The sequence below is a fragment of the Sphingobium sp. SA2 genome, assembly GCF_032227065.1.
GTDB lineage: Bacteria > Pseudomonadota > Alphaproteobacteria > Sphingomonadales > Sphingomonadaceae > Sphingobium.
Genome location: NZ_JAPMXX010000006.1, coordinates 2429741 through 2486130 on the forward strand (window position 1 = coordinate 2429741; position 56390 = coordinate 2486130).

The following is a 56390-nucleotide window of genomic DNA, read 5'->3' on the forward strand; positions in this document are numbered from 1 at the left end:
ACCGGCTGCGCCAGCCACAGCGCGACCAGCGCCAGCAGCAGGAGGCGGAGCAGCAGCAGCGGCCATTCGTCGAAGCGCAGGCGCGATCGAGGTCTGGGTTTCGACCGCAACCAGCGCAATGCGGCGAAGTCGGTCGGCAATTGTTCGCTCTTGCGCGCGATATGGATGGCCAGCGGCACCAGCAGGGCCAGCAACGCCGCCAATGCAGCGGGAAAGAGCAGGCTGAGCCCCATGGTCAGACCGCCGCGAACAGGCGGCGCAGCGGCAGATCGACCGGCTCGTCCAGCATATGCGCGACATGGGTCACGCCCGCTGCGTCCAGCCGGGCATGGAGCGCGGCGCGCGCTTCGCCGAAGCGGGCCAGAAATTCGGCGCGCAGGGCGACGCCATCGGCGAGCAGTTCCTCGCCGGTTTCGGGATCGCGAAAGCGATAGCCGCCGCTGAAGGGGAAATCGCGCTCGGCAAGCGTCAGCATCTCCACCACCAGCGTCTCGCGCCCGGCGGCGGCCAATTTCTCGACCAACGCGACCGCGCCCTCGTCGAAACAGTCGCTCAGCAGGATGACCAGATCATGCGCGCCGATCCGCTCCCACACCGGGGCAAGCTGGTCTTCGGGCGGGAAGCCGGTCGCGGTGCGCAGCGCCAGCAGGTCGAGCAGCAGCCGGTCGCGCTGGCGCAGGCCCGTGGCGGGGGGGAGCAAAGTGAGGCCGCTGTCGCCCAAGGCCATCAGGCCGAACCGGTCGCCCTGCTGCATCGCCAGTTCGCCGATCGATGCGGCCATCGCCTTGGCGGCGTCGAAGCGGCTATAGTCGGGGCGGCCCGCATCGGCCTGGCCCATCGATGCGCTGGCGTCGATCACTATCCAGACCGCAACCGGGCTTTCGCGTTCGGCTTCCCGCACGAAGAATTTGTCCGACCGGGCATAGAGTTTCCAGTCGATCTGGCGCAGTTCGTCGCCCGGTTCATAGGCGCGATATTGGGCGAATTCCAAACCCGCGCCGCGGCTGTGGCTTTGGTGCAGGCCGATGCCATGCTGCCCGACCGCGCGCCGCGTGACGAGGCGCAGGCCTTTCAGCCTGCGGCGAACATCGGCGGGGATCAGGTCGGCCATGGTGCGCGATCAGGCGAGCGGCACGGCGCGCAGCAGCGAGGCGATGACATCGTCGGCGCTGCGCCCCTCGGCCTCGGCCGCGAAGGACAGCAGCAGGCGGTGGCGCATCACCGGCGCGGCCAGCGCGACGATATCGTCGCGGGTGGCGGCGAGGCGGCCTTGCAACAAGGCGCGCGCTTTGGCGGCCAGGATCAGCGACTGGCCCGCGCGGGGGCCAGCGCCCCATTTGACGTAGCGGGCGATGTCGTCGGGCGCGCCTTCGCCGGGGCGGCTGGCGCGGATGATCCGCGTCACCCAGTCGAGCAGCTTGTCGCCGAAATGCACGTCGCGCACCAGCTTTTGCAGCGCCAGCACTTCCTCGCCCGCCATCACGGCGGGGACGGTACCGGGCTTGGACCCGGTGGTTTGCGCCAGGATCGCGCGTTCCTCCGCTTCGCTGGGATAATCGACGCGGATATGCAGCAGGAAGCGGTCGAGCTGGGCTTCGGGCAGGGGGTAGGTGCCTGCCTGCTCCAGCGGGTTCTGCGTCGCCAGCACGAAGAAGGGGGCGGGCAAGCGGTGGGTGACGCCGGCATAGCTGACCGTCTTTTCCTGCATCGCCTCCAGCAGTGCCGCCTGCGTCTTGGGCGGGGTGCGGTTGAGTTCGTCGGCCAGCAGCAGGTTGGTGAAGACCGGGCCGGGCTGGAAGCGGAAGCTGCGATGGCCGGTGCCATGGTCCTCCTCCAGCAATTCGGTGCCCAAAATGTCGCTCGGCATCAGGTCGGGGGTGAACTGGACGCGGCGAAAGTCGAGCTTCAACGCTTCGCCAAGCGAGCGGACGAGCAGCGTCTTGCCGAGACCCGGCACGCCTTCGAGCAGGCAATGGCCACCGGCGAGCAGGCCGATCAGCAATTGTTCGACCACATCGGCCTGGCCCACGATCGCTTGGCCGATCGCGGCGCGCAATTGGGTAAGCGCGGCTAGGCGCGTCTGGATGTCGGCTTCGGTGAGGTCGGTCATGTGGCTTCCTTGTCGAAGGCTGATGCTCTGCAAAATCCTCCCCTGGAAGGGGAGGGGGACCGGCGCAGCCGGTGGCGGGGTGTCGCCCTATCGAGAGCGGGACACCCCTCCGTCTGGCCTGCGGCCAGCCACCTCCCCTGCCAGGGGAGGATGTTCGGCCGCGCCTTCAAACCGACAGCGCATACATTACGATATTGACCGCGAATTTGGTGTTGTCTTCGGCCAGGAAGCGTTTGTTGCGCCAGTCATAGTCCCATTCGCAGCCATAATCCTTGTTGCTGTAGAGAACGCCCAGTCGCCCATTTACCTCTATTCCCTTGAGATAATCATGGACCAGATCGTCGCCCCAGCCATTGAGTTCGAGGCCGGTATTGGGTGGCCCGTCGAAGGTGAAGAAGCTGCGATAGAGGCCATGATTTTTGGGCAGCGTCTTCATCGCCTTGGCCCCGAAAATCCTGGCCATCTGGGCTTCGAACGAGCGGGCGAACAGGCCATCGATGTCGTGGTTGCAATCGTCCACCAGAACGAAGCCGCCATTGCGGACATAGCGTTCGAAATTGCGCCGCTCGGCGGGCGAAAATTCGACCAGCTTGTGCCCGGCGAGGTAACAGAAGGGCGCGGTCAGCATCTTGGGGTCCGACAGGGCGAGGACATGCTCCTTGGGATCGACCCGCAAGGTCGTATAGTCGATCAGCGAGGTGATGACGTTGGACGGCATCCGCTGATCGACATCCCAGTCGCCCGAATCATAGCGCAGGCGGGTGAACCAGAAATCATAGCCCCCGGCGGCAGCGAGCGGACGGGCCAGCATTGCGCTGGCCAGGCCGCCTGCCATCAGCCGGAGGAAATCGCTGCGGGTCATGTGCCGAACATTACCGATCCTCCCCTGGAAGGGGAGGTGTCTGGCGTAGCCAGACGGAGGGGTGTCACGCTATCGATAGGGTGACACCCCTCCGTCAGCACTTCGTGCTGCCACCTCCCCCGCCGGGGGAGGATCGTCCATCTGGTAACCGTCAGCGCCAATATTACACCGCGTCCGAGAGCGAGGTGAAGGTGAAGTCGCGCAGTTTCATGGGCGGGACCATGATGTTCATCGACACTTCGTCGGGCGGCACGCGGACGGGCTTGCCGAGTTCCTCGACATTGTTGAGCATGATCACCGGGCTTTCGTTGAACCGGAAATTCTTGATCGGATATTTGATCTGCCCGTTTTCGATATAGAAAGTGCCGTCGCGGGTCAGGCCGGTCAGCAACACCGTCTGCGGATCGACCATGCGGATATACCAGGTGCGGGTGACCAGCACGCCGCGCTGGGTCGAGCGTACCAGTTCGGCGGTCGACTTGGTGCCGCCCGTCATCAGGATATTGCCCATCTGGCCCACAGGCGCCTTGCCCTGTTTCTGCGCCCAGTAGCGGCTGTAATCCAGCGCGACGACCTTGCCGTCCTTGACCAGGTCCATGCGCTTGCGTGGTACGCCTTCTTCGTCCCAAGGCAGGCTTGGAGCTACCGGATCCCAGGGGTCGGTGTAGAAATTGACTTGCGGCCCGAACACCTGCTGGCCGATCTTGTTGCCGCCGCCTGCCTTGGACAGGAAGCTGCGGCCTTCATCGGCTTCGCGCGCGCCGAAGAAGTTGAACATGAAGCCGATCAGACCGGCGGCCGCCATCGGTTCCAGAATGACGGTATATTTGCCCGGTTCCAGCGCCCTGGCTTCGGACGAGGCCGATGCCTTGCGCATCGCGATCTGGATATCATCCTCGACCTTGAAGCGGGTGGCGTCCTGCGTATCGGTGCCGACCCAGCCGGACCCGCGCCCGTCTTCGGTGCGGACGGTGCAGGTATAGTCCAGCACGGTCGAGCGCTGGTAGCCGAAATTGCCTTTGCTGTTGGCGAAGGCGACGAAGCTCTGGCCGTCCTCCAGAAAACCGGCGGCGATCAGATTCTGCGCCTTGCAGGCCGTGATCGAGGTCGCTGCGACCTTGGCCCGATAGACGGGGGTGATCGCGGCGGTCGCTTCGCTGAAGGTCGGGCTGGTCTTATAGACCTGCTTGTCGACGGCCGGCATGAATTCCGGGTTTTCCGGGGCGAGCTTGGCGAGTTCTTCGGCGCGGCGCACCACTCGTTCGAGCGAGGCGTCGTCGAACTGGTTGATCGTGGCGATGCCGACCCGCTTGCCATAGGCGACCTGGACCTGCAGGTCGGTGTCGTCGGTCAGGCCGGCGGTCGAGACATTGTTGAGCGCAAAGCGCACATTGCCCTGAATCTGGCCGGTCAGTTGCGCGGTGCATTCGTCGGCTTTCGACATGGCGACCACCTTGGTCAGAATGTCCTTCGCCTGTGCTTCGGTAAAGATGCCCATTATACTAACTCCCCTGAGCGATCAGCCGAGCGAACGCGCGGTGTTGATGACGTTGATGCCGTCGAAGCGGGTGGTCGATGACCCGTGCGACACGGCGGAAACCTGCGAAGGCTGTCCCTTGCCGTCGAAGAAGGAGCCGAACATGCGATAGTCGCTGGAATCGCAGATCGCCGAGCAGGCGGCCCAGAATTCGGGCGTCCTGATCTGATAGGCGACATCCTCCAGCGGCTGCGTGATCTTGCCGTTCTTGATCTCGTAGAACAGCGTGCCGCCGAACTGGGCGTTGTAGCGCTGCTGATCGATCGAGAAGGAGCCACGGCCGAGGATGTATATACCATCCTCGACATTGCTGATCATGTCGGCGACGCTCATCTTGTCCTTGCCGGGTTCCAGCGAGATGTTGGCCATGCGCTGGAACTGCACATTGGACCAGCTATCGGCGTAGGAGCAGCCGTCGCTTTCGCTCTTGCCCTCGATATGCGCCTGATCGCGGGTGGCCTGATAGCCGACCAGCTTGCCGTTGCGGATCAGATCCCACTTCTTGGTCTTCACGCCTTCATCGTCATAGGCGACCGCACCCAGGCTACCGGGCTGCGTCTTGTCGGCGACGATGTTGACCTTGTCGCTGCCATATTGGAAATTGGCCTTGAGCTTGTCCATCGTCGCGAAGCTGGTGCCGGCATAATTGGCTTCATAGCCCAGCACGCGATCCAGTTCGAGCGGATGGCCGACCGTTTCATGGATGGTGAGGCCGAGATGATTGGGGTCCAGCACCAGATCATATTTGCTAGGCTTCACCGATTTGGCGGTCAGCTTTTCGCGCGCCTGCCGGGTCGCGGCGATCGCGTCTTCCTTCATGTCGTAGGACATGCCGTAGCTGATGATGCCATTGGGGCCGACGGTCTTGTCCGCCGCGCGCCCGTCGAGATATTCAAAGCCCAGGCCCATGGGTGCGGACAGGCCATCGCGGACGCGGAACTTGCCGGTCTTCTTGTCGACGGCAGTGACTTCCATCGGTGCCCAGATGCGATGGACATCCTGGTCGATATAGCTGCCATCGGTGCTGGCAAAATATTTCTGCTCGTTCACCAGGAACAGGATGGAACTGATGAAGTCCGCGCCTGCATCCATGGCGGCGGCGTTGACGCCCATCAGCAGGTCGACCTTGTCCTTGATCGGCACGGTCATGCTGTTCTTGGCGATCGGCGTGCGCCAGGATACTTCGCCGACGCCCTTGACCGGGGCGAGCTGGACAGGCGCGGTCTGGGTCGGTGCGTTCGCCTTGGCAATGGCCACGGCCTGCTGTGCGGCTTTCGCCACGGCATCGGTGGTCATCGCATTCGTGGCGGCAAAGCCCCAGGCGCCGTCAGCCAGCACGCGGATGCCGACGCCGCTCGATTCGGTGTTCACGACATTTTCGACATTGCGTTCGCGGGTGATGACGAACTGGCGCAGGTAGCGGCCGACGCGCACGTCGCAATAGGATGCGCCCGCGCTCTTGGCGGCGTTCATCGCGGCGTCGGCCAGCGCCTTCTTGACGGCGACGTCGATCGCGCTGTTCAATTCTTCGGCGGCAATGACCTTGCCGAACATCGATGGGAGGATAATCCCCCCGACACCCATGGCCCCAAAAGCCAGAAAATCACGTCTGTGCAAGGTTCGTCTCCCACCTGCGGAACGCCCGCATGATGCGGGTCGGATAGTGATTGGGAAGCGGCCGGTCGGCCGTCCGATGCGGGGGATCATCGCCGGGTGGACGCGGCGGGTCAAATATCTTTTACATTCGAACAACATGGGGGTCGCCGCTTTCGACATATGACATCTGTCGAAAGTGGCTGGCCAGAGGGATGCAAGCGCCGCACTCGCGCGGGTGCGCGACATGAAAGACGCGCGCGGAAAGGCGTTCCCCCGCAAGGGGTTGATCTGTTCGAAGCTGTGAAGAAATGTGGTCGGGGAAAGAGGATTCGAACCTCCGGCCCCTGCCTCCCGAAGACAGTGCTCTACCAGGCTGAGCTATTCCCCGACCGATGCCGACGCCGCCGTGAAGCGACCCCGTAAGGCAGGCCGCAGCCTATAGAGACGGGTTTTCGGGCTGGCAAGCGGCGAGCGACGCTTTTTTTACGGGGCGGAGCGATGCCCCGATGCGCTAAAGCCTGTGGATCACAGATTCGATTCCGACAGGACCAGCACCTTGCCCGACACGCCCCATTATGAGCAGCAATATCTCGACCTGATGCGGTATATCTGGCGGCATGGCGACGAGCGGATCGACCGTACCGGGGTCGGCACCCGGTCGATCCTGGGGGCGACGATGCGCTTTTCCCTGGCCGACGATGCGTTGCCGCTGCTCACCACCAAGCGGGTCTATTGGAAGGCGGCGGCACGCGAGATGCTGTGGTTCCTGACCGGCGACACCAATATCCGCGAACTGGTGCGGCAGGGGGTGCATATCTGGACTGACTGGCCGCTCGACGCCTATCGCAAGGCGACGGGCGAGACGATCGACCGGGATGCGTTCGAGGCGCGGATCATCGCGGATGAGGGCTTTGCGCTGGAGTGGGGCGATTTGGGGCCGGTCTATGGCGCGCAATGGGTGAACTGGCCGCGCTACGAACCGGCGGGCGAGGGGCTGTATCGTCGGGCGGAGAAGGGGCACAACCAGATTGCCGCGCTGGTAGAGGCGATCCGGGCGACGCCGGGGTCGCGCCGCTTGCTGTTTACGGGTTGGAATGTCGCCGAAGTGGCGCAGATGGCGCTGCCGCCCTGCCACATGACCTATCAGTTCCAGGTGTCGAACGGGAAGCTCAACGGCCTGTTGTTCCAGCGCAGTTGCGACCTGGGCCTGGGCTTTGCCTTCAACATTTTCGGCCTGTCGATGATCACCCGGATGCTGGCGCAGCAATGCGATCTGGAGCCGGGCGAGGTGGTCTGGCAGGGGGGCGATGTGCATCTCTACCTCAACCATGCCGCACTGGTGGAGGAACAGATGAGTCGCATTCCGGCGGGTGCGCCGAAACTGCGGATCAAAAACCGGCCTTCATCCATTTTCGATTATGCCATCGAGGATTTTGAGGTGGTCGATTATGCGCCGCAATCCCACATTTCCGCGCCCGTCGCCGTGTGAAGCGGACAGCGAGGCGGACATAGGTTTGAGAAAATTGGGTAAGGGAGGCTTGCCTTTCTCGGCGTTGTAATTTAATATCCAAGCCAAGCAATATTATTGCAACGCAGCATAGGAGGCAGGATGACCGATCCGCATGATATCGGAGCCGCGCAAGGCGAACCGGGGCGCAATCTGCCCCCGTTGCGCCTGCATGTGCCAGAGCCGCCAGCCCGGCCGGGCGAGAGCGCCGACTTCACCCATTTCGACATCCCCGCCGCCGACGCCGCGCCCCGCCCGGACGAGGCGGCGCAGCCCGCGACCATGCGCGACATGGCCTATGGCCTGGTGCGCGTGTTGGACGAAGAGGGCGCGGCCGTGGGCGCGTGGAACCCCAAGCTGCCACCCGAAACGCTGCTGCGGATGTTGCGCGCGATGGCGCTGACCCGCGCGTTCGACGCGCGCATGTTCCGCGCCCAGCGGCAGGGCAAGACCAGCTTCTACATGAAGTCGACCGGCGAGGAAGCCGTGTCGATCGGCGCGGCCTTGGCGCTGTCGCGCGACGACATGTGTTTTCCAAGCTATCGCCAGCAGGGCATATTGATCGCGCGCGACTGGCCCATCATCGACATGATGAACCAGATTTATTCCAACAAGGGCGATCGGCTGAAGGGCCGCCAACTGCCGATCATGTATTCGGCGCGCGAGGCGGGCTTCTTCTCCATCTCCGGCAATCTGACCACGCAATATCCGCAGGCTGTCGGCTGGGCGATGGCGAGCGCGGCGCGGGGCGACACGCGCATCGCGGCGACCTGGTGCGGCGAGGGATCGACGGCGGAGGGCGATTTCCATTCGGCCTGCACCTTCGCCAGCGTCTATCGCGCGCCCGTGATCCTGAATGTCGTTAATAATCAGTGGGCTATCAGCAGTTTTTCAGGTTTTGCGGGCGCGGAGTCGACGACCTTCGCGGCGCGCGCGATCGGCTATGGCATTGCCGGCCTGCGGGTCGATGGTAATGATGTGCTGGCGGCCTATGCCGCCACCCGCTGGGCCGCCGACCGGGCGCGCGCCAATGCCGGGCCGACGCTGATCGAACATTTCACCTATCGCGTCGAAGGGCATAGCACGTCGGATGATCCGACCGCTTATCGTTCCGCCGAGGAAAGCAGCCTGTGGCCGCTGGGCGACCCGATCGCGCGGTTGAAGCAGCATTGCATTGGCCTTGGCATCTGGGACGAAGAGCGGCACGCCGCGATGGACAAGGAACTGGCCGAATATGTCCGCGACGCCGCGCGCGAGGCGGAGAAGAACGGCATCCTTGGCCACGGTCTGCATCATCACCCGATGGAATCGATGTTCGAAGATGTGTTCGAGGACATGCCCCGGCATTTGAAGGAACAGCAGCAACAGATGCTGGATGAGTGGAAGGCGGCGGGGTTGTGATGGGGCATCATCTTCCCCTCTCCCCGGCGGGGAGAGGATATCGTAGCTTGGCGGCTTGCCGCCTAGCGAAGGTTGGAGAGGGGGCTCTGCTTTCGCCTTTCATCGCCGCCGTTCACCCTCTCCCAGCTTCGACTAGGCGGCAGAGCCGCCAAGTCTGCGCAACCCTCTCCCTCAAGGGAGAGGGAAGGAACGCCCATGACTGACACATCAGATATACAACAAATGACCATGATCCAGGCGATCAACAGCGCCATGGACGTGATGATGGAACGCGACCCGACCGTTGTGGTGATGGGCGAGGATGTCGGCTTTTTCGGCGGGGTTTTTCGCGCGACCGCGGGCTTGCAGGATAAATATGGCAAGAACCGCGTGTTCGACACGCCGATCACCGAATGCGGGATCATCGGCGTAGCGGTGGGCATGGGCGCTTATGGCCTGCGGCCGGTGCCGGAGATCCAGTTTGCCGACTATATCTATCCCGCGCTCGACCAGCTGGTGTCGGAAGCGGCACGGTTGCGCTATCGGTCGGCGGGGGAGTTCACCGCGCCGATGACGGTGCGGTCGCCCTTTGGCGGCGGCATTTTCGGCGGGCAGACGCACAGCCAAAGCCCCGAAGGCATCTTCACCCATTGTTCGGGGATCAAGACGGTGATCCCGTCCACCCCCTATGACGCCAAGGGGCTGTTGATCGCGGCGATCGAGGATAATGATCCGACGCTCTTCTTCGAGCCCAAGCGCATCTATAACGGCCCGTTCGATGGCCATTATGATACGCCGGCCAAAAGCTGGGCCGGGCATGCAGATGCGCAGGTGCCGACCGGCTATTATCGCATTCCGCTGGGCACGGCGCGCATCGTGCGGCCGGGCGAGGCTCTGACCATCCTCTGCTATGGCACGATGGTCCATGTGGTCGAAGATACGGTCAAGGCGATGGGCATCGACGCGGACATTGTCGATCTGCGCAGCCTGATCCCGCTCGACATCGACACGATCGAGGCGTCGGTGAAGAAGACGGGCCGCTGCCTGATCGTCCATGAAGCGACGCGGACCAGCGGCTTTGGCGCGGAATTGCTGGCCCAGGTGCAGGAGCGTTGCTTCTATCATCTCGAAGCGCCGATCGAGCGCGTCACCGGTTTCGACACGCCCTATCCGCACAGTCTGGAATGGGCCTATTTCCCTGGCCCGGTGCGTATCCGCGAAGCCATTGCCAAGATCATGAAGGACTAAGCCTTCACCCAGCTTCCGTTCGTTTCGAGCGAAGTCGAGGAACGGAAGCGCAGTTTCAAGTCAAGTGTCTCGACTTTGCTCGACACGAACGGAGCTTTTTATGGCCCTTTTTACATTCAAGCTGCCGGATATCGGCGAAGGCATTTCGGAAGCCGAGATTGTCGGCTGGCATGTCGCGGTCGGGGATCGGGTCGAGGAAGACCAGCCGATCGCCGACATGATGACCGACAAGGCGACGGTCGAGATGGAAAGCCCGGTGGCGGGCATCGTCGTCCGCCTGGCGGGCGAACCGGGCGACCAGATTCCCATCGGCGCGATGCTGGTGGAGATTGAGGTCGAGGGCGACGAGGTAGCTGCGCCGCCGCCGCCTTCGGTCGAGGCGATTGAGGCGGAGGTTCCGGGTGAAGCGGTCATCGACCCGACACCCTCTCAATCCGTTCGCCCTGAGCCTGTCGAAGGGCCGACCTTTTCTTCCGCGCCAATCGCCAAGGAAGAAGGGCAGGGCTTCGACAAGCTCAGCCCGAACGGACCTGTAAGTTCCGTGGAGTCGCACGCCTCGCCCATCCTCGCCTCCCCTGCCGTGCGTGCCCGCGCGAAGGATTTGGGCATCGACCTGGCGCAGGTGAAGGCGAGCGGCGAGCATGTTCGTCATGCCGATCTCGATGCGTTCCTGCTCTATGGCGAAGGGCAGGGCTATCGCCCGGCGGGGCGTTCGGCCACGCGGCCGGACGAGCAGATCAAGGTGATTGGTATGCGTCGCCGCATCGCCGAGAATATGGCGGCGTCCAAGCGCCATATTCCCCACTTCACCTATGTCGAAGAAATCGACGTGACCGCGCTGGAAGAGTTGCGGGCGCAGTTGAACGAGGGGCGGGGGGATCGGCCCAAGCTGACCATGTTGCCGCTGCTGATCGTCGCTTTGTGCAAGGCGCTGCCCGATTTTCCGATGCTCAATGCCCGTTATGATGACGAAGCGGGTGTGGTGACGCGCCATGGCGCGGTGCATCTGGGCCTCGCGACGCAAACCGATGCGGGGTTGATGGTGCCGGTGATCCGCGATGCGCAGAACCGCAATGTGTGGCAGCTTGCGACGGAAATCCGCCGCCTTGCCGACGCCGCGCGCACCGGCAAGGCGAAATCGGAGGAATTGTCCGGCTCCACGCTGACGCTGACCTCGTTGGGGCCGTTGGGTGGCATTGCCACCACGCCGGTCATCAACCGGCCCGAAGTCGCGATCATCGGTCCCAACCGCGTGATCGAACGGCCGATGTTCCGGGGTAAGGAGATCGTCGCGGCGAAGCTGATGAACCTGTCGATCAGTTGCGATCATCGCGTGGTCGACGGTTTCGACGCGGCGAGCTTCGTCCAGGCGGTGCGCAAGCTGCTGGAAGCGCCCGCTTTCCTGTTCGTGGATTGATCGAGGGGCAGGGTGCCTATTTCGTCAGGACGACGATGGCACCCTGTTTCACATCCGGGCTGAACAGCATCCGCACCGCGCGCTGCATCATCTTCCAGCGCCGCTTGCTGAGCCAGCGGCCCGAATAGTCGCGTTCCTGATAGAAGGTGCTGTGGAGCAGCGCCGGGATCGGCAGCACGCGATGGCTGGTAAAGCCTGCCTTGCGGCCGCGCGCGATGATGAGGTGGGGCGGCATGTCGCGTTCGGCGACGCCGAACTTCGCCATCGCCTCGATCGATTCGGGCGACTGGCTATGGCCTTCGCCCGGTTCATGGGTGATCAGCATCCCCCCCGGCTTCAACGCGCGATAGGCGCTGCGGATCGCCAGTGCTTCGTCATCGGCATGATGGAGCGCGTCGAAAAAGAGCGCGGCGTCGAATTGGCCGTCCAGGTCTAGCGCTTCGAAGTCGCTGCATATAAAAGTCGTGCGGTCGCCAACGCCGTTGATCCGGGCATTCTCCTGCGCCAGCGCGATCATGTCGGGCGCGATGTCTTGCCCGGTCACGCTATAGCCCGCGCGGGCGAGGAACTGGCTGGTCCAGCCGCCGCCGCAGCCCAGGTCCAGCACGGCGGCCGGGGCAGGCGGCAGCAGGCTGATGATGAAGCCGATCGACGCCAGTTGGATGCCGCATTGCGGATCGGAAAAGGGCTTGTTCAGCGAATGATCGGCACCGCCTTCCCCCAGATTAGCGAGATAGGCGCGCTCGGCGTCTTTGGACATTGCAGGGGTCTCCGGTCGAGCCGACGGCCCTAGACCGTGGCGTCGCCCTGCTCAAGCGTGCTTGTCGCTACCCTTGTTCCATTCACCGTATCGTCGCGCGATAGCTGAGCCGTCCGGCCTGGCCCGGCGGGACACCGTCAGGCAATGTCCAGCGGACATGGGTGATATCGGCCGGGACGGCGCGGCGCACGCCGCCGAGCGGCGTCGGCAGCCAGAGTTGCGCCATGCGGCCCCATCGCACGCCGCCATCGACGGAGACTTGCAGGGCGGGGTCGGAGGGATCGAGTTCCACGCCCTTGGGCAGTGGCCGCACCAGTGCATAGTCGCGCAGCGGTTCGCCGCCCTGGTTGCGCCAGTGGACCATGACGATCATCTGGTCGCCCGGTGCGACGCGGTTCGCGCTGGCCAGCACGCGCCGGGTGCGGCCGTTGACGTCGGTGCTGACGCGCTCGACGAACATCTGCGTATCGACGCGCACGGCGGGCTGCGCCTGCGCCGCCTGCGCGCCGATGATGATCGCCAGCGCGCCCAGCGCTGATCCTGTGGCTGTCTTCATGCCGAACCCCGTTGTCGCATCCCCGATAGCGGACATAGACCCTGCGGCCCAATATTTGGTTAAGAGGCTGAATTTGCGGCGTGGGCGCGCGCATCGCTTTGCAAATTGACGGCCCGTGACGGGCAGCGCACATCTGGGCGAAACTATTGGCGAATCGGACAAAAGTGACAGTCGGCGAACAACAGGAAATCAACCGCAGGCGCGACCGGCTGCTGGCGTCGATCGCGCTGACGGCGGGCATCGGCCTCATCATCGCGCTCCCCTTTGCGTTGCGGGCGGGGGCGGAGTTTTTCCTGCCGCTGACTGCCGCGCTGGTGATCGCGATCGCGCTGGTGCCGTTGCTCGAATGGATGGAGCGGCGTCGCCTGCCATCGGGGCTGGCGGCGTTGCTGGCGTTGATCGGTTTCCTGCTGGTCGCCAACACCGCGCTGGTGCTGATCATCGTGCCGGCGACCGACTGGTTCCGCATCCTGCCCGAACGATTGCCGCAGATTCAGGCCAATCTCGCGCCGCTGATCGACTTCTACGCTAACCTGCAGCGGTTCGTGGATGAAACGGTGCGGATGCTGGCCACCGGGCCGGTGGCGGCCGCGCAGACCGCGGCGATCGACACGCCGCGCTCGCTGTTGCAGTTCGCGGCCGCCTCCGCGCCGTCCGCCATCGTGCAGATGGTGTTCGCGCTGCTCATCATCTATTTCTTCCTCGCCGGATGGACCCGCCTGCGCCGCCGCACGATCAACAGCCGCGACAGTTTCGACGGCGCGCTGGCGGTCGCGCGGGTGATCCAGAATGTGGTCGATGCGACGTCGGCCTATGTCATCACCATCGCGACGATCAATCTGGGGCTGGGGCTGGCGGTCGCCGTTTCGCTGTGGCTGATCGGGATGCCGTCGCCCTGGATGTGGGGTGGCATCGTCGCGTTGTTGAACTTCATTCCCTATTTCGGGCCGATGCTCGCGGCCGTGCTGCTGGGGCTGGGCGGCCTGATGGTGTTCGACGATATTTGGGTGGCGTTGCTGCCTGCGGCCTTGCAGGTCGGTTTCCACATGGTCGAGGCCAATGTGGTGACGCCGACCGTGCTGGGGCGGCGGTTGACGATGAATCCGTTGCTGATCCTGGTGTCGCTGGCCTTTTGGGGTTGGGTGTGGGGCACGCCCGGCGCGTTACTGGGCGTGCCGCTGCTGATCATCCTCCAGACCGTCGTACAGGCGGCGGGGACGCCCGATATTGCCGGTTTCCTGTTCGAGCAGGGGACGCTGACGGTCGCGCCGCGCAAAGAAAATGACGAGAATGGCAAAACAGCCGAAACGGACGGTTGACAGTTTTGGCGCGCGCCCATAGACGGCGCTTCCACACCGAACGCGGGTGTAGCTCAGTTGGTTAGAGTGCCGGCCTGTCACGCCGGAGGTCGCGGGTTCGAGCCCCGTCACTCGCGCCACTTTCCTTGACCGGAAGGTGGAAAGGTTCCCGGATCAGCATCGTCTGGCGGACTTGGTGTGGAAATAGATGTCACCCTGCGCGGGTGTAGCTCAGTTGGTTAGAGTGCCGGCCTGTCACGCCGGAGGTCGCGGGTTCGAGCCCCGTCACTCGCGCCACTTGCCTGCTGTATGCAGCAAGTGGCGCAAACCGCGCAGAGGATCGGGCCGACGCACCAGGCGCCGACCCTTCTCTCAAAATCTACAGATTATCGCCCACGATGTCGGGAGCCAGCGGGGCTTGAGCGAGCCAGCGATAGGTGCCGCCTGCTATCAGCGCGCCGATCATCGGTGCCAGCCAGAACAGCCATAATTGCTGCACCGCCAGCCCGCCGACCAGCAGGGCCGGACCCGTGCTGCGCGCCGGATTGACCGATGTGTTGGTCACCGGAATGCTGATCAGATGAATGAGCGTCAGCGCCAGCCCGATCGCGATCGGCGCAAATCCTGCGGGCGCACGGCTGTCGGTCGATCCCAGGATGACCATCAGGAGGCCGAAGGTTAGCAGGATTTCGATCAGCAACCCGGCCGACAGCGCATAGCCACCGGGCGATTGGGCATCATAGCCATTTACCGCCAAGCCGGTGCCTGTCAGGGCATAGCCCGGCTGGCCGCTCGCAATATAGAGCAGCACCGCCGCCGCGATCACCGCGCCGACCAGTTGCGCGACGATATAGGGTGCGATGTCGCGCACGGGGAAGCGCCCGCCCGCCCACAGCCCGAGCGTGACCGCCGGATTGAGATGGCAGCCCGAAATATGACCGACCGAATAGGCCATGGTCAGGACGGTCAGGCCAAAGGCCAGGCTGACGCCCAGCAGGCCGATCCCGACGTCGGGAAAGCCCGCCGCCAGCACGGCGCTGCCGCATCCGCCGAAGACGAGCCAGAATGTGCCGAATGTTTCGGCGAAGAGCCGTTTGCTCAAGGGAACCATCGCATCCTCCTGTCAGCATGTGCATCCGCCACCGGCCTGCAACCGCGCCGTGGCGGGGTGGCACCGCCCGGCAACGTCAGGATAGGGTTCGACAGGGGCGTGGGCGCGCAACGATTGGCGCGCGCTTGCAGGGCTGATGGCCGGCACATGGACATGGCTCGCCTCCCGTCGTCGGCAGCCGTTCACAATCCCGGTGACGGGACTATCCGTTACGGTTACTCAACGGATAAGAGGTAACGGCAAAAAGACGCCTTGTCACCGCTTATCCGCGACGCCAGCGCCCCGTTTCCATCCAGGCGAGCAGGCGCTTGAGCGGCAGGATCCAAATCCAGATAAGGCCGAGGATGATATAGACCGGCACCTGAAGCCACATCGCCAAGGTGCCGATTGGCCCGGACAGGCTGCCGACCAATATGGCCCAGCCCAGGATCAGCGCCAAGATGATGAACATCCCCACCGGCTTGCGCCAGCTTGGCTGATGATAATGGCGCGGGTCGATGGTCATGCGTCCGGTCCTTCGATCAGTTCCGCCTCGGTCAGGATGATGTCGAGCGGCAAGTCCCACGGGTCGGCGGGCACATCGTCCAGTTCCTGCGCCGACCAGGCAAGGCCGATGCGCAGCGCGTCGGGAAAGCGGGCGAAGGCGCGATCATAATAGCCGCCGCCCTGGCCCAACCGGTTGAGCGCGCGGTCGAACCCTACCAGCGGCGCGATGATCGCGTCGGGCGTCACGGGACCATCGCCGGGTTCGGGATGGCTGGTGCGGAAGGGACCGGGGACGAGTGGAGCGTCCGGCGTCCAGGGCAGGAAATCCATCGACCCCAGCCGGTCCAGCACGCGCGGCAGCGCCACCCGCTTGCCCATGGCGATCAAGGGCGCGGCCAGCCGCTGCGCCGGGGCTTCGTCGTCCAGCCCCATATAGAGCGCCACGGTGCGGGCCTCGGCCAGACGCCGGGCGAGCGGGGAAGGCAGCACCTTGAACGCCAGCCGATGCGCCAACGGATCGAGCGTAGCGACGAAGGCACGCCGCTGATCGCGCGCGAGGACGCGCAGGTCGGCTTTGTCGGCGCTGTCGCTATTCACTCAAATGTCTGCCTGGTCATTGCGGTGTTCCCGTGCGTCAAACGATCCTCCCCCTGTGGGGGAGGTGGATGGCCGTAGGCCAGCCGGAGGGGTGTCACCCCCTCGATAGGGTGACACCCCTCCGTCAGGGCTTCGCCCTGCCACCTCCCCTTCCAGGGGAGGATGGGCGTGTATCGAATAGGTCAGGGGCATCATCACCAAATCATTAAGCGCATTTGGCAGGGGTGACGGGACCACCTTGGCCGTGTGCTGGAAGATCCTCTGACGCCTCAACGTCAGGTGGGGACCATGTAGATCGGGCCGGAACCCGCCCAGGGACAGCCCCCTAGGATGTGCTTATCGCCTCAGGGATGTTCGCTAAAGCTCGTACCAGGCAGTACCCGTCATCCCCAATCTAGGCGTCCGCGTGCGGCGCGGCAAGTCTCTCGCGCAGCTTTTCTATCCGGGCCGCCAGTGCCTCGACCGCGTGCGCCGCATCGTCATCCTGCGTTTCCAGCGCCAGTCTCTCCTGCCGCCCCGCAACCTCGCGACGCAGGTCGGTCACCTCGTCGGCCAGGAAGAGCGCGGCGAAGAGCAGGTTGCGCACTTCGGTCATGCCCGGCATGCCCTGTTGCGCGGCGCGGGCCTTGCCATCGATCATCGCCGCAAGCTGCGCCAGATGCGCTTCCTCGCCATCGCGGCAGCGTATGTCATAGTGCCGCCCGGCAATGTGCAGCGTGGTTTCAGCCATGGGCCTTGGCTTTCAGGTCATCGATCAACTGATCGAGCGAGCGCAGGGCTTCGCGGGCGGCGGGCAGGTCGATCTGGGGTGCGTCCGGCGGCGCAGGGGGCGGGATGGCCGCGACGAAATGGGTCACATCCTGTTCCAGCCGACCGATCGCCCGCTCCAGCGTGCCGATCGCCAGCATCATGCGCTCGCTTGCCATGGCCCAAGCATAGCCCGATTCGCGCGCCTACAAAAGCGGTCTTTGGGCCTAAGCGACGGGCATTGCGCCCCGCTATGGTTGACGCATGGGGCTTGACGCGACAAAGGAAGCGCGATCTCGACTCGTTCGCCCGCCCGCAAACGATCCGCCCTATTCGTTCAGGAAAGACGCCCGCCCATAATGACCGTCACTGATAAGTCGCTCGCCAACGCCATTCGCGCGCTTTCCATGGACGCGGTGCAGGCCGCCAATAGCGGTCATCCGGGGATGCCGATGGGGATGGCCGATGTCGCGACGGTGTTGTTCAGCGATTATCTGAAATTCGATCCCACCCAGCCCAAATGGGCCGACCGCGACCGGTTCGTCCTGTCGGCCGGCCATGGCTCGATGCTGATCTACAGCCTGCTGCACCTGACCGGCTATGCGCGGCCGACGATCGAGGACATCGCCAATTTTCGCCAGTTGCACAGCCCTTGCGCTGGCCATCCTGAGAATTTCGAGCTGGCGGGCGTGGAAGCGACCACTGGCCCGCTCGGCTCCGGCCTTGCCACCGCTGTCGGCATGGCGATTGCCGAGCGGCACCTGAACGCGCAGTTCGGCGACGATCTGGTCGATCACCGGACCTGGGTGATTGCGGGCGACGGCTGCCTGATGGAAGGTATCAACCATGAGGCGATCGGCCTGGCCGGGCACCTGAACCTCGGTCGCCTGATCGTGTTGTGGGACGATAACAAGATCACGATCGACGGCGCGGTGGACCTGTCGAGCAGCGAAGATGTGCGCGCGCGCTACGTCGCTACCGGCTGGCATGTCGTGTCGTGCGATGGCCATGACGTCGCCGATGTGCGGCGCGCGCTGGCCGAAGCGATCGCCGATCCGCGTCCCTCGCTCGTCGCCTGTGCGACCAAGATCGGCTATGGTTCGCCCAACAAGGCGGGCACGTCGGGCGTACATGGTTCCGCGCTGGGCACGGACGAAGTCGCGGCCACGCGCGAATTTCTCGGCTGGACCGCCGAGCCGTTCGTGATCCCCGAAGACATTGCCGCTGCCTGGAAGGCGATCGGCGCCAAGGGCGGCGAGGCGCGCACCGCATGGGAAGCACGGCTTGCAAGTGACGAGAAGGGCGGCGAATTTGCCCGTCGCATGGGCGGCGACCTGCCCGCCGATTTCTCGCTCGACGCCTATATCGACAGCCTGATCGCCGCGCCGCAGAAGGTCGCCACGCGCAAGGCGAGCGAATTGGCGCTGGGCGCGATCAACGACCTGTTGCCCGAAACGCTGGGTGGTTCGGCGGATCTCACCGGCTCCAACAATACCAAGACCAAGTCGACCGGCCCGCTGACCAAGGATGATTATGCGGGTCGCTATGTCTATTATGGCATCCGTGAGTTCGGCATGGCCTGCGCGATGAACGGCATGGCGCTGCATGGCGGCGTGATCCCTTATGGCGGCACCTTCCTCGTCTTTTCCGACTATATGCGCGGTGGCATCCGCCTCGCCGCGTTGCAGCAGCAGCGGGTCATCCATGTGCTGACCCATGACAGCATTGGCCTGGGCGAAGATGGTCCGACCCATCAGCCGATCGAGCATGTCATGTCGCTGCGCATGATCCCGAACCTGGACGTCTATCGCCCGGCCGACATTGTCGAGACGGCGGAATGTTGGGAACTGGCGCTCAAAGACGCGACCGGCCCATCGGTGCTGGCGCTGACCCGCCAGAACCTGCCGCAGTTGCGCACCGAGAAGAGCGAGAATCTGTGCGCCAAGGGTGCCTATCGCCTGCGCGCCGCGACGGGCGATCGCCGGGTGGTCATCATGGCCACCGGGTCGGAAGTCGAGATCGCGGTCGACACCGCCAAGCTGCTGGAAGAGCAGGGCATCGGCGCCGATGTCGTGTCGATGCCGAGCTGGGCGCATTTCGAGGCGCAGCCGCAATCCTACAAGGATGACGTGCTGCCCTATGATGTGCTGCGCGTGTCGATCGAGGCGGGGACGACCTTCGGCTGGGAACGGCATACCGGCATCGGTGGCCTGCGCTTTGGTATCGACAGCTTCGGGGCGTCCGCGCCGGCCGAAGCGCTTTACGACCATTTCGGCCTGACCGCCGTGAAGATCGCGCCGCAGATCGTGGCCGCGCTCGACAACTGATCGACAATCAACAGCTTAAGGGAGGCTAGTGCAGTGGCAACGAAGGTAGCAATTAACGGTTTCGGACGTATCGGCCGCCTGGTGGCGCGCGCCATCCTCTCGCGCACCGACCATGACCTGGAACTGGTCAGCATCAACGATCTGGGCGATGCCAAGGCGAACGCCCTGCTGTTCAAGCGCGACTCGGTGCATGGCAATTGGAAGGGTGACGTCAGCGTCGATGGCGATTTCCTGGTCATCGACGGCAAGCGCATTGCCGTGACCGCCGAGCGCGACCCCGCCAATCTGCCCCACGCGGCGCAGGGCGTCGAAATCGCGCTCGAATGCACTGGCATTTTCGCCGACAAGGGCAAGGCCAGCGCCCACCTGACCGCCGGTGCCAAGCGCGTCATCATCTCCGCGCCTGCCACGGGCGTGGACAAGACGATCGTGTTTGGCGTCAACCATGATGCGCTGACCGCCGACGATATCGTGATTTCGAACGCCAGCTGCACCACCAACTGCCTGGCCCCGCTCGCCAAGGTGCTGCACGATGCGATCGGCATCGAGCGCGGTTTCATGACGACGATCCACAGCTATACCAACGATCAGAATACGCTGGACCAGATCCACAAGGATATGCGCCGCGCCCGCGCCGCCGCCCTGTCGATGATCCCGACCACCACGGGCGCTGCCCGTGCCGTGGGCGAGGTGATGCCGGAGCTGAAGGGCAAGCTGGATGGCTCGTCGGTTCGCGTGCCGACTCCGAACGTGTCGGTGGTGGACTTGAAGTTCGACGCCAAGCGCGCGACCAGCGTCGAGGAAGTCAACGCGCTGCTCAAGGCCGCTTCGGAAGCAGGGCCGCTCAAGGGCGTGCTGGGCTATTCGGACGAGCCTCTGGTCTCGATCGACTATAATGGCGATCCGCGCAGCTCGACCGTGGACAGCCTGGAAACGGCGGTCATCGACGGCACGCTGGTCCGGGTGCTGAGCTGGTACGACAATGAATGGGGCTTCTCCAACCGCATGATCGACACCAGCGGCGTGGTGGCGAAGTTCCTGTAAGATACTAAAGGGGGCAGGGTGACTTGCCCCCTTTTCGTCATCCCGGCGAACGCCGGGATCCCGCTTTTCTTCTCTTCGGCGATACAGGAAGAGTGATCCCAGCTTTCGCTGGGATGACGGATGCATCAGGAAGCCAACATGACCAAGCCGTTCAAGACACTCGACGATATGGGCGACATCAGCGGCAAGGCCGTGCTGGTGCGCGAAGATCTCAACGTGCCGATGCACGAAGGGTCGGTCAGCGACGATACCCGCCTGCGCTCGGCCATGCCGACCGTGCTGGAATTGGCCGATCGCGGCGCGAAGGTGCTGATCCTCGCTCATTTCGGCCGTCCCAAGGGCCAGAAGAACCCCGAATTTTCGCTGTCGAAGATCACCCGGCCGCTCTCCCAGGTTCTGGGCCGCGAAGTGCAGTTCATTCCCGATTGCGCCGGTCAGGCGGCGGTTGATGGCATTGCGGTGATGCGCCCCGGCGACATTGCGATCCTGGAGAACACCCGTTTCCATGCGGGCGAAGAAAGCAACGACCCCGCGCTGGCCGACGCGATGGCGGCGATTGCGGACATGTATGTCAACGACGCCTTCTCCGCCGCGCACCGCGCCCATGCCTCGACCGAGGGCATCGCCCACAAGCTGCCCGCTTTTGCCGGACGCGCGATGGAGCGCGAGCTGGATGCGCTGCAGGCGGCGCTCGGCACCCCGGTCAAGCCGGTCGCAGCGGTCGTGGGCGGGGCGAAAGTCTCGACCAAGCTCGATGTGCTGAACCATCTCGTCACCAAGGTCGATCATCTGATCATCGGCGGCGGCATGGCCAATACTTTCCTGCACGCGCGCGGGGTCGATGTCGGCAAGTCGCTGTGCGAGAAGGATCTGGCCGACACGGCGGAGGCCATTTTCGACAAGGCGGAAGCGGCCGGTTGCACCATTCATCTGCCCTATGATGTGGTGGTGGCCAAGGAATTTGCCGCCAACCCGCCATCGGTGCGGACGTGCAACGTGCATGAAGTCGCTGAGGACGAGATGATCCTCGACGTCGGCCCGGCCGCTGTGGAGGCGCTGGCCGATGTGCTGAAGAATTGCCGGACCTTGGTGTGGAACGGGCCGCTGGGCGCGTTCGAGATCGCGCCGTTCGACACCGCGACGGTCGCGCTGGCGCGCACGGCGGCGGCACTGACCAAGGAAGGCCAGTTGACGTCGGTCGCGGGCGGCGGCGATACCGTGGCCGCGCTCAACCATGCTGGCGCAGCCGCCGACTTCACCTTCGTTTCGACGGCGGGCGGCGCGTTCCTGGAATGGATGGAAGGCAAGGACTTGCCCGGCGTCAAGGCGCTGACGGCCTGACGGTTAGGCACTGGTCCGCGCTTCCAGGGAGAGGCAGCGCTGACCGACAATTGACCAGGTGCCGCCGAGGGGGCGGGGCCTCTATCATGAAGAAGGTATGTGCAGATGCTGGATCAGACCATGAAGCAGAAGATCGCCGACGGGGAGGGCTTCATCGCCGCGCTCGACCAGAGCGGCGGATCGACGCCCAAGGCGCTCAAGGGCTATGGCATCGAAGAGGGTGCCTGGGCCAATGATGAGGAGATGTTCGGCCTGATCCACGCGATGCGCAGCCGCATCATCACCTCGCCCGTATTCACCGGCGACAAGGTGCTGGGCGCGATCCTGTTCGAGCGCACCATGGACGGGACTGTCGATGGCAAGCCGACCCCGCAGGCGTTGATCGACAAGGGCGTGGTGCCCTTCATCAAGATCGACAAGGGGCTGGAGGACGAAGCCAATGGCGTCCAGTTGATGAAGCCGAACCCCGATCTCGATGTCCTGCTGCACCGCGCCAAGGCGCTGGGCGTGTTCGGCACCAAGGAGCGTTCGGTCGTCAACCTCGCCAACCGCGAAGGCATCGCCGCCGTCGTCAAGCAGCAGTTCGAAACCGGGCAGCAAGTCTTGGCCGCCGGGCTGATGCCGATCATCGAGCCGGAAGTGAACATCAAGTCGCCCGAACGCGCCGAAGCCGACGCGATCCTGCTCGACGAACTGGTCAAGGCGCTCGACGCGCTGCCGGACGACCAGCAGGTGATGCTCAAGCTGTCGCTGCCGACCAAGGCCGGTCTGTTCGATCCGCTGGTCGATCATCCCCGCGTGCTGCGCGTTGTCGCGCTGTCGGGTGGCTTTGCCCGTCCCGAAGCCTGCGTCGAACTGGCCAAGAATCGCGGCATCATCGCCAGCTTCAGCCGCGCGCTGCTCAACGACCTGCGCCACCAGATGAGCGATGACGAGTTTAACGCCGCGCTCGGCGAAGCGATCGACGAAATCCACGGCGCATCGGTTACCAAGACGCCGGTTACGGCCTGAGTTGGATCGGCCGGGCGGGCTTCGCGCCTGCCCGGCACCCCTTCCCCGGATCGGCGGGATCGGTTAGGGCATCGGCCATGACCGATTTTACCGATGAAGAACTGGCGCTCGATCCGCATTTTGCCGATCAGTTCCAGACGGGCTTTCGCCCCGCCTGCCAACTTTACCTGATTTCGCCGCCCGCGATCGACGCGGATTTTGCGCCGCGCCTGGCGCAAGCGTTGGAAGGCGGGAAGGTTGCTGCGTTCCAACTGCGGCTCAAGGGGCTGGATGATCATGCCATCGCCGCGCTCGCGCCGCCGTTGCAGGCGATCTGCGCCGAGCATGAGGTGGCCTTCATCGTCAACGATAGCATTGGCCTCGCCAAGCGGCTGGGCGCAGACGGCGTGCATCTGGGCCAGGAAGATGGCGACCCGCGCGATGCGCGCAAGCAACTCGGCCCCAATGTCCAGATCGGCGTGACCTGTCATGACAGCCGTCACCTGGCGATGGAAGCGGGCGAGGCGGGGGCCGACTATGTCGCCTTTGGCGCGTTCTTTCCGACCACGACCAAGGAAACGCAGCATCGTGCCGAACCCTCGATCCTGGGCTGGTGGACGACTTTGTTCGAACTGCCCTGCGTCGCGATCGGCGGCGTGACCGCCGACAATGCGGGGCCGCTGGTGATGGCGGGCGCGGATTTTCTGGCCGTCAGCAGCGCGGTATGGGATCATCCCGAAGGCCCGAAGGCGGGCGTCGCCGCGTTCGCCGAGGTGCTGGCGAGCAAGCCCCCGCCGCCGCGTTGAGCCACGTCGGTCCAAATCCACGCCCAACGCAGCTTTCCGCGCGATCATGCGTTTCTCGCCCATAGTCCGGGAGAGAATTGCCTTGAACCACCACCGCCTGTTGCCTCGCCATATGCTTTTGCTCTCCGCGCTGTTGTGCAGTGCGTGCAATGTGTCCGTCACCGATGCCAATGACAGCGCGCCAGCGGCCGACGCCGCCGCACCGGTCAATGGCACTGTCGCTGCACCGGCTGCTGCTAACGAAGCCTATGATTTTCAGGTCGTAAGGGAGCAGAATGCTTGGCAGGCCGACCGCATTTTCCAGGCGCAGGTTCAACTCGACCGCTGGGGGTTCTCGCCCGGCGTACTGGATGGCAAGGATGGCATGTCGTTCAAGGCTGCGGTGCGCGGTTTTCAAGAGGCGAACAAACTACCCGTAACCGGCGACTATGACCAGAAAACCGCGATCGCGCTGCTGGAAGGCGAAGCGCGGCCGACCACCTGGCTGGTGCGCATCCCGGCCGACTTCGCGCGCGGTCCCTTTTTCGACATGCCCAAGGGGATGAACGAAAAAGCAGGGCTTCCGGCGCTGACCTATCGCAATTTGCTCGAAAAGCTCGCCGAGCGTTTCCACACTACGCCGGAATTTCTCGTGTCGATCAATGCGCCGGGCACGAAGGTCGGGGCGGGGACCACCATCCGCGTGCCCGCGATCGAGAATCAGCCGGTTGCGCAGATCGAGGGTGATGAGCGCGGCTGGGGCGCGACGCTCGCCAGCCTTGGCGTCGCGAAGGACCAGCCGCAGGCCGATCATCTGGTCGTCGACAAGTCCGAGGGGCTGCTCAAAGTCTATGACGCCGGCAATCGCCTGATCGCGCAGTTCCCCGCCACCATGGGGTCAGAGCATGATCCGCTGCCGCTGGGCGAATGGACGATCAAGGGCGTCGCCCGCAATCCCGACTATCATTACAACCCCGCACTCTTCTGGGATGCCGGGGCGACGGACGAGAAGGCGGTATTGAAGCCCGGCCCCAACGGCCCGGTCGGTGTCGTGTGGATCGACCTGTCGAAGGATCATTACGGCATCCATGGCACGCCCGAACCGCAGACGATCGGCCGGACCGAAAGCCATGGTTGCGTCCGCTTGACCAACTGGGATGCCGCGCGACTGGCGCAGATGGTCAAGCCGGGGACCAAGGCGAAGTTCCAGGCTTAGGGCCATGCCGACAACCTTTCCCTGGCGTCGCTGGCTATGGGGCGCAGGCGCGGTCGCACTGTGCGTTGCCTTCGCGCGCTATTGCGTGCAGATCGTCCCAGCCGATGCGCCGCTGCCCGCTGATAAAGCCCCTGCCGCCAAGTCGGCATCGGGCGCGCTGCTGATACCGGTCGATGGCGTGCCCGCCTCCGCGCTGACCGACACCTTCACTCAGGCTCGTGCCTTGGGCGAAAGATCGCATGACGCCATCGACATCATGGCGGCGCGGGGCAGGGCGGTGCTGGCTGTTGCCGATGGCCGGATCGACAAGATTCATTGGAGCGAAGAGGGCGGCCGCACCGTCTATCAGCGCGCGCCCGATGGACGCATACTATATTACTACGCGCATCTCGATCGCTATGCGCCGGGCCTGCGCGAAGGGCAGATGGTGCGGCGTGGCCAGCGGATCGCGACCGTGGGCAGCACCGGCAATGCCGACCCCGGCGCACCGCACCTCCATTTCGCCATCCACCGCGCCAGCCCGGACACGCCCTGGCATGGCGGCGACCCCATCAATCCCTATCCATTGCTGACCGAGCCCTGACCTTTCCCGCGCCCCCTTGCCCTTCGCACCATCCCGCTGTAAACGGCCGCCCAGCCTCCCGCGAGGCCGGCTCTTTCACTCTTGGACATATAGGCAGGCTCTTCCCATGAAGATCAGCGGCGTGGACATTCGTCCCGGCAATAATATCGAATATGAGGGCGGCCTGTGGCGCGCTGTCAAGATTCAGCACACCCAGCCCGGCAAGGGCGGTGCCTATATGCAGGTGGAGTTGAAGAACCTCATCGACGGCCGCAAGAACAACGTCCGTTTCCGCTCCGCAGAAAGCGTCGAGCGTATCCGGCTGGATACCAAGGATTTCCAATATCTCTATGCCGAAGGCGACATGCTCGTCTTCATGGACAATGAGACCTATGAGCAGATCAATCTGCCCAAGGAACTCCTCGGCGACGCTGCCGACTTCCTGCAGGACGGCATGGAAGTGACGCTGGAAATGTATGAGGAGCGGCCGATTTCGGTGCAACTGCCCGACACGATCGAAGCGACGGTCGTGGAAGCCGATGCTGTGGTCAAGGGGCAGACCGCCTCGGCCAGCTACAAGCCCGCGATCCTTGACAATGGCGTCCGCGTCATGGTCCCCCCGCATATCGTCAGCGGCACCCGCATCGTCGTCGACGTGTGCGCGCGCGAATATGTAAAGCGCGCGGACTGATGACCGACAAGCGGTTCCAGGCTCAGATGAAGGAGGTTATCAATCGAAACCTCCTTGTTTCTGAGCTGATCCGCCTTGGATACAACGCTTATCTTCCAGTCTATGATCGTGGTGTCGATCTTATTGCGTATCGAAATGATGGCGCATCTATCGTTCCCATTCAGTTGAAGGGAAGATGGATGATCGCCAAGAAATACATTGCCCAAAATGTATGGATGGCATTTCCGGAAGATGGTGACTGGTATCTAGCGCCGCATGATGACATGGTCCGCATCGGTGAGGAAATGGGCTATTGTGCCACGCCCTCTTGGAATGATGGCGGTGCCTACAGTTGTCCGAGTTTTAGCAAAAAATTGAGTTTGGCGATGGCGTCATGGCGCTTGTGTTCGGCTCATTCAGTAGCAATCGAGAGTTAGTAATGGCATCCCATTCAGGCCTTCTCACCGTCATGGAACGCGCCGCGCGCAAGGCGGGCGGCAAGCTGCGGCGCGACTTCGGCGAGGTCGAGCATCTTCAGGTGTCCCGCAAGGGGCCGGCCGACTTCGTGTCGAAGGCCGACGAGCAAGCGGAAAAGACGCTGGTCGAGGAATTGCAGCGCGCCCGGCCCGACTGGGGCTTCCTGCTCGAAGAAGGCGGCGTGATCGAGGGCGACCCGACCAAGCCGCGCTGGATCATCGATCCGCTCGATGGCACCACCAATTTCCTGCACGGCATCCCGCATTTCGCCATCTCGATCGCGGTCGAGGAACCGCTTTACGGCGGCAAGCGCGAGATCACGACCGGCCTCATCTATCAGCCCTTCACCGACGAAAGCTATTGGGCGGAGAAGAATCGCGGTGCCTGGCGCCATGACCAGCGGCTGCGCGTCTCGGCGCGCCGTGATCTGGCCGATTGCGTCATCGCGACCGGCATCCCCTTCATGGGCCATGGCGACATGGGGCAGTGGGTGCGGATCTTCGGCGCGGTTGCGCCGTCTATCGCTGGCATCCGCCGTTTCGGGGCCGCCTCGCTTGATCTCGCCCATGTGGCGTCGTGTCGCTATGACGGTTTCTGGGAAAGCGGCCTGCAGCCTTGGGACGTCGCGGCCGGCATGTTGCTGGTGCGCGAAGCGGGCGGTTTCGTCAGCGATTTTCGCGGTGGCGAGCAGATGATCGAGCGCCGCGAAGTGATCGCGGGCAATGACGCGATCCACAGCAAATTGCACAAGTTGGTGGCAAACGCCCTGCGCTAAGGTGCAGCTAGGCCAAGCGCTTCAAGCACTTGGCCTTTTTGCGATTCATTCTCACAGCCTTGGCCCCTTGCTTCGCATATGCAGCAGGCCTAAAGCGCCCCGACAACCTTTTCGCCCAGGGGATACCATTGGTCGATCTTGCCCAATATCTGCCGATCCTGCTCTTTTTGGGGATCGCTTTGCTGCTGTCCGGCACGTTCGTTTTCCTGCCGATGCTGGTCGGTCGCCTGACCGGCGCGCATAAGCCGGACCCGGCCAAGCTCAGCGAATATGAATGCGGCTTTCCCGCTTTCGAAGAGCCGCGCAGCCAATATGACGTGCGCTTCTATCTGGTGGCGATCCTCTTCATCATCTTCGATCTTGAAGCGGCGTTCCTGTTTCCCTGGGCGGTGAGCCTCGACCAGATCGGCTGGGCCGGCTGGGCGACGATGATGATTTTCATAGCGGAACTGGTGCTCGGTCTCGTCTATGCGTGGAAGAAGGGAGCGCTCGATTGGGAGTAGAACTCTATAACCCGGCGCCCGGCACCTTGCCGCCCGTCGGGACTCAGCCCGATCAGGATTTCTTCAACTCGCTCAACAGCGAAGTGAATGACAAGGGTTTCCTTGTGACCTCGACGGAGGATCTGTTCACCTGGGCACGCACCGGTTCGCTGTGGTGGATGACCTTCGGTCTCGCCTGCTGCGCGGTCGAGATGATCCACGTCAACATGCCACGCTATGACATGGAGCGTTTCGGTGCAGCGCCGCGCGCGTCGCCGCGTCAGAGTGACGTGATGATCGTCGCGGGAACGCTGTGCAACAAGATGGCTCCCGCGTTGCGCAAAGTTTACGATCAGATGTCTGAACCGAAATATGTCATTTCCATGGGCAGCTGCGCCAATGGTGGGGGCTATTATCACTACAGCTATTCTGTAGTGCGCGGGTGCGACCGGATCGTGCCGGTCGACATCTATGTACCGGGTTGCCCGCCGACTGCCGAAGCGCTGCTCTATGGCGTGATGCAGTTGCAGCGGAAGATCCGCCGGATCGGGACGATTGAACGGTAATGACAGGCATGACGTCTCTTTTTCACCGTTCGTTTCGAGCGAAGTCGAGAAACCTGTTCCTGGCACAGTGCGAGCGTATCTCGACTGCGCTCGATACGAACGGAGGTCTGTAATGGGCCATTCCGCACCACGCTACACCGCGTACACTCTTGAAGGATTTCTGACTTTCCTCACGCGATGGAAAGCGAGTGTCAGGGATTCGCATGGAGAAATCGTGATTGCCGTCGAGCGTGACGAATTAGTTCCGTGCCTTACTTATTTGCGCGATTCCATGCAATATCAGCAACTTATGGAAATTGCTGGCGTGGATTACCCCGATCGTGCAGAGCGCTTTGAAATTGTCTATTGTCTGCTGTCAGTCACGCGCAATCATCGGCTTCGGGTTACCGTCACGACCGACGAGGATATGCCGGTGCCGACCGTCACGCACCTCTGGCCGGTTGCCGGCTGGTTGGAGCGCGAAGTGTTCGACATGTATGGCGTCGTGTTCGACGGCAATACCGACTTGCGCCGCATCCTTACCGATTATGGGTTCAAGGGCCATCCGCAGCGCAAGGACTTTCCGCTGACCGGCTATGTGGAGCTGCGCTATTCCGAAGAGGATAAGCGCGTCGTCTATGAGCCGGTGAAGCTGGCGCAGGATTTCCGCAGCTTCGACTTCATGTCGCCGTGGGAAGGCGCGGAATATATATTGCCCGGCGACGAAAAGGCGCCGCAGGCCTCCGGCGCGCCGACGCCCGCACCTGCTGCCCCGCCGCCGCCTGCTGCGCCCAAGGGAGACCCTGCGGCATCGACGCCCAAGACGACCGAGAAGAAGGCCGACACCGGCGCTGGCGAAGCGGCGAACAAGGCCTCGCAAGTCAAGTCGGACGATGCGCCGACCAAGGCGGCTTCGGCCACCGATGAAGGCGAAGGCGTCGCCAAGCCGGAGGATAAGGCATGAGCGCCGCTACCACCGTCGTCATCCCAGCGAAGGCTGGGATCTCCCTTTTCTTGAGCGCTGCGCCAAAGGCCAGTGAGACCCCAGCGTTCGCTGGGGTGACGGGGATGTATCATGGCTGATTATCTCGACGAACTGGAGCATCGCACCGATGCGTCGGATCCGACCTACGGCGATACCGAAATCCAGAACTACACGATCAATTTCGGCCCGCAGCATCCCGCGGCGCATGGCGTGTTGCGCCTCGTCATGGAACTGGAAGGCGAGATCGTCGAGCGCTGCGACCCCCATGTGGGCCTGCTGCATCGCGGCACCGAAAAGCTGATCGAATATAAGACCTATCTCCAGGCTTTGCCCTATTTCGACCGGCTCGATTATTGCTCGCCGCTCGGCATGGAGCATAGCTATGTGCTGGCGATCGAAAAGCTGCTGAACCTGGAAGTGCCGCTGCGCGCGCAATATCTGCGCGTGTTCTTCGCGGAACTGACCCGCATCTGCAATCATATGCTGAACCTGGGCTCGCACGTCATGGATGTCGGCGCGATGACGCCGAACCTGTGGATGTTCGAAATCCGCGAGGATTGCCTCAACTTCTTTGAGCGCGCATCGGGCGCGCGGATGCACAGCGCCTATTTCCGCCCCGGCGGCGTGCACCAGGATGTGCCGCTCAAGCTGCTGACCGACATTGCCGACTGGCTCGACACCCGCCTGCCGCGCCTGTTCGAGGATGCGATCAGCCTGGTCGCCGACAACCGCATCTTCAAGCAGCGCAATGTCGACATTGCCGTGGTGAGCAAGGAAGATGCGCTGAAATGGGGCTTTTCCGGTCCCATGATTCGCGGTTCCGGCATCCCCTGGGACATCCGCAAGTCACAGCCCTATGACGTCTATGATCGTGTCGATTTCGACGTGCCCGTCGGCACCAATTTCGACTGCTATGACCGGTTCATGGTCCGCGTCGAAGAGGTCCGCCAGTCCGCGCGCATCATGAAGCAGTGCCTCAACGACATGCCCGAAGGCCCGATCGCCAGCTTCGACCGCAAGGTCTCGCCGCCCAAGCGTGGCGAGATGAAGCGGTCGATGGAAGCGCTGATCCATCACTTCAAACTCTACACCGAGGGTTTCCATGTGCCCGCGGGTGAAGTCTATGTCGCGACCGAAAGCCCCAAGGGCGAGTTCGGTGTCTATCTGGTCGCGGACGGCAGCAACAAACCCTATCGCTGCAAGATCCGCCCGACCGCTTTCTCGCATTTGCAGGCGATGGACTTCATGATGAAGGGCCATATGCTCGCCGACACCACCGCCGTCTTGGGCGCGATGGACATTGTGTTCGGGGAGTGCGACCGGTGAGTTATTCCATTCTCGTCATCCCAGCGAAGGCTGGGATCCCTCTTTTCTTTGACGCTGCTCCTCAAGGCAGCGAGATCCCAGCGTTCGCTGGGATGACGGTGAACTAATGGCTGACGCACCCCATATCCCCGACGAAACCGAAACCCGCGCGCGCTGGGGCAATTTCGCGTGGACGGCGGAAAATGCCGAGCAGGTGAAGACGATCATCGCCCGCTACCCCGCCGGTCGCCAGCAATCAGCGGTCATGCCGCTGCTCGATCTCGCCCAGCGGCAGGTCGGCGCGGAGACGCAGACGCAAGGCTGGCTGCCCGTGCCGGTGATGGAGTTTATCGGCGACCAGCTCGATATGCCCTATATGCGCGTCTACGAAGTCGCGACCTTCTATACCATGTACAACTTGGCGCCCGTCGGCCGCTATCATGTGCAGGTGTGCGGCACGACGCCCTGCATGTTGCGCGGTTCCGACGATGTGTTCGCGGCGTGCAAGAACAAGGGTCTGGTCAAGGGCGCGACCACGCCCGACGGCCTGTTCACGCTGACCGAAGTCGAGTGCCTGGGCGCCTGCGCCAATGCGCCGATGGTCCAGATCAACGACGATAATTTCGAAGACCTGACCTATGACAGCATGAGCGTGGTGCTGGAAACGCTCGCCGCTGGTGGCCAGCCCAAGATCGGCCCGCAGATCGAGCGCCAGACGAGTTGCCCGGAGGGTGGCCCGACGGCGCTCAAGGACATGGTCGCTGAGAATCATGATTATCGGGGGGAGTGGGCGTGATCCGTTCGGCTTTCCCCCAATGTTCGTTCGCTTCGAGCGTAGTCGAGAAGCGGTTAGCGCTGCGCGGGCGTGTCTCGACTTCGCTCGACACCAACGGATGTGATGTATCGGGGGCCGCCGCATGAGCGCTCTCGTCGCCATCATCCTGGGCCTCATCGTCTTTGTGATCGCGCTCAAGATCATCGGCGCGGTGTTGGGGCTGGTCATCGGGCTGGGCCTCGCCGTTGTCGCATATTTCGTGGCTGAAAAACTGATCGGAAAGGGCCGCTGATGGCCGACGACACCGCAATCGCTGCGCCGCCTCCTCCGCCGCCGTTCGTCGGCCCGCTGGAGGACAGGGACCGCATCTTCACCAACGTTCATGGTTTTCAGGATTGGGCCATCGACGCGGCGATGAAACGCGGCGATTGGGACAATACCAAGGATCTGCTGAGCCTGGGCCAGGACGCGATCATCGACATCATCAAGGCGTCGAACCTGCGCGGCCGCGGCGGCGCGGGCTTCCCGACCGGCATGAAGTGGAGCTTCATGCCTAAGGAAAGCAAGGATGGTCGTCCAAGCTTCCTGGTCATCAACGCCGACGAATCCGAGCCGGGCAGTTGCAAGGACCGCGAAATCGTACGCCACGATCCGCACAAGCTGATCGAAGGCGCGCTGATCGCCGGTTTCGCGATGCGCGCGCGCGCCGCCTATATCTATATTCGTGGCGAGTTCATCTACGAAGCCAAGGTGTTGTTCGCGGCTGTCGAGCAGGCCTATGCCAAGGGCTTCATCGGCAAGAATGCCTGCGGTTCCGGCTATGATTTCGACGTCTTCGTCCATCGCGGCGCGGGCGCCTATATCTGCGGCGAGGAAACCGCGCAGATCGAAAGCCTGGAAGGCAAGAAGGGTCAACCCCGTCTCAAGCCGCCTTTCCCGGCGGGTGCGGGCCTCTATGGCTGCCCCACCACGGTCAACAATGTCGAAAGCATTGCGGTAACGCCGACGATCCTGCGGCGTGGCGCGGCCTGGTTCAACCGCTTCGGGCGCGAGGGCAATCGCGGCACCAAGCTGTTCCAGATCAGCGGCCATGTGAACAAGCCCTGCGTGGTCGAGGAATCGATGTCGATCCCGTTCCGCGAACTGATCGACCGCCATTGCGGCGGCATCCGCGGCGGCTGGGACAATTTGCTGGCGGTCATTCCCGGCGGCTCCTCGGTCCCCTTGGTCCCCGCGCGCGAAATCATGGACGCGCCGATGGATTTCGACGGGTTGAAGGCGCTCGGCTCCGGCCTCGGCACCGCCGCCGTCATCGTGATGGACAAATCCACCGACATCGTCCGCGCCATTTCGCGGCTGTCCTATTTCTACAAGCATGAAAGCTGCGGCCAATGCACCCCCTGCCGCGAAGGCACGGGCTGGATGTGGCGCGTGATGGAACGGCTGCGCACCGGCGAGGCCGAACTGTCCGAAATCGACATGTTGCATCAGGTCACCAAACAGGTGGAAGGCCACACCATCTGCGCGCTCGGTGACGCGGCGGCCTGGCCGATCCAGGGCCTGATCAAGCATTTCCGGCCGGAAATCGAGCGCCGGATCAATGAGCGCGGTATGCCTGTCATGGAGGCGGCGGAGTGAGCGATGACCGCACAGACCTGATGCTGGAAATCCTGAAATCCATTCAGGGTGACATTTCCGCGATCAAGCGTGAACAGGCGTCGCAGGGCATTCGCCTCCATGCGATGGAGGATCACCAACGCGGTATCATGACGTCAATTTATGGTATGCAATCCGATATTGCGGATCTGAAAATTCGGGTCGATCTGATCGAGAAGCGCCTTGGCCTTCAGGATACGGAACACTGATATGCCTAAAGTCAAAGTAGACGGCGTAGAACTGGAAGTCCCGGCGGGCGCGACTGTCCTCCAGGCGTGCGAGCTGGCGGGGAAGGAAATTCCGCGTTTCTGCTATCATGAGCGGCTGTCCATCGCGGGCAATTGCCGCATGTGCCTCGTTGAAGTGAAGCCCGGACCGCCCAAGCCGCAGGCGTCGTGCGCGCTGCCCGCAGCCGAAGGGCAGGACATCCGCACCGACAGCGAAATGGTCAAGAAGGCGCGCGAAGGGGTGATGGAGTTTCTCCTCATCAACCATCCGCTTGATTGCCCGATCTGCGATCAGGGCGGCGAATGCGATCTGCAGGACCAATCGGTCGCTTATGGTCGCGGCGCGTCGCGCTATGACGAGAATAAGCGCGCGGTGACCGAGAAGAATATGGGGCCGATCGTCAAGACGGTCATGACCCGCTGCATCCAGTGCACCCGTTGCGTGCGCTTTGCCGAGGAAGTGGCGGGCGTGCCGGAAATCGGCGCCATCTATCGCGGCGAAAATATGCAGATCACCACCTATCTGGAACATGCCGCCAAGAGCGAGCTGTCCGGCAATGTGGTCGATCTCTGCCCGGTCGGTGCGCTGACCAGCAAGCCCTATGCGTTCGAAGCGCGGCCGTGGGAATTGAAGAAGACCCACGCCATCGACGTGATGGATGCGGTCGGCACCAACATCCGCCTCGACAGCCGGGGCCGTCAGGTGCTGCGTGCGGTGCCGCGCATCAATGATGACGTGAACGAGGAATGGGCGTCGGACAAGACCCGGCACAATGTCGATGGTCTGGTCCGCAAGCGGCTCGACAAGCCCTATGTCCGCAAGGACGGCAAGCTGGTGCCCGCGACCTGGAACGAAGCGTTCGCCGCGATCGCAGCGGTTCAGCATGGTGGCAGCGTTGCGGCGATCGCGGGCGATTTGCTCGATTGCGAAACCATGTTCGCGGGTAAGGCACTGGTCGAAAAGCTCGGCGGTACGATGCTCGAAGGGCGTCAGACGGGCCTCGCCTATGACGTGTCGAGCCTGTCGTCGGTGGTGTTCAACACGCCGCTCGCTGATCTGGAAGATGCGGACGTCATCCTGCTGGTGGGCACCAATTTGCGCTGGGAAGCGCCACTGGTGAACACGCGCATCCGCAAGGCGATCAAGAAGGGTGCGAAGGTCTTTGCCGTCGGCCCTGAATTTGATCTGACCTATAAGGTGCAGTGGCTGGGCAATGATGCATCGCTGCTCTGCAAGCTGCCGGACGCGGTGGTCGAGGCATTCGGCAAGGCTGCGCGGCCCGCGATGATCGTCGGCGGTGGCGTGCTGGCCAAGGATGGCGCGCATGGCGACACGCTGGCGCTTGTCGAAACGCTAGGCCTAATTAAGGACGGCTGGAACGGCTATAATGTCCTGCATTTCGCGGCGGCGCGTATGGGCGGGCTGATGCTCGGCTTCGCAACCGTTGGCGGGATCAAGGCGATCGCGGCGGCCAAGCCCAAGCTGCTCTTCGCGCTGGGCGCCGACGAAGTCGATTATGCCGCCTTCGCCGACAGCTTCAAAGTCTATGTCGGCCATCATGGCGACAAGGGCGCACATGCCGCCGACGTGATCCTGCCGGGGGCGAGCTATGCCGAAAAGGCGGGCACCTATGTCAATCTGGAAGGCCGCGTCCAGCGGGGCGAAAAGGCCGTGTTCGCGCCGGGCGACGCCCGCGAGGACTGGTCGATCCTGCGCGCTTTGTCCGACGTGATGGGCGTCAAGCTGCCCTTCGACAGCTTCGAGGCGCTGCGGGCGGAAATGGCCAAGGCCGTGCCGGCGCTCGGCGTCGAGGGTCTCGCCCATTATGGCTGGTCCATGCCATCGCTGCCGACCGGCGCGACCGGCGAATTCGGTTCGCCGATCAAGGATTTCTACCTCACCAACGCCATCTGCCGTGCCAGCCCGACGATGCAGCAATGCTCGGCCGAACTGGTCCACGGCGTCGAATTTGCGGAGGCGGCGGAATGAGGATGGAAATCATCACTCCGTTCGCCCTGAGCCTGTCGAAGGGCTCCACCGAGCGTAGCGAGGTGCCTTCACTTCGTTCAGGCGAGGGCTTCGACAAGCTCAGCCCGAACGGTTTTGAGGTTCAGGAATAATGACCGCTTTCTTCCAAAATCTGGGCATGCCGTTCGAGGGTGCCTGGCTGCTGTCGACCATCATCGGCATCCTCGTCATCGCCCTGCCGCTGATGCTGGCGGTCGCGATGATCATCTATGCCGATCGCAAGATCTGGGCGGCGATGGCGCTGCGCCGTGGTCCCAACGTTGTCGGCCCGTTCGGCCTGCTGCAATCCTTCGCGGACGGCCTCAAGGTCTTCCTGCAGGAAACCATCATCCCGTCGGCGTCGAACAAGGCGCTGTTCCTGATCGCGCCGATCATCACCTTCACCGTCGCGCTGATGGCCTGGGCCGTCGTGCCGTTCGATGTCGGCGTCGTGCTGGCGGACATCAATGTCGGCTTGCTCTACATTCTAGCGATCAGCTCGCTCGGCGTGTACGGGATCATCCTCGCGGGTTGGGCGTCCAACTCCAAATATCCCTTCTATTCCGCGATCCGCGCCAGCGCGCAGATGATCAGCTATGAAGTCTCGATCGGCTTCATCATCATCACTGTGGTCTTGTGGGCGGGCAGCTTCAATCTGAGCGCCATCGTCGAGAGCCAGAAGGGCTATTACGGCTTCATTAACGGCAACGGCTTCAACCCGCTGCTCTTCCCGATGGCGGTCATGTTCCTGATTTCGGCGCTGGCTGAAACCGCGCGCGCGCCCTTCGATCTGACCGAAGCGGAAAGCGAGCTGGTCGCAGGCTATCAGACCGAATATTCGTCCATGTCGTTCGCGCTTTATTGGCTTGGCGAATATGCCAACGTCATCCTGATGTGCGCGCTCAACGCCATTCTCTTCTGGGGTGGCTATCTGCCGCCGTTCGATTGGGCGCCGCTTTATTATGTGCCCGGCATTATCTGGCTGTTCGCTAAGATACTGTTCTTCTTCTTCGTCTTCTCCTGGGTGAAGGCGACGGTGCCCCGCTACCGTTATGACCAGCTGATGCGGCTGGGCTGGAAAATCTTCTTGCCTACCTCGCTCTTCTTCGTCTTCCTGGTTTCGGGCTTCCTCATGCTGACGAGGTATGGGGGATGATGATGCTAGTTACCGCACTTCAGGCTGCCGTTCCCGCTCCTGCTCCGGCGCCAACTCTGGCGCAGATGACCATTCCCATCGTTAATGCCACCTGTCGGATTTCCGATTCCCAGGGGCATCAGCATGATCTGGTTGTCCGCCAAACCGGCGGGCGTGCTTATACAAAGGTCAATAGCGACGGATCTACATGGACGCCGCGCACTCCGGTGAGGCAACAAGTAGCCCGCGACACCGCTGGTATTTTCGACGGATTCGAGTTTCAGACCGGGCCGCGCGAAACATGGCCAGGCAGGGTCGAGGCGTCGAGGCGCTCCGGCCCGATCACTGGCCGGATTGTTCAGGTTGAAACCATTAGGACTGACCGCGAGGACAGATATGCTATTCTGATCCGTCGGAATTGGCCTAAGCCGGATGTGCAGATACTCGGTTTCTGCGACGTGAAGAAAGCGCCCCAGGCCCCGCTGAACGCGGCGGAGACGGAAGAGGCTATCAGGCAATGAGTATCGGTTACTACGTCAAGAGCTTCACCCTCTGGGAGTTTGTGAAGGCGCACGCCCTGACCTTGAAATATTTTTTCAAGCCCAAGGCGACCATCAACTACCCCTATGAGAAGAACCCGATTTCGCCGCGGTTCCGGGGCGAACATGCGCTGCGTCGCTACCCCAATGGGGAAGAGCGCTGCATCGCGTGCAAGCTGTGCGAGGCGGTATGCCCGGCGCAGGCGATCACCATCGAAGCGCAGCCGCGCGAGGATGGCAGTCGGCGCACCACGCGCTACGACATCGACATGACCAAGTGCATCTATTGCGGTTTCTGCCAGGAAGCCTGCCCGGTGGACGCGGTCGTCGAAGGCCCGAATTTCGAGTTCGCGACCGAAACCCGCGAGGAACTGATCTACGACAAGGCCAAGCTTCTTGAAAATGGTGACAAGTGGGAACGGGCGATCGCCGCGAACCTTGCCGCCGACGCACCCTATCGTTAAGCCGCGCGGCCTAAGGGGATATTGATCCAGTGATTCACGTGCTTGCCTTTTACCTGTTCGCCATTTTGGTGGTGTGCAGCGGCGCGCTCACCATCCTGTCGCGCAATCCGGTCCATTCGGTGCTGTGGCTGATCCTGGCGTTTTTCAACGCGGCGGGTCTGATGATCCTGATCGGCGCCGAATTCATCGCGATGCTGCTCGTCATCGTTTATGTCGGCGCGGTCGCGGTGCTGTTCCTGTTCGTGGTCATGATGCTCGATATCGACTTTGCCGAATTGCGCGCCGGGTTTGTCAGTTATCTGCCGTTCGGCCTGCTGATCGCGCTGGTGCTGCTGGCGGAGATCGTGCTGGGCATCGGTCTGTGGAGCGCGGGTCCGATCGAGCTGGCGCAGCGCGCCGCGCCCACCGACCCGGATATGTCGAACATCAAGGCGGTGGGGACGTTGCTCTATACCCGCTACATCTTCCTGTTCGAAGCGGCGGGCCTCGTCCTGCTGGTCGCCATGATCGGCGCGATCGTCCTGACCCACCGTGCCCGTGGCGGCGTGAAGGGCCAGAATATCGCCAAGCAGAACCGCCGCCGTCCGCAGGACGCGGTCCGCAATATCAATCAGCCCACAGGGCAGGGGGTGGAGCTGTGATCGGCCTTCAACATTATCTGGTGGTCAGCGCCATCCTGTTCGTGATGGGGGTGCTGGGCATCTTCATCAACCGCAAGAACATCATCATCATCCTGATGGCGATCGAGCTGATCCTGTTGAGCGTGAACATCAACCTCGTCGCCTTCAGCGTCTTCCTGGGCGACATGGTGGGGCAGGTGTTCAGCATGTTCGTGCTGACCGTCGCGGCGGGTGAGGCGGCCATCGGCCTTGCCATCCTCGTCATTTACTTCCGTGGTCGCGGCACCATCGCCGTCGACGATGTCAACCGGATGAAGGGCTGAGCCTTACAACATGATCCAGCTTATCGTCCTTCTTCCGCTGCTCGCAGCCATCATCGCCGGTCTTGGCAACAAGACGCTCGGCAAGCTGCCGGCCAAGATCATCACCACCGGCGCGCTGTTCATCTCGTGCGCGCTGAGCTGGCCCATCTTCCTGTCGTTCGTCGCAGGCGACGGGCAGGCTTATGTCGCGCCGCTCTTCACCTGGATTCAGTCGGGCAGCTTCGACGCCCAATGGGCGCTGCGGGTCGACACGATGACGGCGGTCATGCTGGTGGTCATCACCAGCGTCTCCAGCCTCGTCCACCTCTATAGCTGGGGCTATATGGATGAAGAGCCGGATCAGCCGCGCTTCTTCGCCTATCTATCGCTCTTCACCTTCGCGATGCTGATGCTCGTTACCGCGAACAATCTGCTGCAGATGTTCTTCGGTTGGGAAGGGGTGGGGCTTGCTTCCTATCTCCTAATCGGTTTCTGGTTCCGCAAGCCCAGCGCCAATGCCGCCGCGATCAAGGCGTTCGTCGTCAACCGCGTCGGCGACCTTGGCTTCATGATGGGCATCTTCGGCACCTATCTGGTGTTCAACACCATCTCGATCCCCGAAATCCTCGAAATGGCCCCGTCGATGGCGGGCTCGACCATCGGCTTCCTTGGTGCGCGCTTCGACACGATGACGGTGCTATGCTTGCTGCTATTCATCGGCGCGATGGGCAAGTCGGCGCAGCTTGGCCTGCACACCTGGTTGCCGGACGCGATGGAAGGCCCGACCCCTGTGTCGGCGCTGATCCACGCGGCGACCATGGTGACCGCGGGCGTGTTCATGGTGTGCCGCCTGTCGCCGATGTTCGAAACCTCGGAAACGGCGCTGACCGTCGTCACCTATGTCGGCGCGGCGACCTGTCTGTTCGCGGCGACCGTCGGCACCGTGCAGACCGACATCAAGCGCGTCATCGCCTATTCGACCTGCTCGCAGCTGGGCTATATGTTCTTCGCTGCGGGTGTCGGTGCCTATGGCGCGGCGATGTTCCACCTCTTCACCCACGCCTTCTTCAAGGCGCTGCTGTTCCTTGGCGCAGGCTCGGTCATCCATGCGATGCACCATGAACAGGATATGCGCTATTATGGCGGCCTGCGCAAAAGCATCCCCATCACCTTCTGGACGATGACGCTGGGCACGCTCGCCATCACCGGCGTTGGCCTGCCGATCATCGGCATTGGTTTTGCGGGCTTCTATTCGAAGGATGGTATCCTCGAAGCGGCCTATGCCGCTGGCGGGGCCGGGACCGGGGCGTTCCTGGTCGGCGTGTTCGCGGCCTTGCTCACCAGCTTCTACAGCTGGCGTCTGGTGTTCCTGACCTTCTTCGGCAAGCCGCGCTGGGCCGCATCCGAACATATCCAGCATGCGTTGCATGACTCCCACGCCCATGACGCTCATCATGACGATCACGCGCATGATGATCACCACCATGCGCCCGCAACCGGGACTGGCGGCTATCATCCGCATGAAAGTCCCTGGGTCATGCTGGTGCCGTTGATCGTGCTGAGCATCGGCGCGGTGTTCGCCGGCCTCGTTTTCCACGACCAGTTCATCGGATCGGAAGGCGGCATCGCTTTCTGGCAGGGGTCGCTGGCGTTCGACAGCCATCTGATGCACGCCGCGCATGAAGTGCCGACCTGGGTCAAATTCTCGCCCTTCACGGTGATGCTGACCGGCCTTGCCATCGCATGGCTTGCCTATATCAAGAACACCGACTGGCCGCAGCGCTTCGTGGCTCAGTTCGGTGTCCTCTACACCTTCCTGCTCAACAAATGGTATTTCGACGAGCTGTACAACCTGCTCTTCGTGAAGCCTGCCTTCGCCATCGGCCGCTTCTTCTGGAAGTTCGGTGACGTCGGTTTCATCGACCGCTTCGGACCCAATGGTCTGGCTGCGCTGGTCGTGCAGGGCAATAAAGTGACCCGTCGGCTCCAGTCCGGCTATCTTTACACCTACGCGCTGGTGATGCTGATTGGCCTCGCCGCTGCCGCAACCTGGGCGATGACACGATAATGGACGGCTTCCCCATCCTTTCCCTGATGATGGCAGTGCCGATGGCGGGGGCCATCGCCTGTCTGTTCGTGGGCGCGAACAACGCGCGTTGGATCGCGCTGATCGCGACCCTCATTGATTTCGTGCTGGGCATGGCCCTGTGGGCGAATTTCGACCAGTCGGGCAGCGGCGCGCAGTGGCAGTTTCAGGAATATGCGCCGATCTTCGGCAAATTCGCCTGGGCGCTCGGCATCGATGGCATCGCCCTGATGCTGATCGCGCTGACCGTATTTCTGATGCCGATCTGTATCGGTGCCAGCTGGCGCGCGATCGAAAAGCGCGTCGGCGAATATATGGCGGCCTTCCTGTTCATGGAGGTGCTGATGATCGGCGTCTTCGCGGCGCAGGATCTGTACCTCTTCTATATCATGTTCGAAGCCGGCCTCATCCCGATGTATCTCATCATCGGCATTTGGGGCGGTGCGGATCGCATCTACGCCAGCTATAAATTCTTCCTCTACACGCTGCTCGGCTCGGTCCTGATGCTGATCGCGATGATGTGGATGGTGCATGAAGCAGGGACGACCGAAATCCCGGCGCTGATGGCCTATAATTTCGATCCTGCGGTCCAGACTTGGCTGTTCCTTGCCTTCTTCGCGAGCTTCGCGGTCAAGATGCCGATGTGGCCGGTCCACACCTGGCTGCCCGACGCGCACGTTCAGGCACCGACGGCAGGCTCCGTCATCCTGGCGGGCGTGCTGCTGAAGATGGGTGGCTATGGCTTCATCCGCTTCTCGCTGCCGATGTTCCCCGAAGCTTCGGCGCAGCTCGCGCCTTTGGTCTGGGGCCTGTCGATGGTGGCGGTGGTCTACACCAGCCTCGTCGCGCTGGTGCAGTCGGACATGAAGAAGCTGATCGCTTACTCCTCGGTCGCGCATATGGCGATCGTGACCGTCGGTCTGTTCGCCTTCAACCAGGCGGGCATCGAAGGCGCGATGATGGTGATGCTGGGCCATGGTCTGGTCGCGGGCGCGCTGTTCCTGTGCGTCGGCGTCATCTATGACCGACTGCATACCCGTGAGATCGCGCGCTATGGTGGCCTGTCGATCAACATGCCGCGCTATGCGCTGCTGTTCCTCTTCTTCACCATGGCGTCGGTCGGCCTGCCCGGCACGTCCAACTTCGTCGGTGAATTTCTGGCGCTGATGGGTATTTATCAGGCATCAACCTGGGTTGCGCTGGTCTGCACCACGGGCATCATCCTTGGCGCGGCCTATATGCTCTACCTCTACCGTCGCATCTGCTATGGTGAGCAGGTCAATGCCGACGCGGCCGCCATGCCCGACCTGTCGGCGCGCGAATTGTGGCTGCTCGCCCCCATCGCCGCCGTCGTCTTGTGGATGGGCATCTATCCCGAAAGCTTCCTCGCCCCGATGCGTCCTGACATCGTTGCGCTCGAAGCCCGCCTCGCGCCCGCCGCACCGGCAGGCGATGCTCAGATCAAGCTGGGCGCGCCCAAGCCTGCTGGCGAAGCCCATCATGGAGACGCCTCTGCGCCCTCACATTCAGCGTCGGGGGAGGCGCACTGATGATTGACTCCACTTCCCTCCTGGCGGTCATGCCGGAACTCGTGCTGACCGTTGGGGGCCTGATCCTTTTGATGATCGCCGCTTTCGGCGGAGACGGCACTGCGCGCCTGGTCAACAGCCTGTCGGTGGTGACGCTGATCGGCGCTGGCTTTGCGCTGCTTTGCTCGCTGGCTCACGGCCCCGATGCGTTTGATGGGCTGTATCGCGCGGACGCCTTCTCGGTTTACGCCAAGGCGTTGATCTATGGCGCGGCCGCCTCCGCTATTCTGCTGGCACCGCGTTTCTTCTCGACCGATGGCATGTTGCGTCCCGAATATCCGATCCTGATCGTCTTTGCCGCCGTTGGCATGGGCATGATGGTGTCGGCGGGCGACATGTTGACGCTCTATGTCGGCCTCGAAATGAACAGCCTGGCCTCCTATGTCCTTGCCAGCTTCATGCGGCAGGATGGGCGCTCGTCCGAAGCGGGCCTCAAATATTTCGTGCTGGGTTCGCTTGCGAGCGGCATCCTGCTCTATGGCATCTCGCTGCTCTATGGCTTCACCGGCAGCACCACCTTCGACGGCATCGCCGTTGCGCTGGATGGCGGTGTCAGCAAGGGAGCATTGTTCGGCTTGGTGTTCGTGCTCGCGGGCCTCGCCTTCAAGATCAGCGCCGTGCCGTTCCATATGTGGACGCCCGACGTCTATGAAGGCGCGCCGACCCCGGTCACGACCTTCTTCGCCAGCGCGCCCAAGGTTGCGGCCATCGCCCTGACCGTGCGCGTCGCGATCGAGGCGCTCGGCCCGGCCGGGTTGGATTGGCAGCAGATCGTGATCTTCGTGGCGCTGACCTCGATCATCTTCGGTGCGGTCGCCGCCATCGGTCAGAGCAATATCAAGCGTCTGATGGCCTATTCGTCGATCAACAATGTCGGCTTCGCGCTAATCGGCCTCGCCTGCGGCACACCCGCCGGTGTCGCCGCGACGATGAGCTATATGGCGATCTACGTCATCATGACGATCGGTGCCTTCGCCTGCATCCTCCAGATGCGCGATGCCGACGGCAAGCCGGTCGAGACGATCGCCAGCCTCGCGGGCCTGTCGCAATCGCGCAAGGGTCTGGCCGCGGCCTTCGCCATCTTCATGTTCTCGATGGCCGGTATTCCGCCGCTCTTCGGTTTCTGGGCCAAGTTCCTGGTGTTCGATGCCGCCGTCGCGGCGGGCCTGACGGCGCTGGCCGCCGTCGGCATTGCGGCTTCGGTGATCGGCGCTTTCTATTATCTCAAGATTATCAAGACGATCTATTTCGACGAGCCCACCGCTGCCTATGAGGCAAAGGGTGGCGCGGTCGAGAATATCATCCTGACCGCTTGCGCTGCCGTCATCGTGCTGGGCTATCTGCTCAACCCCATGCTGGATCAGGCGAGCGCTGCCGCGGCGGCGTCCTTGTTCTGACCGACATACGCCTCGTCGAGGATACCATATCGACCAATGCCGACATGCTGGCATTGGTCGATACCGGCATCAGCGAAGGCAGCTGGCTGCGTGCCCGTCGGCAGAGCGGGGGCAGGGGGCGTATGGGCCGCACATGGGACAGCCCGGTCGGCAATCTCTATTGCTCCACCCTGGTCCGCCTGCAGCCAAGCGACCCGCTACCCCATACGTTGGCACTGGTCGCGGCTAACGCCGTTCATGCCCTTGTTGCGCCGCTATGTGCCGGACAAGCGCGGATCAAATGGCCCAATGACATATTGGTCGACGGCGCGAAGATCGCGGGCATCCTGCTCGAACGCACCGGTGACGCCATCATCGTCGGCATCGGTATCAACGTCACCGACCATCCGGTCAATCTCGACCGTCCCGTCACCAGCCTGAGCGCTCAGGGCGTGGTCGATTCCGATGCCGGGGCGCTGCTCGACCGACTGGCCCAGATTTTCGCTCATTGGCTCGCCATCTGGCGCGCGCAGGGGCTAGACCCGGTGCGTACCCATTGGCTGCTCAACGCCCACCCCACCGGTACGCCGATGCGTGTGCAACAACCCGACGGCATTACGGTGGAAGGCGCTTTCGATACGCTCGATCGCCAGGGCATGCTCATCCTGCGCTTGGCGAACGGGCAGAGCCGTGCCATTCACGCCGGTGACATCTTTCTCATCTGACCCAAGGACCGGCCATGCTCCTCGCGATCGACGCGGGCAATACCAATGTGGTTTTCGCGCTGCTCGACGGGCGGGACATCCGCGCGCGCTGGCGCATCGCGACCGACGCGCGCCGCACCGCCGACGAATATGCCGTCTGGCTCAACCAGTTACTGATGCTCGAAGGCTATAAGATTGCCGACGTCAACACCGTCATCATCGCGACGGTGGTGCCGCGCGCGCTCCATAACCTGCAGGTTTTGGCCGAAAAATATTTCCGCACGACCGCACTGATCGCGGGGCAAGCACCGCTTGACTGGGGCATTGAACTGGATGTGGCGGAGCCGGGATCGGTCGGGGCCGACCGGGTTGTAAACGCCATCGCCGCGCACCATCTTTATAGCGGCGACTTGATCGTCATCGATTTCGGCACTGCGACGACGTTCGACGTGATCGACTATAGCGGGGCCTATAAAGGCGGCATCATTGCGCCGGGTATCAATCTCTCGCTCGATGCGCTAGTAGCAGCCGCCGCGAAGCTACCGAGGATCGCGATCGCCCCACCGGAAAATCGTTCGGTGATCGGGCGGACGACCGAGGCGCAGATGCATATTGGCGTATTTTGGGGCTATGTAGCCATGATGGAGGGGCTGGTCGCCCGCATGAGGGCCGAAATTGGCCGCCCGACCAGGGTTATTTCGACGGGGGGCTTAGCGGTCCTCTTCAACGACAACAGCGATATTTTCGATGCGATCGCGCCGGATCTGACGATTCAGGGCCTCGCGCTGATGCACGAACGGAGTTTACAAGCATAATGACACCCAAGGATGAGCTGCTCTTCCTGGCCCTCGGTGGGTCGGGCGAGATCGGCATGAACGTCAATCTTTACGGCTGCCAGGGCAAATGGGTCATGGTCGACCTCGGCATGACCTTCGGCGACCCCACCTATCCCGGCATCGAACTGATCCTGCCTGATCTCACCTTCATCGAGGAACGGCGCAAGGATCTGCTCGGCATCGTGCTGACGCACGGGCATGAGGATCATATCGGCGCGATCCCCTATCTCGCCGCGGACTTGGGCGTGCCGCTCTATGCGACGCCCTTCACCGCAGGCCTCATCCGCCTGAAGTTGGAGGAAGAAGGCCTCACCAAGGAGGTCAAACTCCATGTGATCCAGAATGAAGGCAGCTTCAATCTGGGGCCATTCGGCTTCCGCTATGTGCCGCTCGCCCACTCGATCCCGGAGGGCAATGCCCTGCTGATCGACACGCCGCACGGCAAGATTTTCCACACCGGCGACTGGAAGCTCGACGAGCGCCCGTTGCTCGGCGAACCGGCGACCCCCAAGGAACTGACTGCCATCGGCGACGAAGGCATCCTCGCCATGGTCTGCGACAGCACCAATGTCTTTAATGACAAGGCCAGCGGTTCCGAAGGCGATGTGCGCGAAGGGTTGATGGAAACGATCGCCGGGGCCAAGGGCCGCGTCCTCGTCACCACCTTCGCCTCCAACGCCGCCCGCGTGCAGACGCTGGGCGAAGTCGCGACCGCGACGGGCCGCAAGGTGTGCGTCGCCGGACGCTCGCTCGACCGTATCATCGGCATGGCCAAGGCCAGCGGCTATCTCAAGGATTTCCCGCCGACCGTCGATTGGGACGATGCGATGGCACTGCCCCGCAACGAGGTGATGATCATCGCGACGGGCGGGCAGGGCGAAGCCCGCGCCGCGCTCGCCCGCGTGGCGTTCGATAGCCATCCGATCAAGCTGGCCGAAGGCGACCTGGTCGTCTTCTCTTCCAAGCAGATCCCCGGCAATGAAATCGCCATCGGCCGCATCCAAAATGCACTCGCCATGTCGGGCGTGCTGATGGTCACCGATCGTCAGGCCGAAGTCCATGTGTCGGGCCATCCCGGGCGCCCGGAACTCGAAGCCATGTATCGCTGGATACGGCCCGAAATCCTGCTCCCCGTTCATGGCGAACGCCGCCATATGGCCGAGCAAGCCCGGTTGGCGCTGGCCAGCGGTATTCGCCACGCCCCGGTCCAATCCAATGGCGACCTGCTGCGCCTCGCCCCCGGCGCGCCGGAGATTATCGGCAAGCAGGATACCGGACGCCTGGTGCTGGATGGCGATGTCATCCTGCCGGCCGATGGCGCGACCATCAACGAACGGCGCAAATTGGGCCTGCATGGCCAGATCAGCGTCGCCGTGGCGATCGACCGCAAGGGCAAGATGATCGGCAAGCCGACGCTGCGCACCCAGGGCGTGCCGGTGGAGGAAGACAAGGCCGCCTTCCTTGCCGAAGCATCGAACGATGCGGCGGCGGTGATCCCCAAGGGGTCGCTGGAGGATGACGCCGTGCGCGAGCGGGTTCGCCTCGCCGTGCGCCGGACGGCGACGCGCTGGACCGGCAAGAAGCCGATAGTGGACGTACTGCTCATTCGCGCCTAATCAGGCGCGCATGAATCTCTACGCCATCTTCGCCATCTATTTTCTGATGTGGGTCGTCTGCGCCTTCGTCATGCTTCCCTTCGGCATCCGCACGCCCGACGAAACGGGCGAGGTGATGCTGAAGGGGCAGGCGGACAGCGCCCCCAGCAACTTCCGCCCCGGCCGCGTCGCCCTGCGCGCGACGATCCTGGCATCGATCCTGTTCGGCCTTTATTATGCCAATTATGTGCAGGGTTGGGTGACAGCGGACATGCTGCCCAAATATAGCGGCACGCGCTGAGCCGAAGCCATTCCCCGGCGCAGACCGGGGAACGCCATCTCGCCCTATTGCCGCAACCGCTCGATCGCCTGCGCCAGCGCGACATAGAGCTTGCCCATGTCGGATGACAGCACCGCAACGCCCAGCGCATTGCCGTCGCGCGCCGACAGGATGATCCGCAGCATCGATTCGAAATCGTGGATGTAGCGGTTCACATGATCGCGGAACTCGGCATCATCGTCATAATGCAGCGCGATTTCCCGCGACTCGCCCGCATCCAGCAGCTTGACCGCGCGCCGCGTGAATACGCCCCGATCGCCCTTTAGATAGGCCGACCAGGCCGTATCGGTCACGTCGTTGGACAATATCTTGGCGACGTCGATCGCGGTGCTGTTGAGCGATTCGATCAAGGCGGCGGAGCGACGCGCGAAATGGTCGCGGTCGCGATCCTCCGATGCTTGTTCGGCCTGCGCGATGCGCTGCTCTATCGTCGCGCTGGTGTCGGCGATGGTCAGCAACTGACGGGTCAGCCGTTCCGATGCCTGATGCGCGGCCTTGATCGCTTCTTCGGCCACCTTGGCGACCTGTTCGATCTGTTCGGCGACCCTGTCGCCCAACGCCCGCTGCATTGCCGCTTCGCTGGCATCGCCCAATTGCTGGGCGGCGTCGGGAATGGCGCGCGACAATGCCTGCCGCGCGCGCTCGGCGGCCTGATCGGCGGTGTCCTTGACCCGCAACAAGGCGGTGACGAGCAGTGGTCCGGCCCCTTCGGTGATCCGCGTCGCATCCTGATGCGCGCCGTCCAGCGCAACGCGCAGCCGATCGACCAATTGCCGATTGGCCTCCAATCCGCTCTGCGTGCTTTCCAGCCATTCGGTCAGGCGGCTGCCTTGTCCGCGCAGCAGCGACTCGGCCTCTTCGGCGCGGCCGGCCAACGCCTGCGAAATTGCCTCCAGTCGTTCCAGTTCGGGTGTCGCGCTGCCCAGCAGGGCACGGCTCTGTTCCATCCGCGCATCGAACCGATCCAGTGCGGCCGGATAGGTTTCATCCAGTTCTCGCACGCTCGAATCCAGCGCCACGAGCAAGGTTTCGGCGCTACCGATCAGCTTGTCCGCCGTCAGGCCACCGGCCGTCAGCGCACCGTCGATCCGCTGTGTCTCGCCCGTCAGGCGAGTCAGTGCGTCGGTCATCCGTTCGCTGCGTGCCAGCGCTGCTTCTTCCAGCGTCGCGAACTTGCCTTCGGTTCCAGCGATAGTGTCGTTCAGCCCGTCATGCAGGCTGTTCATCAACGCCTTCTGCCCTTCCACCAAATCGTTGATCTGGTGGAGGCGCCCTTCGACTTCACCGATCGAGTCGCTCAGGCCGATGATCGTATCGCTGCCGATCGCATCCAGGCTTTCGCGCGACCGGGCGATCAGGGCATCCAGTGCCGCAGCCTGGTTCGATAGGCTGGCATCGGTCTGGCTCAAGGCGGCCTGCGCCCGATCGAGCGCATCGCCCATCCGTTCGCGCAGATCCTGTTCGATCTTGTCCATGTCGCGCGTCAGGACGGCGATCACCCCCTCGCTGGCGCTGCCAATCCCGGCCTCCGCTGCGGTGACCAGCGCGCTTAGCGTATCGGCCCGACGAGACAAGCCTTCGTCGGCTGTCGCCATGGCCGTCTCGACCTGCGCCAGCAGCCCGTCCAGCCGCTCCTGCAAATTGGCTTGGGCATGGTCCAGATCCGCGCCCAAAGTCTGACGGACGGTTTCACTGGTGGTAGCCGCGCCAGCCTGCGCCGAATCGACCATGGCGACCAGCGCCAACGATTGTGCTTCGATATCGGCGCGCGTGCGATCCATCGCCTGCCGGGCGGCATCCAGCCTGACCTGCAACGCAGCCTGAGCATGGTCCAGATCCGCGACCAAAGACTGGCGGACGACATCGCTGGTGCTGGCCACGCCAGCCTGCGCCGAATCGACCATGGCGACCAACGCCACCGATTGCGCTTCGATATCGGCGCGGGTCAGATCCATTGCCTGCTTGGCGGCATCCAGCCGGACCTGCAATGCGGCGTGGGCATGGTCCAATTCTTCGATCAGGGTCTGGCGGACGCCAGCACTGGTGCTGCTAACACCGGCTTGCGCCGTATCGATCAACGTCGCCAGTGCTGCAGTCTGTGCATCGACATCAGCACGGGTGCGATCCATCGTCTGCCTGACGATGGCCAGCCGCTCTTCCAGAGCAGCCTGGGCATGATCCAGTTCCGCGATGAGCGCGTTACGGGCGGTTTCACTGGTGCTGCTGACACCGGCCTGGGCCGTGTCGACCAGCGCCACCAGCGCCACCGATTGCGCTTCCACATCCTGGCGCGTGCGGTCCATTGCCTGGCGCGCGGTTTGCGCGGTGGCGTCGATCCGTCCCGCGGCGATCTCTGCCATGCCGGTGACTTCTTCGCTCGCTGAGCGGGTCGCTTCCTGCAATTGGGTCAACTGGCTCGACAGGCTCTTGGTCGCCGACAAGGTGCGCGTCCGCGCCTCATCCGACAATTCGCCCAGCGTATGCAATCGCGCTTCCAGCGTGTCGATCCGGTCGCCCAGGGCATGGCTATTGTCCATGATCTGCGCTGCCATGCGGCCCGTGCGATCCTCCAGTTCGGGGATCGTGCCCATCAGCGCGTGCATCTGCGCCATCAAGGCGGCACCGGCGCGTTCGGCGACTTCGGCGCGCGCGGCACTGGCATGCGCCCGGCTGGCGATCAATTCGGCCGATGCTTCCATGTTGCTGCTGGCGGCGGCCCCATAGCTGTCGAGCAGTTCGGCCTGATCCTGCATCTTCTTGCGCGCGGTTTCCAACTGGGTCGCGATCCGGCCCAGCCGTATTTCCAGCAGGTCGGCCTCGGTCCGCAGCGCGCGCGCCGTATCGAGATAGCGACGCGATTCGGACCGGCTGTTGCGCACTAGCAGCAGATAAATGAGGGCGAGCAAGGTCAGCGGCACCAGCAGCGTTGCTATGGCACTGGCCCATGCCGACGGCCCGGCGCGCAGGTCGCCCGACGCGATCATCGCCCAGCCGGCAAAGCCGATCCACGCCACGGCCGCGCCCATCAAGATGATACGAACCCGCTTTATCCCGGCCTCGCCCGACTCTATCCCGGCCTCGCCCGACTCTGCGGCCGGCTCATCGTCTTCGATGTCCAGCACGGCTTGGTTCAAAAGCAGGATATCGTCTGCTTGCGCAGGCGTCTCCGATGGTTCGTCGCGCCAGAACTCGACGATTGTGCTGCCCCCTGTCATATCCTCATCCTAGCATCTTTTTTGCGTGCGGGAATGCCCCGTTACCAAAACTTAACCCGCGTTCGATAGCGTTGGTCGCCATGTCCTATGATCCTGGTGCCCTTGACGCTGCTTTGGCAGCCGCCGTTGGCGACGACCGTGCGTTGATCGCCGATTTGCGGGTCGCCTTCATGGAAAGCGCGGCGCGTCAGGTCGATCTGCTCGGCCGGGCCCGCTGCGATGCCAATTGGGCGCTGGCGGCGTGGCGATTGAAGGGGTTGGCGGCCAGTTTCGGCCTCACATCGTTGATGGCACTGGCGGACGAAGCGGCGCAAGCGGCGCCCGGCGATCCGCGCGCGCTGCGCCGGTTGCGCCATGCCCTGGCGGGCCTTGAACAGGACATTCCGCACAGCTGATACGGCTTTGCTTGCGTCAAACCCTTTGCCTTGCGAAAAGGTCGTCCCAACAGCCAACGGGTCGACAAGCATAAAAGAATGAGTTTTTCCGCGATTCTCAGCGCCAGCCGCACGACGGCCGATACGCCAGCCGGTCTGCGCGCCAGCCTGCATTTCGCGGGCCAGACGCTGATCGAATATCAGGCGCGGCAGGCGGCGCGGGCCGGTGCCGACCGAATCATGATCCTGGTCAGCGTCATCACCCCCGCCGTGTCGCAGGCGGTCGATCGCTTGAGCGCAGACGGCATTGCCGTGGCACTTGTGCGCGACATGGTATCGATGGTGCGCGATGTGCCGCGCGATGCCGACGTGCTGTTGGTCGCTGACGGAGCGATCGTGGCGCAGGCCCATGTCGATGCGCTGGGCGCGAGCGAGGGCAACACGCTGCTCGTTGCCGACGACACCCGCGCCAGCGCCCCGTTCGAACGTATCGATGCAGGCCAGCGCTGGGCGGGTGTGGCCCGGATCAGCCCCGCTTTGATGTTCGACACGCTCGACATGATCGGCGACTGGGACTTGTCGCTGACGCTGGTGCGGGCCGCGGTGCAAAAGGGCGCCCGCCGCATCACCGCGCCGCAGGACGACCTGCTCGAAGGTCGCGTCGCCATCGTCGATAGCCAGCAACAGGCCGATCTGGTGGCGCAGGCGGTCACGGCCGCTGGTGTCTCGCGCACGCAGACGCGCGGCGGCATCGAACATTATGTCCTCGCGCCGCTCGCCCGCATGGCCAGCGCCCCACTGATGCGGATGCAGGTGCCCGCTTTTCAGGTCCGGGTCAGTGCCATCGCGCTCGCCGCCGTCGCGCTCGTGCCGATCGAACTGCTCTGGCCGCTGACCGGCTTCTGCATGCTATTGATCGCCTTGCTGCTCGCCGAACTCGCCGATCGGCTCGACGCCATGGCGTTGCGACCGCCGCCTGCGGGCGCGCTCGCCTTCGCCACGCCGATCCTGGCGCTGGTCGGCATCGTCCTGGCGGGCCGCAGTCCGCTCGCGGTCGATCTCGCGCTGCTGCTGGCGATCATCCTGGTCGCCGACCGGCAGGGGCGCAGCGGCGAAGCCCGGCCGTGGATGATCTTCACCCCCGCCAGTGCGCTGCTGTTGATGGTCGCGACCGGCCTGTTCGGCGTGCTGGCGCAGGGATTGCGCGTCGCCATGCTGCTCGCCATCGCCTCGATCGGCGCGATCATTTTACGGCGACGTGCATAAAGATTTCCTGCGGACGGTTTAGTGCATTTTAAGGACGTGCGATTATGCTGCACCGCATGAGCGTCTTTTCGTCCCTTGCCGGTTCGACAATGACGGATAGCTGGCCGATGACGCGAGTCATGGCGGGCATGTCCGCCGTGCCGGTTGGTCATGCCATCGACCTGGCCTTTTTCTTTCCGACGGACGAACGCCCGCGCCACGATGCGCTGATCGCGGAGACGCGGCGGCATTTGGGCGGCTGCCTGACCGCGATCGAAATGGCACTGCGCGTCTCGCTCGATCATGCCCCGGCCATCGCCACCGCGCTGTCGCCCTGGCCCGATCCCGTCTGCTGGCGGATGCTCTGCGATCAGCCCGCTATGCTCAGCCCCGCCTTGCTCGCCCACATGCAGATGCGCGCGGGCGTTACGCTGATGCTGCGCCAGTTCGGCCAGCCCGGTGCCGACCACATTACCGAGGAAGAGGGCGAACCGCTGCTGCGCGCCGACGATCCCCTGATCGGCAATGCCGTCTCGGCGCTCACTTTGGCCGAGGGCCGCTGGATTGCACGCGGCGGCGAGGATCAGCCGATGCGGCCCGACCTGCCCGCCGAACATCATGCCGAACTCGTCTGGACCGCCGCCGCCTGCCTCGCATCGATCGCGCGGCGTGGCGCGGGGGAGGCGGGCGACGCTCTGCTCGTCGCCTTCGAACGATCCGGCTGGGCCTTGCTCGCCGACCATGACGAAAGCGTCAGCCCGATTGCCGAAGCCGAACGGCTGGTGCGCGGCATGGGCGCGGCGGCCGATGCGCCCGACCTGCTCGGCGCAGCGCTCGATCAGCGGCGCTTCCTGCTCTTCGCCGCGCTTGCCGCGCGGCGGCTGCGGATGCGGGCGATGCAGGTCATCGACATATTGGTGATGGGTCCGGTGGCGCAGATCGCGACTTTGTGCCGGGCGCTGGGCGGGGCGGATGCCGATTATCGCCATCTGCTGCTGTCGCTCCGCCCGATTCGCCCCGCTCTGTCCGACCTCGCCATTGTCGAGGCGTCGGCCCATTATCGCGACTTGCCAGAAATGGCAGCCGATGCGGCGGTCAGCGCCCTGCGCACGCCCGCGCCCTTCCGCGCCAAGCTCGACCATCTGCTGCAAGTCACCGCCCGTTGAACATGCCGCTCCATCCGGCCATCGTGCGCGCATCCGTCGCCAGTGACGGACGGTTGCTGAGCGCCGACGCGCCGCTGCTCGCGTTGCAGGAAGAGGCGGGGGGCACTCTCGGCACCCTGCTCGTCATCCCCCAACTCGCCGCCATCGCCCGGCTGACCCAGCGCTTGGGCGTCCCCGTCTCGCGGCCCGTCGCTGCCGCCGCCGAGCGCGGCGATATCGACATGTGGGTGCGCGCCAAGCCCGATGGCGCGGGCGTGTCGCTGTCGATCATCGATTGGCAGGAACGGCCGATCCCGCTCGCGACGGTCGAACCGATCGACCGCGAAGCCGACATCGCCACCCTGGCCGAAGGCTGGACTTGGCAAGTCGACACCCAGTTGCGCTTTCAAATGGCGATGGACAATGGCGGGCCGCAGGGCGCGCTGCCGCGTGATCCCCCGCTGCCAGGCAGCCGCTTTTCCGCCTATTTCGACCTGCGCCCCGATGCCGATGGCGACATGGCGATGCTGCGCGGCTTTGCCCAGCGGCGCGCCTTTCGCGATCAGGACGCCGCGCTGGTCGGCCATCCCGCCCGCCTGTTCCGTCTGTCAGCCATTCCTCTGTTCGACCTTGCGGGCCAGCTCCTGGGCTATCGCGGCACGGCGCTACCGCTGGAACGCGCGGTCGCAGCGCCGCAGGTAGAGGAAGCGCCCGTCACGCTCTATCCCGGCGAATTCGGCAAACGGCTCGACCGGTCTCTACGCCAGCCACTGGGGCGGATCATCGCCAATGCCGATACCATCAGCGCGCAACGCGATGGGCCGCTTCGCCCCGACTATGCGGGCTATGCCAAGGATATCGCTTCGGCCGGGCGGCACCTGATGGCGCTGGTCGATGATCTCGCCGATCTTCAGGCGATCGACCGGCCCGATTTCGCGGTCATCGCCGAAGAGGTCGACTTGGCCGATCTGGGACGGCGCGCGGCGGGGCTGCTCACCGTCAAGGCGCTCGATCGCCGCATCACCATCCTGCCGCCGCCCGAGGATATGAGCCTGCCCGCCACCGGCGAATTTCGCCGCGTGCTGCAAATTCTCGTCAACCTCATCGGCAACGCCGTGCGTTATGCGCCCGAAGACACGCAGGTCCGCATCGTTACCGAATCCGCGCCCGGCGAAGCGCGCATCATGGTGATCGATCAGGGGCAGGGCGTGGCGCTCGCCGACCGCGAACGCATATTCGAGAAATTCGAACGGCTCGGCCGCGACGATGCGGGCGGGTCGGGCCTCGGCCTCTATATCTCGCGCCGCCTCGCGCGGGCTATGCACGGCGACATCCGAATCGGCGGCGCACCGGGCGAAGGCGCCCGCTTCATCCTGTCGCTCCCCCGCGCCGACTAACCGCTCAAGGCAGCGAGACGAAGCTGTCCATCACCCGCTTGCGCCCCGCCGTCTCGAAATCGATCTCCAGCTTGTTGCCCTCAATCTCCGCGACGATGCCATAGCCGAATTTCTGGTGAAAGACGCGCAGCCCCACCGCCATGTCGCTGCGCCCCTTATTGCCGATCGATACCGCCGACGCGCGCGCCTCGACGATCCGCACGGGTTCGCGGCTGAACTGCCCCGATGATTGCGCCCGCTGCCAGCCCGGCCCGCGCCCGGTGCCACGTTCGACATGGGCGAACGGGTCTTCCCGTTCCGACCAATTGGCCCGCCACAAGGACGCGCCACCGGTCATGCTGCTCTCTTCTTCGACATGCTCCGGCGGCAATTCGCCCACGAAACGCGACGGGATCGAGCTGGTCCACTGACCATAGATGCGCCGATTGGCGGCATGGAGTATGGTGCAACGCTTGCGCGCCCGCGTGATCGCGACATAGGCCAGCCGCCGTTCTTCCTCCAGGCTGTTGAGCCCGCCTTCGTCCAATGCCCGCTGCGAGGGGAAAATACCTTCCTCCCACCCGACCAGGAAGGTCGAATCAAATTCCAGCCCCTTGGCGGCATGGATGGTCATGATGGTGATCTTGGCGGATTCGGCCTGCGCCTCATTATCCATAACCAGCGAGACATGCTCCAGAAACGCGCCCAGCGTCTCATATTCTTCCATCGCGCGCGCAAGCTCGGACAGATTCTCCAGCCGCCCCGCGCTTTCGGTGCTGCGTTCGGCCTGCAACATCGCGGTATAGCCGCTCTCGTCCAATATCTGTCGCGCCAGTTCCGCATGCGGCAATTGCGCCGCCCGGTCGCGCCAGCGCGCCAGATCGCCGACGAAGCTGCCGAGCGACCGCCGCGCCTGCGGCGTCAACTCGTCTGTATCCAATATCCGCGCGGCGGCATGGAGCAGCGGGATGCCCTCGGCCCGCGCCAGCCGATGCAACTTCTCCACGGCCTTGTCGCCCAGCCCCCGCTTGGGCACATTGACGATCCGCTCGAACGCCAGATCGTCGGCGGGTTGGTTCACCAGCCGCAAATAGGCCAGCGCATCGCGGATTTCGGCGCGCTCATAGAAGCGGAAGCCGCCGACGATGCGATAGGGCAGGCCGATCTGGATGAAGCGATCCTCGAACTCGCGGGTCTGGTGCTGCGCGCGCACCAATATGGCGACCTCGTCCAGCGAACCGCCATCGCGCTGGATCGTCTCGATTTCGTCGCCGACGCGTCGCGCTTCCTCCGGCCCATCCCATATGCCGACGACGCGCACCTTCTCGCCCACGTCGATGTCGGTCCACAATGTCTTGCCGAGCCGAGTACCATTTTCGGCGATCACCCCGGATGCAGCGCCCAAAATATGCGGGGTCGATCGATAATTCTGCTCCAGCTTGATGATCGTCGCGCCGGGAAAATCCTTTTCGAACCGCAGGATATTGGCAACCTCTGCGCCACGCCATGAATAGATGGACTGGTCGTCATCGCCGACGCAGCAGATATTCTTGCGCGTCTGGGCGAGCAGCCGCAGCCACAGATATTGGCTGGAGTTGGTGTCCTGATATTCGTCCACTAATATGTAGCGAAATCGCTCCTGATAGCTTTGCAGCACATCGCGATGCTTCTTCAAAATTGTCAGAACATGCAGCAGCAAGTCCCCGAAATCGCAGGCATTAACCGCGCGCAATCGCGCCTGATAGGCGGCATAGAGCTTCTGCCCCTGGCCATTGGCATAGCCCTCGCTCTCACCCGCGCCGACATCCTCCGGGGTCCAGCCCTTATTCTTCCACTGGTCGATCAAGCCGCCCAATTGCCGCGCGGGCCAGCGCTTCTCGTCAATCCCTTCGGCTTGAATCAACTGCTTCATCAGCCGCAATTGATCGTCGGTGTCGAGGATGGTGAAATTGGATTGCAGCCCCACCAGTTCGGCATGGCGGCGCAGCATCTTGGCCGCGATGGAATGGAAGGTGCCGAGCCATGGCATCCCCTCCACCGCCGGGCCGATCATCTTGCCGACCCGCT

56 protein-coding genes and 3 tRNA genes (2 of these 59 running past the window's edge) are annotated in these 56390 nt (G+C 63.4%); 43 read left to right on the forward strand and 16 right to left on the reverse strand.

Annotation, left to right across the window (positions count from 1 at the left end; translation table 11 throughout):
* The 7 genes from OVY48_RS19445 to OVY48_RS19475 form a co-directional block, all read right to left on the reverse strand.
* Window positions 1-233, reverse strand: partial view of a BatA domain-containing protein gene (locus OVY48_RS19445; RefSeq protein WP_313924093.1) — the 5' portion only. Its footprint begins 907 nt before the window's first position; only the first 233 of its 1140 coding nucleotides appear in the window; its start codon is at window positions 231-233; its stop codon lies beyond the left edge, outside the window.
* A 2-nt stretch (window positions 234-235) separates the two neighbouring features.
* A complete protein-coding gene (locus OVY48_RS19450) occupies window positions 236-1111 on the reverse strand; it encodes a DUF58 domain-containing protein (protein WP_313924094.1) in 876 nt (291 codons plus the stop codon).
* Window positions 1112-1120: 9 nt separating this feature from the next.
* A complete protein-coding gene (locus OVY48_RS19455) occupies window positions 1121-2110 on the reverse strand; it encodes a MoxR family ATPase (protein WP_313924095.1) in 990 nt (329 codons plus the stop codon).
* A gap of 166 nt (window positions 2111-2276) precedes the next feature.
* Window positions 2277-2972: a DUF4159 domain-containing protein gene (locus OVY48_RS19460; RefSeq protein ID WP_313924096.1), complete on the reverse strand. Its 696-nt coding sequence runs from the start codon at window positions 2970-2972 to the stop codon at window positions 2277-2279.
* A 163-nt stretch (window positions 2973-3135) separates the two neighbouring features.
* Window positions 3136-4470, reverse strand: coding sequence for a TldD/PmbA family protein (locus tag OVY48_RS19465; RefSeq protein WP_313924097.1), 1335 nt, complete (start codon window positions 4468-4470; stop codon window positions 3136-3138).
* A gap of 21 nt (window positions 4471-4491) precedes the next feature.
* Complete coding sequence (locus tag OVY48_RS19470) at window positions 4492-6126, reverse strand: TldD/PmbA family protein (RefSeq protein WP_313924099.1); 1635 nt, start codon at window positions 6124-6126, stop codon at window positions 4492-4494.
* Between the two features lie 290 nt (window positions 6127-6416).
* Window positions 6417-6493 (reverse strand) — tRNA-Pro (locus OVY48_RS19475).
* Between the two features lie 168 nt (window positions 6494-6661).
* Between OVY48_RS19475 and thyA the strand changes: the two genes are divergently transcribed.
* The 4 genes from thyA to OVY48_RS19495 all read left to right on the forward strand — a co-directional run bounded on the left by thyA (window position 6662) and on the right by OVY48_RS19495 (window position 11657).
* Window positions 6662-7594, forward strand: coding sequence for a thymidylate synthase (thyA, locus tag OVY48_RS19480; protein WP_313924101.1), 933 nt, complete (start codon window positions 6662-6664; stop codon window positions 7592-7594).
* Between the two features lie 120 nt (window positions 7595-7714).
* Window positions 7715-9013, forward strand: a complete 1299-nt coding sequence (locus tag OVY48_RS19485; protein WP_313924103.1) for a 3-methyl-2-oxobutanoate dehydrogenase (2-methylpropanoyl-transferring) subunit alpha — start codon at window positions 7715-7717, stop codon at window positions 9011-9013.
* Between the two features lie 222 nt (window positions 9014-9235).
* Window positions 9236-10240, forward strand: coding sequence for an alpha-ketoacid dehydrogenase subunit beta (locus OVY48_RS19490; RefSeq protein WP_313924851.1), 1005 nt, complete (start codon window positions 9236-9238; stop codon window positions 10238-10240).
* Between the two features lie 100 nt (window positions 10241-10340).
* Window positions 10341-11657, forward strand: coding sequence for a dihydrolipoamide acetyltransferase family protein (locus OVY48_RS19495; protein ID WP_313924104.1), 1317 nt, complete (start codon window positions 10341-10343; stop codon window positions 11655-11657).
* Between the two features lie 16 nt (window positions 11658-11673).
* Here OVY48_RS19495 and OVY48_RS19500 read toward each other — a convergent pair whose 3' ends face one another.
* Together OVY48_RS19500 and OVY48_RS19505 are read right to left on the reverse strand one after the other, a co-directional pair.
* On the reverse strand, window positions 11674-12417 hold the full coding sequence (locus OVY48_RS19500; protein WP_313924105.1) for a methyltransferase domain-containing protein: 744 nt from the start codon (window positions 12415-12417) through the stop codon (window positions 11674-11676).
* Between the two features lie 82 nt (window positions 12418-12499).
* A complete protein-coding gene (locus OVY48_RS19505) occupies window positions 12500-12973 on the reverse strand; it encodes a hypothetical protein (RefSeq protein WP_313924106.1) in 474 nt (157 codons plus the stop codon).
* 164 nt (window positions 12974-13137) lie between these two features.
* On the opposite strand from OVY48_RS19505, the gene OVY48_RS19510 reads away from it, so the two are divergent.
* From OVY48_RS19510 to OVY48_RS19520, 3 genes are all read left to right on the forward strand, one after another.
* Window positions 13138-14292, forward strand: coding sequence for an AI-2E family transporter (locus OVY48_RS19510; protein ID WP_313924107.1), 1155 nt, complete (start codon window positions 13138-13140; stop codon window positions 14290-14292).
* Window positions 14293-14334: 42 nt separating this feature from the next.
* A tRNA-Asp gene (locus tag OVY48_RS19515) sits at window positions 14335-14411 on the forward strand.
* 80 nt (window positions 14412-14491) lie between these two features.
* A tRNA-Asp gene (locus OVY48_RS19520) sits at window positions 14492-14568 on the forward strand.
* An 82-nt stretch (window positions 14569-14650) separates the two neighbouring features.
* On the opposite strand, the gene aqpZ is transcribed toward OVY48_RS19520, so the two are convergent.
* The 5 genes from aqpZ to OVY48_RS19545 form a co-directional block, all read right to left on the reverse strand.
* Window positions 14651-15382: an aquaporin Z gene (gene aqpZ / locus OVY48_RS19525; protein WP_313924109.1), complete on the reverse strand. Its 732-nt coding sequence runs from the start codon at window positions 15380-15382 to the stop codon at window positions 14651-14653.
* 262 nt (window positions 15383-15644) lie between these two features.
* The gene (locus tag OVY48_RS19530) at window positions 15645-15887 is read right to left on the reverse strand and encodes a DUF2842 domain-containing protein (RefSeq protein WP_313924110.1); all 243 of its coding nucleotides are present in this window, start codon (window positions 15885-15887) and stop codon (window positions 15645-15647) included.
* Window positions 15884-16465: a 5-formyltetrahydrofolate cyclo-ligase gene (locus tag OVY48_RS19535; RefSeq protein ID WP_313924111.1), complete on the reverse strand. Its 582-nt coding sequence runs from the start codon at window positions 16463-16465 to the stop codon at window positions 15884-15886. Before OVY48_RS19535 ends, OVY48_RS19530 begins: the two co-directional genes overlap by 4 nt.
* A gap of 394 nt (window positions 16466-16859) precedes the next feature.
* Window positions 16860-17195: a cell division protein ZapA gene (locus OVY48_RS19540; protein WP_313924113.1), complete on the reverse strand. Its 336-nt coding sequence runs from the start codon at window positions 17193-17195 to the stop codon at window positions 16860-16862.
* Entirely contained in the window at window positions 17188-17391 is a 204-nt protein-coding gene (locus OVY48_RS19545) for a hypothetical protein (protein ID WP_237236431.1), read from the reverse strand. Before OVY48_RS19545 ends, OVY48_RS19540 begins: the two co-directional genes overlap by 8 nt.
* 180 nt (window positions 17392-17571) lie before the next feature.
* On the opposite strand from OVY48_RS19545, the gene tkt reads away from it, so the two are divergent.
* The 32 genes from tkt (at window position 17572) to OVY48_RS19705 (ending at window position 46929) form a co-directional block, all read left to right on the forward strand.
* Window positions 17572-19539 (forward strand): transketolase, encoded by a 1968-nt coding sequence (tkt, locus tag OVY48_RS19550; protein ID WP_313924116.1) that lies wholly within the window; start codon window positions 17572-17574, stop codon window positions 19537-19539.
* Window positions 19540-19572: 33 nt separating this feature from the next.
* The gene (gene gap / locus OVY48_RS19555; RefSeq protein WP_037473927.1) at window positions 19573-20583 is read left to right on the forward strand and encodes a type I glyceraldehyde-3-phosphate dehydrogenase; all 1011 of its coding nucleotides are present in this window, start codon (window positions 19573-19575) and stop codon (window positions 20581-20583) included.
* Window positions 20584-20721: 138 nt separating this feature from the next.
* Window positions 20722-21924: a phosphoglycerate kinase gene (locus OVY48_RS19560; RefSeq protein WP_313924117.1), complete on the forward strand. Its 1203-nt coding sequence runs from the start codon at window positions 20722-20724 to the stop codon at window positions 21922-21924.
* 105 nt (window positions 21925-22029) lie between these two features.
* On the forward strand, window positions 22030-22935 hold the full coding sequence (locus OVY48_RS19565) for a fructose bisphosphate aldolase (RefSeq protein ID WP_313924118.1): 906 nt from the start codon (window positions 22030-22032) through the stop codon (window positions 22933-22935).
* A 77-nt stretch (window positions 22936-23012) separates the two neighbouring features.
* Window positions 23013-23720 (forward strand): thiamine phosphate synthase, encoded by a 708-nt coding sequence (gene thiE, locus OVY48_RS19570; protein WP_313924119.1) that lies wholly within the window; start codon window positions 23013-23015, stop codon window positions 23718-23720.
* 112 nt (window positions 23721-23832) lie between these two features.
* Window positions 23833-24915, forward strand: a complete 1083-nt coding sequence (locus OVY48_RS19575) for a L,D-transpeptidase family protein (protein WP_313924852.1) — start codon at window positions 23833-23835, stop codon at window positions 24913-24915.
* A 4-nt stretch (window positions 24916-24919) separates the two neighbouring features.
* Window positions 24920-25498, forward strand: coding sequence for a M23 family metallopeptidase (locus OVY48_RS19580; protein ID WP_313924120.1), 579 nt, complete (start codon window positions 24920-24922; stop codon window positions 25496-25498).
* A 106-nt stretch (window positions 25499-25604) separates the two neighbouring features.
* Window positions 25605-26168: an elongation factor P gene (efp, locus tag OVY48_RS19585; RefSeq protein WP_313924121.1), complete on the forward strand. Its 564-nt coding sequence runs from the start codon at window positions 25605-25607 to the stop codon at window positions 26166-26168.
* Window positions 26168-26584, forward strand: a complete 417-nt coding sequence (locus OVY48_RS19590) for a hypothetical protein (protein ID WP_313924122.1) — start codon at window positions 26168-26170, stop codon at window positions 26582-26584. Before efp ends, OVY48_RS19590 begins: the two co-directional genes overlap by 1 nt.
* Before the next feature lie 2 nt (window positions 26585-26586).
* Window positions 26587-27399, forward strand: a complete 813-nt coding sequence (locus OVY48_RS19595; protein WP_313924123.1) for an inositol monophosphatase family protein — start codon at window positions 26587-26589, stop codon at window positions 27397-27399.
* A 128-nt stretch (window positions 27400-27527) separates the two neighbouring features.
* Entirely contained in the window at window positions 27528-27902 is a 375-nt protein-coding gene (gene ndhC, locus OVY48_RS19600; protein WP_037473947.1) for an NADH-quinone oxidoreductase subunit A, read from the forward strand.
* A complete protein-coding gene (locus OVY48_RS19605; protein ID WP_037473949.1) occupies window positions 27893-28447 on the forward strand; it encodes a NuoB/complex I 20 kDa subunit family protein in 555 nt (184 codons plus the stop codon). Before ndhC ends, OVY48_RS19605 begins: the two co-directional genes overlap by 10 nt.
* A gap of 112 nt (window positions 28448-28559) precedes the next feature.
* On the forward strand, window positions 28560-29390 hold the full coding sequence (locus OVY48_RS19610) for an NADH-quinone oxidoreductase subunit C (protein WP_313924853.1): 831 nt from the start codon (window positions 28560-28562) through the stop codon (window positions 29388-29390).
* A gap of 111 nt (window positions 29391-29501) precedes the next feature.
* Window positions 29502-30737 carry an NADH-quinone oxidoreductase subunit D gene (locus OVY48_RS19615; RefSeq protein ID WP_037473953.1) on the forward strand — a complete coding sequence of 412 codons (1236 nt, stop codon included), beginning with the start codon at window positions 29502-29504 and terminating at the stop codon, window positions 30735-30737.
* A 106-nt stretch (window positions 30738-30843) separates the two neighbouring features.
* Window positions 30844-31512, forward strand: a complete 669-nt coding sequence (locus OVY48_RS19620; protein WP_313924125.1) for an NAD(P)H-dependent oxidoreductase subunit E — start codon at window positions 30844-30846, stop codon at window positions 31510-31512.
* Window positions 31513-31633: 121 nt separating this feature from the next.
* Window positions 31634-31783, forward strand: coding sequence for a hypothetical protein (locus OVY48_RS19625; protein WP_171899191.1), 150 nt, complete (start codon window positions 31634-31636; stop codon window positions 31781-31783).
* Entirely contained in the window at window positions 31783-33129 is a 1347-nt protein-coding gene (gene nuoF / locus OVY48_RS19630) for an NADH-quinone oxidoreductase subunit NuoF (RefSeq protein WP_313924126.1), read from the forward strand. Before OVY48_RS19625 ends, nuoF begins: the two co-directional genes overlap by 1 nt.
* Window positions 33126-33356 (forward strand): hypothetical protein, encoded by a 231-nt coding sequence (locus tag OVY48_RS19635; protein WP_037473960.1) that lies wholly within the window; start codon window positions 33126-33128, stop codon window positions 33354-33356. The genes nuoF and OVY48_RS19635 overlap by 4 nt, the downstream gene beginning before the upstream one ends.
* A 1-nt stretch (window position 33357) precedes the next feature.
* Entirely contained in the window at window positions 33358-35364 is a 2007-nt protein-coding gene (nuoG, locus tag OVY48_RS19640; RefSeq protein ID WP_313924128.1) for an NADH-quinone oxidoreductase subunit NuoG, read from the forward strand.
* 2 nt (window positions 35365-35366) lie between these two features.
* Complete coding sequence (locus tag OVY48_RS19645; RefSeq protein WP_313924129.1) at window positions 35367-35495, forward strand: hypothetical protein; 129 nt, start codon at window positions 35367-35369, stop codon at window positions 35493-35495.
* A complete protein-coding gene (gene nuoH / locus OVY48_RS19650; protein WP_313924130.1) occupies window positions 35495-36538 on the forward strand; it encodes an NADH-quinone oxidoreductase subunit NuoH in 1044 nt (347 codons plus the stop codon). Before OVY48_RS19645 ends, nuoH begins: the two co-directional genes overlap by 1 nt.
* A 65-nt stretch (window positions 36539-36603) precedes the next feature.
* Complete coding sequence (locus OVY48_RS19655) at window positions 36604-37038, forward strand: hypothetical protein (RefSeq protein ID WP_313924131.1); 435 nt, start codon at window positions 36604-36606, stop codon at window positions 37036-37038.
* The gene (nuoI, locus tag OVY48_RS19660; RefSeq protein ID WP_310222062.1) at window positions 37035-37520 is read left to right on the forward strand and encodes an NADH-quinone oxidoreductase subunit NuoI; all 486 of its coding nucleotides are present in this window, start codon (window positions 37035-37037) and stop codon (window positions 37518-37520) included. The genes OVY48_RS19655 and nuoI overlap by 4 nt, the downstream gene beginning before the upstream one ends.
* Window positions 37521-37549: 29 nt before the next feature.
* Window positions 37550-38161 carry an NADH-quinone oxidoreductase subunit J gene (locus OVY48_RS19665; protein ID WP_037473975.1) on the forward strand — a complete coding sequence of 204 codons (612 nt, stop codon included), beginning with the start codon at window positions 37550-37552 and terminating at the stop codon, window positions 38159-38161.
* Complete coding sequence (gene nuoK / locus OVY48_RS19670) at window positions 38158-38463, forward strand: NADH-quinone oxidoreductase subunit NuoK (RefSeq protein ID WP_037473979.1); 306 nt, start codon at window positions 38158-38160, stop codon at window positions 38461-38463. The genes OVY48_RS19665 and nuoK overlap by 4 nt, the downstream gene beginning before the upstream one ends.
* 10 nt (window positions 38464-38473) lie before the next feature.
* Window positions 38474-40510 carry an NADH-quinone oxidoreductase subunit L gene (gene nuoL, locus OVY48_RS19675; protein WP_313924133.1) on the forward strand — a complete coding sequence of 679 codons (2037 nt, stop codon included), beginning with the start codon at window positions 38474-38476 and terminating at the stop codon, window positions 40508-40510.
* Entirely contained in the window at window positions 40510-42078 is a 1569-nt protein-coding gene (locus tag OVY48_RS19680; RefSeq protein WP_313924135.1) for an NADH-quinone oxidoreductase subunit M, read from the forward strand. The genes nuoL and OVY48_RS19680 overlap by 1 nt, the downstream gene beginning before the upstream one ends.
* Complete coding sequence (nuoN, locus tag OVY48_RS19685; protein ID WP_313924136.1) at window positions 42078-43514, forward strand: NADH-quinone oxidoreductase subunit NuoN; 1437 nt, start codon at window positions 42078-42080, stop codon at window positions 43512-43514. Before OVY48_RS19680 ends, nuoN begins: the two co-directional genes overlap by 1 nt.
* A 5-nt stretch (window positions 43515-43519) precedes the next feature.
* A complete protein-coding gene (locus OVY48_RS19690; RefSeq protein WP_313924854.1) occupies window positions 43520-44218 on the forward strand; it encodes a biotin--[acetyl-CoA-carboxylase] ligase in 699 nt (232 codons plus the stop codon).
* Window positions 44219-44232: 14 nt separating this feature from the next.
* Window positions 44233-45012, forward strand: coding sequence for a type III pantothenate kinase (locus tag OVY48_RS19695; protein WP_069064724.1), 780 nt, complete (start codon window positions 44233-44235; stop codon window positions 45010-45012).
* Window positions 45012-46649 (forward strand): ribonuclease J, encoded by a 1638-nt coding sequence (locus OVY48_RS19700; RefSeq protein ID WP_037474001.1) that lies wholly within the window; start codon window positions 45012-45014, stop codon window positions 46647-46649. Before OVY48_RS19695 ends, OVY48_RS19700 begins: the two co-directional genes overlap by 1 nt.
* Before the next feature lie 10 nt (window positions 46650-46659).
* On the forward strand, window positions 46660-46929 hold the full coding sequence (locus OVY48_RS19705) for a DUF1467 family protein (protein WP_037474004.1): 270 nt from the start codon (window positions 46660-46662) through the stop codon (window positions 46927-46929).
* 44 nt (window positions 46930-46973) lie between these two features.
* Here OVY48_RS19705 and OVY48_RS19710 read toward each other — a convergent pair whose 3' ends face one another.
* Window positions 46974-50183, reverse strand: coding sequence for a hypothetical protein (locus OVY48_RS19710; RefSeq protein WP_313924138.1), 3210 nt, complete (start codon window positions 50181-50183; stop codon window positions 46974-46976).
* A gap of 80 nt (window positions 50184-50263) precedes the next feature.
* Between OVY48_RS19710 and OVY48_RS19715 the strand changes: the two genes are divergently transcribed.
* From OVY48_RS19715 to OVY48_RS19730, 4 genes are all read left to right on the forward strand, one after another.
* Window positions 50264-50578 (forward strand): hypothetical protein, encoded by a 315-nt coding sequence (locus tag OVY48_RS19715; RefSeq protein WP_037477908.1) that lies wholly within the window; start codon window positions 50264-50266, stop codon window positions 50576-50578.
* A 78-nt stretch (window positions 50579-50656) separates the two neighbouring features.
* A complete protein-coding gene (locus tag OVY48_RS19720) occupies window positions 50657-51823 on the forward strand; it encodes a hypothetical protein (protein ID WP_313924139.1) in 1167 nt (388 codons plus the stop codon).
* Between the two features lie 44 nt (window positions 51824-51867).
* Complete coding sequence (locus tag OVY48_RS19725; RefSeq protein WP_313924140.1) at window positions 51868-52968, forward strand: hypothetical protein; 1101 nt, start codon at window positions 51868-51870, stop codon at window positions 52966-52968.
* Window positions 52965-54344 carry a HAMP domain-containing sensor histidine kinase gene (locus OVY48_RS19730; RefSeq protein WP_313924141.1) on the forward strand — a complete coding sequence of 460 codons (1380 nt, stop codon included), beginning with the start codon at window positions 52965-52967 and terminating at the stop codon, window positions 54342-54344. Before OVY48_RS19725 ends, OVY48_RS19730 begins: the two co-directional genes overlap by 4 nt.
* A 4-nt stretch (window positions 54345-54348) precedes the next feature.
* On the opposite strand, the gene OVY48_RS19735 is transcribed toward OVY48_RS19730, so the two are convergent.
* Window positions 54349-56390, reverse strand: partial view of a UvrD-helicase domain-containing protein gene (locus tag OVY48_RS19735; protein ID WP_313924142.1) — the 3' portion only. The gene runs 235 nt beyond the window's last position; 2042 of the gene's 2277 nt are visible here — the last part of the coding sequence; its start codon lies off the right edge, out of view; the stop codon is at window positions 54349-54351.

What these genes read in the sequence shown, in the direction of transcription:
- OVY48_RS19680 (WP_313924135.1), top strand. Translation starts at nt 40,510, where the DNA reads ATGGACGGCTTCCCCATCCTTTCCCTGATGATGGCAGTGCCGATGGCG.
- OVY48_RS19495 (WP_313924104.1), top strand. Translation starts at nt 10,341, where the DNA reads ATGGCCCTTTTTACATTCAAGCTGCCGGATATCGGCGAAGGCATTTCG.
- OVY48_RS19595 (WP_313924123.1), top strand. Translation starts at nt 26,587, where the DNA reads ATGGCATCCCATTCAGGCCTTCTCACCGTCATGGAACGCGCCGCGCGC.
- OVY48_RS19725 (WP_313924140.1), top strand. Translation starts at nt 51,868, where the DNA reads ATGCTGCACCGCATGAGCGTCTTTTCGTCCCTTGCCGGTTCGACAATG.
- OVY48_RS19655 (WP_313924131.1), top strand. Translation starts at nt 36,604, where the DNA reads ATGACCATTCCCATCGTTAATGCCACCTGTCGGATTTCCGATTCCCAG.
- OVY48_RS19450 (WP_313924094.1), bottom strand. Translation starts at nt 1,111, where the DNA reads ATGGCCGACCTGATCCCCGCCGATGTTCGCCGCAGGCTGAAAGGCCTG.
- OVY48_RS19590 (WP_313924122.1), top strand. Translation starts at nt 26,168, where the DNA reads ATGACCGACAAGCGGTTCCAGGCTCAGATGAAGGAGGTTATCAATCGA.
- OVY48_RS19460 (WP_313924096.1), bottom strand. Translation starts at nt 2,972, where the DNA reads ATGACCCGCAGCGATTTCCTCCGGCTGATGGCAGGCGGCCTGGCCAGC.
- efp (WP_313924121.1), top strand. Translation starts at nt 25,605, where the DNA reads ATGAAGATCAGCGGCGTGGACATTCGTCCCGGCAATAATATCGAATAT.
- nuoL (WP_313924133.1), top strand. Translation starts at nt 38,474, where the DNA reads ATGATCCAGCTTATCGTCCTTCTTCCGCTGCTCGCAGCCATCATCGCC.
- nuoH (WP_313924130.1), top strand. Translation starts at nt 35,495, where the DNA reads ATGACCGCTTTCTTCCAAAATCTGGGCATGCCGTTCGAGGGTGCCTGG.
- OVY48_RS19530 (WP_313924110.1), bottom strand. Translation starts at nt 15,887, where the DNA reads ATGACCATCGACCCGCGCCATTATCATCAGCCAAGCTGGCGCAAGCCG.
- OVY48_RS19485 (WP_313924103.1), top strand. Translation starts at nt 7,715, where the DNA reads ATGACCGATCCGCATGATATCGGAGCCGCGCAAGGCGAACCGGGGCGC.
- OVY48_RS19695 (WP_069064724.1), top strand. Translation starts at nt 44,233, where the DNA reads ATGCTCCTCGCGATCGACGCGGGCAATACCAATGTGGTTTTCGCGCTG.
- OVY48_RS19575 (WP_313924852.1), top strand. Translation starts at nt 23,833, where the DNA reads ATGCTTTTGCTCTCCGCGCTGTTGTGCAGTGCGTGCAATGTGTCCGTC.
- OVY48_RS19540 (WP_313924113.1), bottom strand. Translation starts at nt 17,195, where the DNA reads ATGGCTGAAACCACGCTGCACATTGCCGGGCGGCACTATGACATACGC.
- OVY48_RS19560 (WP_313924117.1), top strand. Translation starts at nt 20,722, where the DNA reads ATGACCAAGCCGTTCAAGACACTCGACGATATGGGCGACATCAGCGGC.
- OVY48_RS19645 (WP_313924129.1), top strand. Translation starts at nt 35,367, where the DNA reads ATGGAAATCATCACTCCGTTCGCCCTGAGCCTGTCGAAGGGCTCCACC.
- OVY48_RS19505 (WP_313924106.1), bottom strand. Translation starts at nt 12,973, where the DNA reads ATGAAGACAGCCACAGGATCAGCGCTGGGCGCGCTGGCGATCATCATC.
- OVY48_RS19700 (WP_037474001.1), top strand. Translation starts at nt 45,012, where the DNA reads ATGACACCCAAGGATGAGCTGCTCTTCCTGGCCCTCGGTGGGTCGGGC.
- OVY48_RS19490 (WP_313924851.1), top strand. Translation starts at nt 9,236, where the DNA reads ATGACCATGATCCAGGCGATCAACAGCGCCATGGACGTGATGATGGAA.
- tkt (WP_313924116.1), top strand. Translation starts at nt 17,572, where the DNA reads ATGACCGTCACTGATAAGTCGCTCGCCAACGCCATTCGCGCGCTTTCC.
- OVY48_RS19720 (WP_313924139.1), top strand. Translation starts at nt 50,657, where the DNA reads ATGAGTTTTTCCGCGATTCTCAGCGCCAGCCGCACGACGGCCGATACG.
- OVY48_RS19710 (WP_313924138.1), bottom strand. Translation starts at nt 50,183, where the DNA reads ATGACAGGGGGCAGCACAATCGTCGAGTTCTGGCGCGACGAACCATCG.
- OVY48_RS19620 (WP_313924125.1), top strand. Translation starts at nt 30,844, where the DNA reads ATGGCTGACGCACCCCATATCCCCGACGAAACCGAAACCCGCGCGCGC.
- aqpZ (WP_313924109.1), bottom strand. Translation starts at nt 15,382, where the DNA reads ATGGTTCCCTTGAGCAAACGGCTCTTCGCCGAAACATTCGGCACATTC.
- nuoN (WP_313924136.1), top strand. Translation starts at nt 42,078, where the DNA reads ATGATTGACTCCACTTCCCTCCTGGCGGTCATGCCGGAACTCGTGCTG.
- nuoG (WP_313924128.1), top strand. Translation starts at nt 33,358, where the DNA reads ATGCCTAAAGTCAAAGTAGACGGCGTAGAACTGGAAGTCCCGGCGGGC.
- OVY48_RS19465 (WP_313924097.1), bottom strand. Translation starts at nt 4,470, where the DNA reads ATGGGCATCTTTACCGAAGCACAGGCGAAGGACATTCTGACCAAGGTG.
- OVY48_RS19610 (WP_313924853.1), top strand. Translation starts at nt 28,560, where the DNA reads ATGGGCCATTCCGCACCACGCTACACCGCGTACACTCTTGAAGGATTT.
- OVY48_RS19565 (WP_313924118.1), top strand. Translation starts at nt 22,030, where the DNA reads ATGCTGGATCAGACCATGAAGCAGAAGATCGCCGACGGGGAGGGCTTC.
- OVY48_RS19455 (WP_313924095.1), bottom strand. Translation starts at nt 2,110, where the DNA reads ATGACCGACCTCACCGAAGCCGACATCCAGACGCGCCTAGCCGCGCTT.
- nuoF (WP_313924126.1), top strand. Translation starts at nt 31,783, where the DNA reads ATGGCCGACGACACCGCAATCGCTGCGCCGCCTCCTCCGCCGCCGTTC.
- OVY48_RS19625 (WP_171899191.1), top strand. Translation starts at nt 31,634, where the DNA reads ATGAGCGCTCTCGTCGCCATCATCCTGGGCCTCATCGTCTTTGTGATC.
- OVY48_RS19615 (WP_037473953.1), top strand. Translation starts at nt 29,502, where the DNA reads ATGGCTGATTATCTCGACGAACTGGAGCATCGCACCGATGCGTCGGAT.
- OVY48_RS19705 (WP_037474004.1), top strand. Translation starts at nt 46,660, where the DNA reads ATGAATCTCTACGCCATCTTCGCCATCTATTTTCTGATGTGGGTCGTC.
- OVY48_RS19715 (WP_037477908.1), top strand. Translation starts at nt 50,264, where the DNA reads ATGTCCTATGATCCTGGTGCCCTTGACGCTGCTTTGGCAGCCGCCGTT.
- OVY48_RS19500 (WP_313924105.1), bottom strand. Translation starts at nt 12,417, where the DNA reads ATGTCCAAAGACGCCGAGCGCGCCTATCTCGCTAATCTGGGGGAAGGC.
- OVY48_RS19545 (WP_237236431.1), bottom strand. Translation starts at nt 17,391, where the DNA reads ATGGCAAGCGAGCGCATGATGCTGGCGATCGGCACGCTGGAGCGGGCG.
- nuoI (WP_310222062.1), top strand. Translation starts at nt 37,035, where the DNA reads ATGAGTATCGGTTACTACGTCAAGAGCTTCACCCTCTGGGAGTTTGTG.
- thiE (WP_313924119.1), top strand. Translation starts at nt 23,013, where the DNA reads ATGACCGATTTTACCGATGAAGAACTGGCGCTCGATCCGCATTTTGCC.
- OVY48_RS19580 (WP_313924120.1), top strand. Translation starts at nt 24,920, where the DNA reads ATGCCGACAACCTTTCCCTGGCGTCGCTGGCTATGGGGCGCAGGCGCG.